We start from the raw sequence: 57671 nt of genomic DNA on the forward strand, positions 1-57671 counted from the left end.
CCGTGTTGGGCCCAGAAAGGGGGGGGGGGGGTTGCTACCGAAAAGACCTTTCCCGCCGACGGCCCCTCGGCTTTGGGTGCGCCCCAGCTGAGCCTCAGCCGAGCCTCAGCTTCCGGTGGCCCTCAGCCCTCAGCCTCCGGTAACCCTCAGCTCCCGGTGACCCGCAGCATCGCCCACATCGCTGCCGTCGCGGCCACGACGGTCGCCGGTGCGGTCAGCAGCCCCAGGCGGGTGAACACCCCCAGGTCGGAGCCGGTCTCCGGGTCGTGGCGGTGGACTATGCGCCGCCACAGCAGGGTGGCGAGGGAGCCGACATAGGTGAGGTTGGGGCCCAGGTTGACACCGATCAACACGGCGAGCACGGGCCCGGGGCCGCCACCGGAGGCGATCGGCAGCAGCGCCAGCACGGCGGGCAGGTTGTTGATCAGGTTGGCCAGCACCGCCGCGACCGCCGCGATCCCCAGCAGCGCGGGCAGGCCCGCCCCGGTGGGCAGCACCTGGCCCAGCGCCTCCTGGAGGCCGCCCGCCAGCACGGCCTGGACCACCACCCCGAGCGCCAGCACGAACAGGCAGAACAGCGGCCCGGTCGCGCCGATCGCCTCCCTTACGGTCGCCCGACGGTGCCGCAGCGCCCTTACGGTGAGCACGAGGGCGCCCGCCCAGGCCGCCCACTGGGGGTCGAGGCCCGCCAGCGAGGTCCCGACGAACCCGGCGAGGGTCAGCAGCAGCACCGTCACCGCGAACACCGGCACCCGGGGCCAGTCGGCGGGCGGGGGCTCGCTCGTCCCGGCGGCCAGATCGTCGGCGAAGAAGCGGCGGAAGACCAGGTACTCGATGCCGATGGTCACCAACCAGGCGGGCCCCATCAGCACGGCGAACCGGGTGAAGGAGACCCCGCCGGCCTCCAGGGCGAGCAGATTGGTGAGGTTGGAGACCGGGAGGAGCAGGGACGCCGAGTTCGACAGATGGGCGCACGCGTACACATGCGGCCGGGACCGCGCCCCGAGCCGGGCCGCCGTGGCGAACACCACGGGCGTGAGCAGCACCACGGTGGCGTCCAGGCTCAGCACGGCGGTGACGGCGGCCGCGACGGCGAAGACCCCGCCCAGGAGCCGGTCCGTACGCCCCGCGCAGGCCCGCGCCACGGCCTGTCCCGCCGCCTCGAAGAGCCCCTCGTCCGCGCACATCCTTGCCAGCAGCAGTACGGCGGCCAGAAAACCCACGACGGGCAGCAGTTCCCGGGCCTCCGCCCAGGCCCGGGCGGGCGAGACCGCCCCGATGGCCACCACGATCCCGGCGGCGGGTACGGCCGCGACCGCTTCCGGCAGGCCCCGGGGCCGTACCACCGCGAAAGCCAGTACGCCGAGGAGCAGGGCGACAGCGAGGGTCTCGGCGACGGCGGTACTCAGAACGGGCTCCGGGGAAGGGTGCGATCAACACACCCATGATGCGGCATCGTGCGCCGCGGCCCCGGTCGGCGGGTTCGGGTGGGTGGGCGACGGGCCGTGACGCCTGCGGCGGGCTGTTCCCCTCCCCGCCCCTTCCCGATACCAGGGGCTCCGCCCCTGGACCCGGACGCCCTTCGGGCGTGTCCTCAAGCTCCCCCAGCGACCGCTGGGAGGTGCCCCCTGACGGGCTGAAATCAGCCCCTCCGGCGTTTGAGGAGCTGGGTCCGGGGCCGAGCCCCGGTTTTGGGGGTCAGGCGGTCCTGGGGAAGCTGACCTCCACTCGGCGGTTGCGCTTGCGGCCCTCCTCGGTCGCGTTGTCCGCGATCGGGTACTGCTCGCCGTAGCCGCGGATCTCGTAGTTCACGGACGGGTCGAGGTCCTCGGCGAGCGCCTGCTGCACCGCGTTGGCCCGCTGCTTGGACAGCACAATCCCGTGGCCCGCGGAGCCCAGGTCGTCGGTGAAGCCGAAGACGCGGACGCTCTTGGCGTTCTGCCGCTCGGCCTCGGAGGCGATCTCCTTGATCCGGGCCCGTGCGTCGCCGCCCAGCTTCGCGCTGTCCTTGCCGAAGAGCACCTCGGCCTGGAGCGCGAACTTCACCTTGGCGTTGGTGTCCTCCCGCCGCTCGTCGCCGTCGTCCGTCTCGACCACGGACTTGATGTCCAGGACCCGGCCGGGCGCCAGCTTGGCGCCCTCGGGCATCTTCAGATCGGAGTCATCGGCGTCGATCTTCACCGGCGGGGTGGTGTCGGCGGGCGCGCCGGGGCCGCTGTCCGCGTGGGCGGGCGGCGCCGGGGCGGTGAGGGTGACCAGGAGCGCGGTGGAGGCCAGCGCGGCCAGCACGGGGCCGCGGCGCGCGGGGCGGGCCGTCGTCTGCGGTGTCATGGCGCGGCTCACCCGGAGAGGGTGATGCTGACGGACGGCATGGTCGGGATCTGGAAGTCGATCTCTTTGACGCTCTTCGGCGGGGCCGGGAACTGCGCGAACAGCGGACGGCTCTCATTGGGCTTGATCGCGGAGAGCCCCGTGGTGCACAGGCACTGGCCGTCGGTGTCCCTCAGGACGAGATAGCGCTTCTTGCCCTTCTCGTCGACCAGGGACGCGCCGGAGACGGACGGGTTGGGCTTCACGTCGGTCTCCTTCGAGCGCCAGGCGAACGCGGTGAAGAGCTGGCTGCCGTGGTTGGTGACGGTGGCGTTCACGGTCACGAACCCGCCGTCGTCGCGCACCGCGGAGTGCAGGGTGATGACGACCCCGCCGGGCCCCTTCATCTCGCCGATGGTCTTGGAGGAGTCCGCCGCGGGCTCCTGCTCGTCGCCATTGTCCTTGCCCGCGGTCGACGTCCGGTCAGCGGCGTCATCGGGCTTCTTGTCGCCGTCGCCGTTGCCGCACCCGGCCACGGCGAGGGCCAGGGCCGCGGCGAGCGCCGTCGCGGCGGCCCCCCTCCGGGCCTTCGTCGTGTGCCGAATGCTCATCGCTCGCTGTCCTTTGCTCTTCTGCTCTTCTGCTCTTCGTTCGCTCGTCAGTCGGCCGTCAGTCGGCCAGGTGCACGGAGAAGAGGTCCTTGGCGTCGGGGAAGAGATCGAGACGCGTCGGGTCGATGGTCAGGTCGGTCCCGTCGCAGACGAGGTCGATGGGCGGCTTGTCGTCCTTACCGCCGTCGCCGCCCTTGCCGTCGTCCTTACCGTCGTCATCCTTGCCGCCACCGCCGTCGTCGGGCCGTTCGGTCGGCGGGGCGGGCGGCTCGGCCGTACAGCGCGGGGTGACGACTGCCTTGGCCGTCGCCTCCCCGTACTTGCTCTCCGTGCCGGGGATGACGGTCTTGCCCACGGGCTTGTGCGTCTTCACGGTGACGGTGAAGGACGTCGGCAGGAAGTCGGGCCCGCGGCAGTCGGTCACATCCGCCCCGTTCTGGTCGGCGAACCACTGCGCCTGGTCACAGGCGTTGGTGCCGCCCAGTCCCCGTCCGTCCAGCAGGTCGTCCCATGCGCTGCCGTTGGCGATCGCCTCCAGGAACCCCTTGCGCAACTGGTCGCGGTAGTCCTGGGCAGCCGCGAGGGCCGCCGCGTCGGCGGCGGTCTGTCCGCCGTTGCGGGTGGCTCCGGCCTGGCCGACGGCGAAGAGAGCGAGCGCCAGGAAGAGCAGGCCCGCCACCGCCGTAATGTAGATCGGAAATGCCTGCCCCGCGTCGCTTCCGAGGTCGCGGCGGGTCTTCATGCGGCCGGTCAGATGCCGACGACCTGTGCGACCTTGTTGGAGATGGCGTTTGCGATCTCGCTGCCGATGTCCGTGCTGGACACAACCAGGACGATGGCGACCACCACGGCGATGATCCCCAGGTATTCGATCGAGGTCTGCCCCCGATCGTTCCGCATGACGCGCTTCCCCATTGTGTTCCCCTCCATGGGCTGCCGTCCCTGTGTGGTCCGGCGACTCAACCCCCGTGGTGTCGCTCGCGACACGAGCAAAGTACGCCGAAACAGCCGTCTCGGAACAGTGCCCTAGGAAGCATTGACTTCCCCGTTCACCACGTTCGAACCGTGGGCGTGACGACCAACCCCGACCGCGCATCCGTCTCACCCCCTCCCGCACCGAGGAGTTCTCCGTCGACGACTGTCCCACATTCAATTGCAACCGCGAAGGAGCTTCACCTAAAAGAGACCGTCAGTCCCCGGTCACCGAGCCGAAGTCGGTGCCCGAGCCGATGAAGAACCCCGCGACGAGCAACACCATGGTTCCGGGCACCATGAAGGTCGTGATGACCATGGTCGCCTTCGGCACCGCGCGGGCCGCGCGCCGCCGGGCGTTCTGGGCGTCCGTACGGCGCATGTCGTTCGCAATGGCGATCAACGTTTCGACGATCGGAGCGCCCAGCTCCTCGCCCTGCTGAAGGGCGGTGACGAACTGCGCGACCTGTTCTGAGTCATTACGTTTACGTAGCTCCTCGAACGCCTGACGGCGGCTGACCCCCATGTCCATTTGCCGAAGTGTGATGCGAAGTTCATCCGCCCAGGGACCCTCATACTTCTCGGCGACCCGGTCCAGGGCCTGCCGGAAGCTCAAACCGGCGCTCACCACGACGGCCAGAACGTCCAGAAAGTCCGGCAGCGTCCGCTCGATCGCGTCCTTGCGCTCGCGCACCGCCGCCCAGATGCCCACCTCGATCCAGAACAGCCCGAACGCCACCAGCAGCAGTGCCAGCAGGATTTGACCCTTGACCAGCATCACCAGCGCCCCGACGAAGCCGAGCGCCCCGTAGACCGCCCGCCGGGCGGCGTAGCGATCCACCGTCAGACCGCCCGGGTTGCCCGCCAGATCGATCCGGCGGCGGACCCGGGCCACCCGCTTCTCGCCCATCAGCCGCAGCACCAGCGGGGCGTAGCGCATGCCCAGCCGGTCGACGGCCGAGCCGACCACGGTCGCCCGGCTGGAGCCGACCTCCAGGGCCACGGCCAGATCGCTGGGCAGCTTGGCCTCGCTGCGGTACAGCGTGATGCCGTAGGCGATGCCCGCCACCGCGAGACCGGCCGCCAGCGCCAGCAGCAGTGCCATCTCCCTCACGTCCCCTTCACCTGGATTGGCTGGTACGTCGGTCTCGGACGGTCCTAGACGTCGATCTTGGACATGCGGCGGATGAGGAAGAAGCCGATCCCGTACAGGCAGAAGGCCACGACCACCGCCGCCTGCCCCCAGAAGGACGAGGTCATCCGGTCCAGCGAACCGGCCGAGATCCGGTTCATCAGCAGCAGCGTCCCGATCCCCAGCAGCGGTACGACATAGGCGGTGACGGTCACCTGCGAGAGCTGGGTGCGCACCTCCCGCCGGGTCTCCTTGCGCTCCTCCAGCGTCTGGGTGAGGTTGCGCAGCGAGCTGACCACGGTCCCGCCCGCGCGGTTGGACAGCACCAGCGTGGTGACCAGCACCACCAGCTCCCGGGACGGCAGGCGCTCGGCCAGCTCCTCCAGCGCGTCGTCGATCGAGTGGCCGACGGCCAGCTTGGCCGCGACCTTGGCCAGCTCCTCGCCCGCCGGTGCCTCCATCTCGTCCGCCGCCATGCCGAGCGCGGTGCGCAGCGCCAGCCCGGCCTGGGTGGCGTTGGCCAGGATCCGCGACAGTTCCGGCAGTTGGTTGATGAAGCGCTCTATCCGCTTCTGGCGCTGCCAGCTGAGGAACGCGAAGGACCCCCAGACCGCGACCACCGCCGCTATCGGGCCGAAGAACGCCGCGAGGAACGACGCCGCGATCAGCCACAGCCCGGCCGCCGCCCCCGCCGTGTAGACGAAGAACTCCCCCGGGGTGATCTCCAGGCCGGTGGCCGCCAGCCGCAGCTCCAGCTTCCGGCCCAGGGAGGTGGTGCGCAGCCGCCGGTCGACACCCGAGAAGCGGCGCGCACGGGCGGTGCCCGGCAGCGGGCCGGTCTCCGACAGCCGGTCGATCAGCGCGCGCTGCTGCTCCTTGCCGCGTACGTAGGTGTGCACGCCCACGACGCCCAGCGCGCCGCACACCAGCGTCGCGCCGAGGGCGGCCGTCGCGAGATGGTCCATGGGCCCTGCTACCTCCGGTCCCTGGGGTCGAACGGGGGTCGGTCCTGTGGGGGTCGGCCGAACGGGGGCCGATCGTGCGGCGGCCGGTCGTACGGGTCGTACCCGGCCGCGCGGGTGGCCAGCTGTGCCGGGAAGGCGGCCACGCCGAAGGCGGGCGGCACCGATTCGCTGGCCATGCGCAGCCGCTCGGCGACCCGCTCCGGCAGCGGGAAGTAGCCGAACCGCCCGTGCACCACCCGGTCCGCGCCCATCGGCTGGGCGTCGAAGCGGCAGACGGTGGCGATGCGGTACGACTCGTGGCCATGGCTGTCGAGCAGCGCGATCTCGCTGATCCGCCGTGAGCCGTCGGCGTGCCGGACGAGCTGGACGATGCAGTCCACCGCGCTGTTGATCTGGTCCCGCAGCGCCTCGTAGGGGATCGCCACGTCCGACATGGAGGCGAGCGTCTGGAGCCGCATCAGCGCGTCCTCGGCGCTGTTGGCGTGCACGGTGGCCAGCGAACCGTCGTGGCCGGTGGACATGGCCTGGAGCATGTCGAGGGTCTCACCGCCGCGCACCTCGCCGACGATGATGCGGTCGGGGCGCATCCGGAGGGAGTTGCGGACCAGGTCGCGGATGGTGATCCGGCCCTTGCCCTCGACGTTGGGCGGCCGGGACTCCAGCCGGATGACATGGCTCTGCTGGAGCTGGAGCTCGGCGGCGTCCTCGACGGTGATGATGCGCTCCCCGTCCGGGATCAGCCCGGAGAGTGCGTTGAGCAGCGTGGTCTTGCCGGAGCCCGTGGGACCGGAGACCACCACGTTGAACTTGGCCCGCACCAGCGCCGCGAGCAGCATCAGCATCTGCTCGTCCAGCGTGCCCATGCCGATCAGCTCATGGAGGGTGTAGGCGCGGGGGAAGCGGCGGATGGTGAGCGTGGCGCCGGTGAGGGCGAGCGGCGGGATGATCACGTTGACGCGCTCACCGGACGGGAGCCGGGCGTCGACCATCGGATTCGACTCGTCCACCCGGCGGTTGACCGTGGAGACGATGCGCTCGATGGTCTGCATCAGCTGCTCTTCGGAGGCGAAGCGGACGGGGACCAGCTCGACCCGGCCCGCGCGCTCCACGAAGATCTGGTCCGGGCCGTTGACCATGATCTCGGTGATGGAGGCGTCCTCGAGGAGCGGTTCGAGCACCCCGAGGCCGAGCGCCTCGTCCACCACCCGGCGGATCAGCTGGGAGCGCTCGCTGGTGGACAGCACCGGGCCCTCGCGGCTGATGATGTGGCCGAGCACGCGCTCCAGGCGGGAGCGGCGCTCGGCGGTGGAGAGCGACGACATCTCCGCGAGGTCGATCTCCTCCAGCAGCTTGGCGCGGTAGGCGGAGACGAGGTGCCCGTCCTGGCGCCCGCTGCCCTCGCCCGGCCCCTCGGGCGCGGTGATACGGGCCCGCAGACTCATCGTTCGCCTCCCAACGCGGCAGGGGCGACGCCACCGTCTCCCTCATCGCAGGGCATGGTGGCGCTCTTCTCGGCGCTGCCGAAGTCGAAGCCGGGGATGATGGAGGGGATCTCCACGGTCGCGGTGGCCTGCGCCTCCCCGCCTCCGCAGCCCCCGCTGCCGATGCTCGCCCCGTCGGCCAGCCACCCGCTCATCGCCGCCTTACCGGCGGCCTGCGGGCTGGTCCGCGGCTCGTCCAGGGAGACCGTCCGCGCCGCCGCCCGCGCCGCGGTCCCGGCCTGCTGCGCGGCGTACGCGGCGATGCCGAGCTGTACGGCGGCGAGCGCGACGAGGATGAGGATCGGCAGAAACCCGAGGAACTCGATGGACGCGGACCCCCGGTCCCGGCCGGAGGCGAGCCACGCACGCATGTGGTGACGGGTCATCTCAGCCTCCTCCGCCCGCCAGGTCGGTCTCGTCCGCCGCGCCCGCGGTGCCCGTGACCGTCCAGGGGAAGTCGGCGGCGCCCGGGAAGAGGATCGGGACGTGGAGCCTGACCGTGGCCTTGTAGACCGTGCCGTCGCCGCCGCCGCAGTCGATGTCGGCCGTCCAGGAGCCGGGGATGTCCTTCGCCGCCGCGTCCTGGCAGGCGCCCGCGCCCTTGGCTGCGCCCGCGCGGGCGCCCTTGTCGGCGGAGTTGCCCGCCAGCGAATACGTGTAGCCCACCAGCACCAGCTGCCAGATGACCGCGAGCACAATCAGCGCCAGCGGCAGGACGCCTAGGAACTCGACCGTCACCTGGCCGCGGTCGCCGCCGCCCCGCTTGCGCAGGAAGCCCCTGGTGGACGGCGGGGCGATCTCGTTCAGCGCGTCGGTGCCGTCGCCCACGCTGCCCTGCGCCGGGTCGCCGCCCGCCTCTATGGCATGGCGCCGCCGCAACCCCGGCAGGGCCCGCTCGCCGCCGCCCCCGGCCGCGTGGCCGCCCCGGTGGCCGGCGCGGCGACCGCCGCCCGGGGGTGCCGCCTCCACCAGGCCCAGCTCACCGGCCAGCCCCCACAGCGCCTGTTTGACGGCCGACTTGGCGTCCAGGTCGTGCATCCGGCCCGAGTCGACGGCGGGCTGAAGCTCCTTGAATCCGGCCGGGATCGCCGTACGCGCCACCGTCGTGCCGGTGGCCCGCTGGACCAGCTGCGGCTGGATCTCCGCGCTGCGCGAGTGCCGGTTGACCACGGTCACGGTCTCCTCCGCCTTGCGGATCTGGAGCCGGTCCCACAGCCGCACCATGCGCTTGGCGGCGCGCACCGCGACCACGTCCGGGGTGGTCACCAGCAGCGCGATGTCCGCGAGCTCCACGGCGGCGGCGCCCGCGGAGGTCATCTGCGTACCGCAGTCGACGACCACGACCTCGAACCGCGACCGCAGCGCGCCGATGACCTGCCGGGCGGTGCCGTCGGTCACCTCCTCGCCGCGCTCGCCCTCGCCCGGCGCGAGCAGCAGCCCGAGCCCGGTCTGGTGGGTGAACACCGCGTCCTGGAGCACCCGCGGCGAGATGTCGCTGATCTGCGCCAGATCGGCGATCGAGCGCCGGAACTGGACGTCGAGGTACGAGGCGATGTCCCCGGACTGGAGGTCCATGTCGACCAGCGCGACCTTACGGCCGGCGGCGCGCGCGGCGAGCGCGAGCTGTACGGCGGTGACGGTGGTGCCGACCCCGCCCTTGGCGCCCGCGACCGCGACCAGCTTGCCGCCGGGCCCGGTGGGATACGGATCGCCGCCGCCCCCGAGATGGCGCCGCACACCGGTGGCCCACTGGGCGGCGCCCTGCACACGGGTCGCCAGCTCCTCGTACGCCAGCGGTATCCCGGCGATGCCGCGGGCCCCGGCGTCCATGGCGGCCGAGTACAGCGCGGGTCCCGCGTCGGCGGTCACCAGCACCACGCCCACCGCCGGGAAGCGCAGCGCGATCTCGCGGATCAGCTCCAGCGCCGGGGCCGGGCCGATGCGCTCATGGACGAGGACGACCTCCGGCAGCTCCTCCAGGGAGGCGGCGGCCAGCGAGGCGAGGGTGTCGAGCAGCAGGGTCGAGTCGCCCACCGGCGCCGACGGTTCGACACCGGGCAACTGGCCGAGCAGCCCGCTGAGGGAGCGGGCGGCGTCGGGGTCGCCGACGGCCGGCAGAATTCTGATCGTCACCGCGGCACCTCCTCACTCATTTGTCGCCGTCGAGGGTGTAGGTGCGGTCGTCGGGGTCTATGGAGGGGCCCCCGCCGGGCGCGACCAGCGCGAGCCGCACATGCGAGGCGAACGACTCGGCGTACGCGACGCGCTGGGCGTTCCTGGTGTCGAGCGCGAAGGTGATCGGCACGGCCTCGTTGATCCGCCGCTTGTCGTCCTGGTCGGGCTCCAGGGCGGTGATCTTGCCGAGGTCGAGCACCTCGGCGCCCGCGACGATCAGCTTGGAGACCGGCTTCTCGCCCTGGGTGTCGCCCTCGAAGGTGGCGTAGATGTTGACCCGCGCCCCCGGGGTGATCTTGCCCGCGACGCCGGTCGCCGCGTCGACCATGATCGCGATCTCCTGCTGCCCGGGCTTCAGGGCGGGCCGGTTCACGATCATGTCGCGCTGGAGCAGCGACCCCTTGGTCAGCTGGGTCACCGCGATCTTCCCGCGTAGCTCGTCGAGATCGGTGACGGCAGTGGAGGGCACATAGCGCTTGGGCATCGAGACCTTCTCGAACTCCCCGGCCTCCAGCGCCTTGTACGGCTTGACGTCCGAGGTGAGCTTGTAGGCCGTGGTCTCGGGGCCGACCTTCGACTCCACGTCGTTGACGACGGAGAGGACTCCGGCGAAGGCGCCGACGGCGCACAGGACCGACAGGAGCAGCAGGATGACTCCGCGGCGCTGGCGTGAATTCATGGGTCGCACAACCTCGTTCGGGGACGTTTACCGGCTGGTCAGGGCGGGACGTTGGGACGTGAGCAGTGGGGGGATCTCATCGCCGCGGGCCACCGGGCAGGAGCAGAAGGCACAGCGGTCGCCGATGAGTTCGAAGCCGCACCAGTGGCACTCCTCTCTCCGTACGGAGGCCACGAGCTGGTAGAGGACCGAGAGGTCGGGGATGGCCGCGGCGAACTCGATCAGCTTCGGGGTGCCCCACCAGCGCGCCGACTCGGCGGGCAGCGGCACCTCCTCCACGCCGCGTACGCCCCAGGCGGGGGCGAGGGCGCCGGTGACCCAGTCGTCTCGGCCCGCGCCGCCGCCTCCGTAGCCATGGCTGCCGAGCTGGCCCCGGGCGATCGTCATGGAGGTGGCGTACCCGGGGGCGGGCAGCTCGGTCGCGCCGCCGACCTTGACCAGATGCGGGGTGGGGTGGGCGAGCACCCCGAAGTGGGCGCCGGGCACCCAGGACTTGACGTGCGAGGTGAGGCTGACCGGGACCCGGTCCAGCTTGGCGACGCTGCCCAGCAGGGCGCCCGCGTGGATGTAGTGGGAGAGCAGCCGGGCGGCGCACGCCAGGACGCCGGGGCTGAAGTCGGATATGGACAGCTGGCGCAGCTGACGGGCTAATACGGCCACGGCCAGCGGCGGGAGTTCGAGCGGCAGCAGCGCCATCCGGTCGCTCTCCAGTACGGAGCGCACGGTGTGCAGCCTGCGGACCACGGCCGCGGGGGTCGCGGCGGGGTAGAGCACGACGAGATAGCCCTGCTGGTCGAGGAGGGTCCCGACCTCGGCGAGGGCGTCGTCGAGTGACTGTGCGTCCGGCGGGCGGAGCACTACGGCCGACGGGGTCTGCCCGTCGGGCGGCGGAAGCACCAGCTCGCGGCCGGTGACTGCTATCGCGGTGGGCACGTCGGCTACCCCGTCTCACATCGGCGCCGAGCGGCGGCGGCCGCAGGTCGTTACTGCCCCTGTCTCTTACTGCCCCTGTCCTGGTGCGTCGTCACTTTATCCACGAAAACGGCGTGAGAGAACAGTTCCTCTGGGTTACGCACCCCGGGCCCGATCCTTCGGCGTGCGCAGCCCCTTGACAAGGGCATTGGTCTGGACCACGTTACGTTCACACGGTGGCCACCGTCCGCAATCTCCTCCTTCACGCCGGCTTCCCAACGGATTCCCCCACGGAGGCAGTCATGGACCGTGCCCCACACCCCCGCCCCACCCGACTCAGACGCAACGTCGCCCGGCTGACCAGCGCGTTCGCCACCATCGCCCTGGGCGCCACCGGCCTTGCCGCCCTCGGCGGCGGCACCGCGACCGCCGCGGCCGCCAACCTCGCCCAGAACCCCGGCTTCGAGTCCGGCCTCAGCGGCTGGACCTGCTCGGCGGCGAGCGGCACCACCGTCGCGAGCCCCGTCCACGGCGGCTCGGCCGCCCTCAAGGCCACCCCGGCGGGCTCGGACAACGCCCGCTGCGCCCAGACCGTGGCCGTCAAGCCCAACTCCTCGTACACCCTCAGCGCCTGGGTCCAGGGCAGCTATGTGTACCTCGGCGCGAGCGGCACCGGCACCACCGACGTCTCCACCTGGACGCCCTCCGCGACCGGCTGGCAGCAGCTCAGCACGAGCTTCACCACCGGCGCGGGCACCACCTCGGTGACCGTCTACACCCACGGCTGGTACGGCCAGCCCGCCTACTACGCCGACGACATCAGCCTGACCGGCCCCGGCGGCGACCCCGGCGACCCGGTGCCGGGCGCTCCGAGCGGCCTCAAGGCCGGCGCCGTCACCTCGTCCTCCGTCGATCTCTCCTGGTCCCCGGTGACCGGCGCGACCGGCTACAACGTCTACCGCGACGGCTCCAAGGTGCAGTCGGTCGGCGGCACTTCCGCGACCGTGACCGGACTGGCGCCGTCCACCTCGTACCAGTTCCAGGTCACCGCCACCAACGCGGCGGGCGAGTCGCCCAGGTCGGCCGCCATCACGGCCACCACCTCGGCCGGCGGCGACGGGGGCGGCGGCACCGTGCCCAAGCACGCGGTCACCGGCTACTGGCAGAACTTCAACAACGGCGCGGCCGTGCAAAAGCTGCGGGACGTCCAGGACCAGTACGACATCATCGCGGTGGCCTTCGCGGACGCCACCGGCACCCCAGGAGCGGTCGACTTCACCCTCGACCCCGCCGTCGGCTACGGCAGCGAGCAGCAGTTCAAGGACGACATCAAGGCCAAGCAGGCGGCCGGGAAGTCCGTCGTGATCTCCATCGGCGGCCAGAACGGCACGGTCTCGATCAACGACTCGGCCTCCGCGAACAACTTCGCCAACTCCGTCTACGCCCTGATGCGCGAATACGGCTTCAACGGCGTCGACATCGACCTGGAGAACGGCCTCAACGCCACCTATATGACCCAGGCGCTGCGCTCCCTGTCGGCGAAGGCCGGGTCCGGCCTGGTGATCACCATGGCCCCGCAGACCATCGACATGCAGTCCACGTCCAACGCCTACTTCCAGACGGCGCTGAACATCAAGGACATCCTGACGGTGGTCAATATGCAGTACTACAACAGCGGCTCGATGCTGGGCTGTGACGGCAAGGTCTACTCACAGGGCTCGGTCGACTTCCTGACCGCCCTGGCCTGCATCCAGTTGGAGGGCGGTCTCTCCCCGTCCCAGGTCGGCCTGGGCCTGCCCGCCTCGACGCGGGGCGCGGGCAGCGGCTATGTCTCCCCGACGGTCGTGAACAACGCCCTGGACTGTCTGGCCCGCGGCACGAACTGCGGCTCCTTCAAACCGTCCCGGACCTACCCGGGTCTGCGCGGCGCGATGACCTGGTCCACCAACTGGGACGCGACGGCGGGCAACGCGTGGTCGAACGCGGTGGGCCCCAAGGTCCACGGTCTGCCTTAGCGTGACGCGGCCCCCTTCCGGGGGGGACGTGACGCGGCCCCGTTCGCCGGGAGGGGCCAAGGGGGCCGGGAGCGCAACCGCTCTTGGCCCCCTCATCCGCATTTTTCACCCTCACGTGCAGGGAAGACGTCGCGCGGGCTTGACAACGCTATTGGTCTGGACCACCTTATACGCACGCCACAGGGGCCCCTGAACGCGCACTGGCACCACCTCCCCCACATCCCCCCACGCACGGAGGCTGTCGTGGTACGCGCACAGTTCACCAAGCGGCTGCTCGGAGCCGCCGCAGTCGTCGCCCTCGCCGCAGGAGGGCTCATATCCGCCGGCTCGGCCAACGCGTCCGAGGAGCACCCGGACGCGAAGCAGCACGCCGCCGCCGTCCCCGAGCACGCCGTCACCGGCTACTGGCAGAACTTCGACAACGGCGCGGCGAAGCAGAAGCTCTCGGACGTCCCCGACGACTACGACATCATCGCGGTGGCCTTCGCCGACGCCACCGGCACCCCCGGAGCGGTCGACTTCAAGCTCGACCCCGCCACCGGCTACAGCGACGAGCAGCAGTTCAAGGACGACATCAAGGCCAAGCAGGCGGCCGGGAAGTCCGTGATCGTCTCCGTCGGCGGCGAGAAGGGCTCCATCTCGGTCAGCGACGACGCCTCGGCGGACGCCTTCGCCTCCTCCATCACCGGCCTGATGGACAAGTACGGCTTCAACGGCGTCGACATCGACCTGGAGAACGGCGTCAACTCCACGTACATGACCAAGGCCCTCAAGGCCATCCACGACAAGAAGAGCGATGTCGTGGTCACCATGGCGCCGCAGACCATCGACATGCAGTCGGCGTCCACCGAGTACTTCAAGACCGCCCTGGCGATCAAGGATTTCCTGACGGTCGTCAACATGCAGTACTACAACAGCGGCTCGATGCAGGGCTGTGACGGCAAGGTCTACTCCCAGGGCTCGGTCGACTTCCTCACCGCTCTCGCCTGCATCCAGCTCGAGAACGGTCTCGACCCGTCCCAGGTGGGCATCGGCGTGCCCGCCTCCACCAGCGGCGCCGGTTCCGGCCATGTCGAGCCGGGCGTGGTCAACGACGCCCTGGACTGCCTCGCCAAGGGCTCCGGATGCGGCTCCTTCAAGCCGTCCAAGACCTACCCCGGCATCCGTGGCGCGATGACCTGGTCCACCAACTGGGACGCGGCCAACGGGAACGCCTGGTCGAAGGCGGTCGGCCCGCACGTCCACGGGCTGTAGACCCGCAGAACGGGAACGACAGTTCGACGTACGCCGGTGCGTCCCGCCCACGACGGGCGGGGCGCACCGGCGTACGGATGTTCGCTAGGGCTTGGGCAGCACGCAGCCCGCCAGGTTGAGGTTGATCTTGTTGCCGGTGGTCACACACTTGGTGATGGGGTAGGTCTCCTGGGCGTAGTTGATGCCCTGGCGCACCGTCACCGTGCCGTTCTCGTCCACCTCGCACGGGTTGTTGAGGGTGCAGCGGCCGCCGTCCTCGTTGCCCGTGTTGTTGACAGCCACGACCTTGCCGGACGCCGGGTCGACGACGGGGGAGCCCGACGTTCCGCCGATCGTGTTACAGGCGGAGGTGTAACGGACCGAGTCCTTCCAGGTCCAGTCCCCCTCCTTAAGGCGGTATGCGAATCCGTCGATATTGCAGGAGTAGATCTTCTTCCAGTAGCCGGAGACCACATTGATGGCGGAGCCCTGGGTCGGGTGGCTGTCCGACAGTGTCAGCGCCTTGATGCCGTACGACGACTGGATCTGGGCGTACGTCGACGTCAGCTGGTACAGCGAGATGTCGGTGTCGGTCATCGTCGCGTACGCGACCTTGCTCGCCCGGACGGTGCCGGCCCGGCCGCCCGAGGCGGTCAGCAGGGTGAAGCTCCGGCTGGACGGCTGGTCGACGATCACCTCTCCCGCGCCGGGGAAGCCGCTCTCCAGGCAGTGGCCGTTGGAGAGGACGAGCGCGGGGTCGCTGTCGGCCGAGCCCGGCGTGCGGACGACGGAGCCGGAGCAGTTGCTGAGCGCCACCGTGCCCGCGAAGTCGACCGCCTTCGGGGCCTTGGCGGCCTTGGCGGAGACCTTGGCGGGGGCCGGGGCCTTCGCGGGGGACGCGGCCGTCGCGGGCGCCGCGCCCGCGCCGACGAGGGTCGCGCCGCCCAGTAACAGGGCCGAGAGCGCACCGACGAGAGATCTGTTCATGCGGGGGGTTCCTTCCCTCGATGAGAGATTCCTTCGGCTTCGACCATTTCCCACCCTTGCGCATGTCATGCGCATGGCCGAACACTGGCGCAGCAGTCGCTCGCCCTTAACCCCCCAGGAGATGTCATGCGACGTCGCATCCGCGGTAGACGGGCCACCGCCCTCACCGCCTTGCTCACCCTCGCACTCGCCGCCCCCATGGCAGCTCAGGCCGACGATCCCGCTCCACGGCCCGGCACCGAGCGCACCGCCCCACCGGCCGACCAGGCCGCCGCCGACCAGGGCGTGCGGCAGTACGAGGTATCCGGCCCCGCCACCAAGGCCGACCGCTCCGCGGTCGCCGCCACCGGGGTGTCCATCGACGAGGTGGACGCCCGCTCCCTGGTCGTCACCGCCGACCCGGCGCAGGCCGAGCGGTTGCGCGCGCTCGGCTACCGGCTCACCGCGCTCCAGGGCCCGCCCGACCGTACCGAGGGCAGGGCGGCCAAGCCCTTCGACTTCCCGTCGGCCGATGCGAAGTACCACAACTACGCCGAAGCGAATGCCGAGATCAACGCGGCGGTGGCCAAGTATCCGTCGATCCTCAGCAAGCGCGTCATCGGAAAGTCGTACGAGGGCCGCGACATCGTCGCCCTCAAGATCAGCGACAACGTGGCGACGGACGAGAGCGAGCCCGAGGTCCTCTTCACCGCCCATCAGCACGCCCGTGAGCACCTTACGGTGGAGATGGCGCTCTATCTGGTGCGGCAGCTCACCGAGGGCTACGGCAGCGACTCCCGGATCACCAGCGCCGTCAACGGCCGGGAGATCTGGATCGTCCCGGATGTGAACCCGGACGGCGGCGAGTACGACATCGCCACCGGCTCCTACCGCAGCTGGCGCAAGAACCGCCAGCCCAACTCCGGCTCGTCGTCGGTGGGCACCGACCTCAACCGCAACTGGGACTTCAAGTGGGGCTGCTGCGGCGGCTCCTCCACCTCGCCCAGCTCCGAGACCTACCGCGGCCCCCGCGCCGCCTCCGCCCCCGAGGTGAAGGTCGTCGCCGACTTCGCCCGCAGCCGGGTCGTGGGTGGCAAGCAGCAGATCAAGGCCGCGATCGACTTCCACACCTACAGCGAACTGGTGCTGTGGCCCTTCGGCTGGACCTACGACGAAACCACCACCGGCATGACGCGGGACGACTACGACGCCTTCGCCGCGGTCGGCAAGAAGATGGCGGCGAGCAACGGCTACACCCCCGAGCAGTCGAGCGAGCTCTACATCACCGACGGCGCGATCGACGACTATCTGTGGGGCACCCAGAAGATCTTCGCCTACACCTTCGAGATGTACCCGACCTCCTCCGGCGCCGGCGGCTTCTACCCGCCCGACGAGGTCATCGACCGTGAGACCAGCCGCAACCGCGACGCGGTGCTGCAACTCGTGGAGAACGCGGACTGCATGTACCGCTCGATCGGCAAGGAGGCGCAGTACTGCTCGTGAGCCGGGGTCGTACGGCCCGACGCGGGCGCCGTCCCGGCGGGGAAACCCGCCGGGACGGCGCCTCACGAGGGCCCAGCTGCCACGTGCGCCCGCGTCAGCCGTCGTTCTCCGCCGACGGGATGTAGGCGCCCGGCACGTCCTTGGGAGCGTAGATCTTCTTCTCGCCCGGGTACGGCTTCGCCCAGTTGTGCGTCTCGTACCACGTGAGGTGGTTCATCTGGGCGGGGGGAGCGTAGTCCGGAACGGCGTTGGGACCGGTCAGCCGCTGCTTCGACTTCCACTGGTCCCACTCGGCGGCGACGTCCTTCATGTCCGCCGGCACCGAGGCCGACGGCACGGCCGCCGCCTTCGGGCTCTGCGCCGCGGGGGTGTCGAGACCACAGGACGGCGGGGTCTTCACCCCGTCGGTCAGCGAGGTCCGGTTGGGCAGCGCCTTGAACGGCGTGAGGTCCGGGCTCCGGGTGAACGCCGAGGCCATCGTGGTGGCCGCGGTGTCCTTCTGGTTCATCGGCTGGATCCCGAGGATCTGCTCGATGGTCCGGACCATGTTGATCTGCGAGTAGTAGTGGCTGTCCACCGTGGAGTGCTTGGCCCAGGGGCTGATGATCTGGACCGGGGCACGGTGGCCGTCGACGTGGTCGAGACCCGCCTGGGAGTCGTCCTCGACGACGAAGATCGCCGAGTCCTTCCAGTACTTGCTGTGCGAGATCTCGTCGACGATCTGGCCCACGGCGAGGTCGTTGTCCGCGACCTGGGAGGCGGGGCTCACCGGGCCACCGGTGTGGTCGCTGGAGAGCCAGAACATGTTCAGGTTCGCCGGACCGTTCTTCTTGAAGTCCTTCTTCCAGATCTGTGCCCGGTAGATGTCCGGCACGCTGGTGTCGAACTTCGGGAAGCCGTGCACCGACACATCGTTGAGCGACGGGATCGGCGAGGTCGAGTTCAGCGGGTAAGCGGTGTCCTGACCGGTCGACGCCATGTTCTTGGTGTCGCAGTACAGGTTCTGCCAGCTGGCGTCCGCCGGCTTGGTCAGGAACTGCTGGAACTCACCGAAGTTCCGGACCGACTTGCGGGCCGCCTGCGCACCGGTCCAGATGAAGCCGGTCTTCTGGTGGCCGAGGGCATCGTCCTCGGTGTCGTAGCTGCGGGCGTACTCACCGGCCGAGGACTCGGTGTACTCCGGGTCGTCGGCCTGCATCAGCCAGTTGTGACCCTCGGCGGAGTTGGTGCCGATGTCGTATGTGTTGTCGTACAGGCCGAACTGCCTGGCCAGGGCGTGCTGGTTCGGCGTGACGTTCTCCCCGAACTCGGTCAGCGACGGGTCGCCGTTGCCCTGCGGCATATCGCCGAAGACCTGGTCGTAGGTCCGGTTCTCCTTGACGAGCAGGAAGACGTGCTTGATCGTCGAGGGGTCACCGAGCTTGACCGGGACCGGCACCGGCTTGGCCGGGGTGCCGTCGGTCTTCTTGAGGGACTCGCCGTTCCAGCCGTTCTGCTTGAAGACCTTGCCGGTGGAGGACCTGATCACGCTGTCGTCGGGCAGCGTGAACTTCTGCACGCTCGACGTCGTGTCGTGGGTGCCGTGACCGCCAGTGGCCTTACGGCGGGCGTCGACGCCACGGGTGTTGGAGACGTAGACCTCCTTGCCGGAGGTGGTGATCTCCGAGGGGAAGTAGTCCGTGGGGAGCAGACCGACGTAAGAGACCGGCTCCTGCGCGGAGGTGAACTTGTAGACGGCGACGGCGTTGGCGCGGCCGAGGGTCACCAGCAGGTGGCCGTCGTCGGTGAGGGTCACCGCGTCGGGCTCGTAGCCCACCCGGGCCTTGGCCCACGGCTGGGTGGAGATGGTCTGGACGACCTTGTCCTTCGCCGTGTCGATGACCGACACGTTGTTGTCGGCGGTGTTGGTGACGAACACCACGCCGTTCTTGGCGTACACGGCGGTCGGGTGCAGACCGACCTCGATGCTGGAGACCGCGGCGTCCTGCTTCGCCAGGTCGATGACGCTGACCGTGCCGCTGGTGGTGGCGGCGGTCTTCTGGTCGGCGAGTACCTGCGTGCCGTACGAGTTGATGGTGGGCTCGCCGGGCTTGGCCGGGCGGCCGCCCTCGTTGCTCACGTAGAGCTTCTTCCCGACGACGGCCATGCCGCGCGGGGCGTTGCCCACGTTCCAGCTCTGCTTGACGGTCCCGGTCGCGGCGTCGATGGCGACGACCCGGTTCTGGCCGTTGACCGCGGAGTACACGGTCTTGCCGTCGGCCGAGAACACCGCCGCGGCCACCAGGGCGTGCTTGGCGCCCTGCGCCGGGATGCTGACGGTCCGCGGGCTGGAGACGCCGCCGTCCGCGTTCACGGTGAACACGGTGTAGCCGTCCGGCTGGCCCAGCCACAGCTGCTTGCCGTCGGGCGAGTAGGTCGGGCCTTCCTGGCCCACGTTGTTGCTGCCGATGCGGGGGTTCGACGACGCGGCGTTGCTGACCAGCTGCTGCGTCTTCCAGTTCTTCAGGTCCACGATGGCCAGGGCCGCGCCGCCGTCGGTGACCGAGGCGGCCATGTGTGTGCCGTCCGGGCTGACCGAGGACGACATGATCTTGCCCTGGTTGATGACAAGACGGTCGCCGTACGGGGCGATGTACTGGTTGCTGGAGACGACCTGGCCGTTCTTGGTCACCTGACCGACCTGCTCCGTGCCGAACTGCTGGGTCTGCCCGAGCGCCGTGCCGGCGGCCACGAGGGCGACGGCGGTGGTGCCCGCCGTCAACAGCGGTATCCGGCGGCCGATGCGTCTGCTGATGAGGTTGATCCGGGCTTCCTCGACGAGTTTGCGGCGGCGAGTCACCTGCATTGAGGGTTATCCCTTCGGGGTGGTGTCGAGCAGTTCGACGTTGCCGTCGAACTGCCACAGCGGGTTCGGCGCGTCCCCATCGGGGGTCCGCACCAGGAAGTAGCCGTTCACTTCCTTCGGTCCATCGCCATCGGCCATGAACCGCCCGTCCGGAGTGACGTCGAGTTGGTAGATGGCCTGTCCGGTGGCCTCGACGCCGGGAAGATGCCAGGTCACGACGCAGCGCCAGTCATTGCCCGGACCTTCGGCCGCGACCCTGACGCTTCCCTTGTTGCACGCCGCCGTGGCCTTCAACTGGGCCTCGGTGACGGCGGGCCGGTTGAGCTGGTCGGCCTGCATGCGGTACAGGTGCGCGAACGCCGTGGCGAGCGAGCGCTGCACCTTGTCCTGCTCGATCCCGGAGCCCGTCGCCGAGGTCGTCGCGGCGACGACCGCGAACGACGCGGCGGCCACCCCGACGAGCGGCAGGACGCCGACGGTGATCGCGCGGCGGCCCGAACCGTCGTGGGCCGGGTTGGTGAAGTCGCGCCGTACGAAGAGCACATACGCCAGCGCCGTCGCGACCACGGCCCACACCAGGCTGACAACCATGCCGATCAGCAGCGGGCCGAGTTGTCGCGGGCTGGTGAACAGACCGTTCCAGGAGATGAAGGCGTAGCTCGGCAGGGCGACGCGCACGGCCACCGGAAGCGGCAGCATCTGGGCGACCGCCATCGCGAGCGAGACGAGCACGGGCACCAGCAGCCCCATCGGGGACCGTCCCAGCGTGACCGACCCGAGGAGGCCGAGCGCGGCGAGCGCCAGGGTCGGGGCGAGGACGCAGACCCAGGAGAGCAGGACCGAGACGGCGGCGTCCGACGGTGCCAGGAGATGGCCGTCGAGACCGACCAGCGGCTGGTCGCCGACCACTAGGAGGCCGCCGACGGTGCTGGAGACCGCGAGCCCGGCCACGAGCAGCAGCAGGACGGTGAGACTGGCCACCGCCTTCGCCACGAAGATCCGCCGGGGCGAGCGGACCGCGACGAGCAGATGGCGCCAGGTGCCGAGCCGGTCCTCGGAGGCGAACACATCACCGGCCACGACCGAGGTCAGCAGCGGAAGCGCCCAGGTCCCCGCGAAACCGAGCATCACCAGCGGCCCGGCCCATCCGGAGGCGAGCATCCAGCGCCCGAAGAGGGTGTCGACGGGAAGCGTGCTCTGCCGGCTCACCCCGGCGACGAAGAGGGCGGGAGCGATCCAGCAGGCGAGGACCAGCAGGCGGATCCGCCACTGGGAGACGAGCTTGACGAACTCGAAGCGACAGGCGCGGGTGACGGGGACGCGACGGCCCCCGGCCGGCTGCTCGCCTTCCTGTTCCGGGCTCCGGGTGAGGGTCGCGGTCATCTGCCCGCCTCCTGCTGTTCGGTGAGGGCGAGCTCCTGCTGTTCGGTGAGGGCGAGAAACGCGGTTTCGAGCGGCGACACCACGGGAGTGAGCTCGCGCAGCGCGACGCCCCCCTCCACGAGCCGCGCCACGAGCTGGTCGAGGGCGGGCACCAGGGCCCGTACGACGAGCAGTCCGGCGTCCTGCCGTACCCCGGCGCCGTCGACGACCTGGATCCCCGGCGCTTCGTCCGCCAGCCGGCGCGCGGCCCGTGGGTCGGAGGTGAGCAGCCGGTAGTCGAGTTCACGGTTCTCGGTGGCCAGCTTGGACAGCGGGCCGGAGAAGACGACGCGTCCGGCGGCCAGGATGGTCACCTCGGAGCACAGCGCCTCGAGGTCGTCCATGTTGTGGCTGGAGAGCACGACGGCGGTTCCGCCGGCCGCGAGCCGGCCGAGGACACCGTGCACATGCTTCTTGCCCGCCGGGTCGAGACCGTTGGACGGTTCGTCGAGCACCAGCAGCCGGGGCTTGGTCAGCAGGGCGGCGGCGAGCCCGAGCCGCTGGCGCATGCCGAGGGAGAAGCCGCGGGTGCGGTCGTCGGCGACGTCGGTGAGTCCGACCTCGGCGAGTACGTCGTCGATCCCCGCCGTGCGCGCGTCGTGGCCGCGGAGCGCGGCCAGCGCGGCGAGGTTCTGCCGTGGGGTGAGCGAGGGGTAGAGAGCGGGGCCGTCCACGAAACCGGCGACACCGTCGGGAGCGTCGAGTGCCCGCTCGACCGGTGTACCCAGGACCTCCAGGCGACCGCTGTCGGCCACCGCGAGCCCCAGCAGCAGGCCGAGCAACGTCGTCTTTCCGGCGCCGTTCGGTCCGACCAGGCCGTGGATCTGCCCCTGCGTCACATCGAGATCGATGCCGTCCAGCGCGACGACATCACCGAAGCTCTTCGTGATACCGCGAGCCCGGATTGCGCGGAGTTCTTCCATGGGTTCCTTCCTTCAAGTGCCGGAAGGACCCTATGAATTGATCATGCCGCTCATGGGGGTGGAGAGTTGAATGTATGGAGAACACGAGGCGACTTGGCATGCGCGATGGAGCGGAATTGAGCTAGCGGCGACGGCCCCCGAATCCCGGCGGTCTCTGCCGGGATTCGGGGGCCGTCGTCATGAGGGGGCGCGGGGCCCGTCCGCTAGATGACGAGGCTCAGCAGGGCCGCCACCACGAAACCGGCCACGGACAGCACCGTCTCCAGGACCGTCCAGGACTTCAGCGTGTCGCTCTCGGAGATGCCGAAGTACTTCGCCACCATCCAGAAGCCGCCGTCGTTGACGTGCGAGGCGAAGATCGAGCCCGCCGAGATGGACATGATGACCAGCGCCAGATGGGCCTGCGAGTAGTCGCCGCCGGAGAGCATCGGGGTGACGATGCCCGCCGTCGTGACGATCGCGACCGTCGCCGAGCCCTGTGCCACCCGGAGCACCACCGAGATCAGCCAGGCCAGCACGATGACCGGCAGGCCCGCGCTGTCGAAGGCGTCGGCGAGGGCCTGGGCGACCCCGCTGCCCTTGAGGACCGCGCCGAAGACGCCGCCCGCGCCGACCACCAGGAGGATGTTGCCCACCGGCTTGAGGGAGGCGGTGGAGACGGTCTCCAGGGACTTGCGGGACCAGCCGCGCCGGATGCCCAGCAGGTAGTAGGCGAGGAGCAGGGCGATCGTCAGCGCCACGAAGGGGTGGCCGAAGAACTCGATGACCGAGCGGCCGGTGCTCGGGTCCAGCGCGACGGAGGAGAACGTGGCGCAGAGGATCAGCACGAGCGGGGTGCCGATGATCGTGAGCACCGTGGCCACCGAGACCGGCTGCTCGGCCGGGGTGGCGCCGGAGGCGCGCTGCTGGGCCGCGACCGCCTCCCGGGACTCCTCGGCCGCCTCCACCATGTCCTGCGGTACGGGCACGAAGATGCGCTTGCCGATCCAGGCGGCGTAGCCCCACGCGGCCAGCACCGACGGGATGCCCACGACGATGCCCATCAGGATGACCCAGCCCAGGTCGACATGGAGCAGTCCGGCCGCGGCCACCGGGCCGGGGTGCGGCGGCAGGAAGGCGTGGGTCATGGACAACCCCGCGAGCAGCGGCATCGCGTAGAGCAGGATCGACTTGCCGCTGCGCTTGGCGGCCGCGTAGACGATCGGCGCGAGGACGAAGATGCCGACGTCGAAGAAGACGGGTATGCCGAAGATCAGGCCGGTGAGCCCCATCGCGAGCGGCGCCCGCCGCTCCCCGAAGAGGCCGAGCAGCCGGGCGCTGAGCGCCTCCGCGCCGCCGGAGACCTCGAGGATCGCGCCGAGCATGGTGCCCAGGCCGATGATGATGGCTATGTGGCCGAGTATGCCGCCCATACCGGTTTCGATGAGCGAGACGGCGTCGGACTTCTGGACCGTGCCGAAGAGTTCGGTGACCGAGAGACCGGCGGCCAGACCGACCGCGATGGAGACGCCGAGCAGCGCCACGAAGGGCTGCAACCGGACCTTGATGATCAGGTAGAGCAGAAGGGCGATACCGAGGGCGGCGACGGTCAGCAGACCGGCGGTGCCGTGGATGAGGGCGAGCAGACCACCGGTGTGGGGTGGGGTCTCGGCAGCGGGAGCGGCCGCGAGCAGCATGGGGAACTCCGGGATGTGGGTAGGGGGTATCGCCGCACGGCGGGGGGCCGCGCGCGGGGAAAATCTGGGGCGGAACCTGGGTGTGGGGGATCAGGGCTCGAGCTTCCGACGACGGGGACGGTGAGGACGAGTCAGGGGTGGAACCCGCGGTGGGCGGGGAAAGCTCCCGCCCGCCGCGGGGTTCGGGGTCGGCCGGCCGTTTCGCGCGGCGGCCGCTTCGGGGTCAGCCCAGAACGGCGAGGGCGTCGATCTCGACGAGCAGACCGGCCGGAAGGCCGACGTAGACCGTCGTACGGGCGGCCGGGGCCTCCTTGAGGTCGGCGAAGAACTCGTTGTAGATCTCGTTGAATTCGGCGAAGTGGCCGGTGTCGGTGAGGTAGACGCGCACCATCATGGCGTCCTCCCAGCTCGCGCCGCCCTCCTCCAGCACGGACTGCACATTGCGCAGGGTCTGGAGGGTCTGCTCGCGCAGGGTGGGCCCGACGGGGGTGGGGGCCTGGCCCGGGACGGCGGGGCCGAAGCCGACCTGACCGGCGACCTGGAGGATGTTCCCCTTCTTCACACCGTGGGAGAACTTGGCGGGCGGGGCGGTGTGCGTCGCCGGGGTGATCGCGGTCTTCTGGAGCTTCTCGGTCATGAGGAGGTCTCCTCGGCTCTCTTCTCGGGTGTTTCGGCTGTTACTTGGGAGGGGTTCTGCGAGGTGTGGGACGCCGGTGCGGACGCCGGGGCGCCGCCCGAGTATTCCCGGCTGATCTCCTCCGCCGTGCGGCGCACCAGCGGCAGCAGGGAGAGGAGTTCATCGGAGCTGACGACGACGTTCGGCGCCGATACCGAGCAGGCGGCGACGACCCGCCCGTCCGCTCCCCGGATCGGTGCCCCGACGCAGTTGATGGACTCCTCGTGGCCGCCGAAGTCGGTGGCCCAGCCCTGGTCGCGCACGGTCGCCAGCTCCTTGAGGAACGCGGCGGCGTTGGGCGTCGAACGGGACGTGTACGCGGGGTAGGTGAGCCGCTCGGCCAGCGTCCGCCGCTCGGGCTCGGGCAGATCGGCGAGCAGCAGCTTGGCCACGGCGGCCACGGTGATGGCCACGGGCTTGCCGATCCGCGAGTACATCCGCACCGGGTAGCGGCTCTCCACCTTGTCGATGTAGAGCACCTCGTTCTCCTCGTACACCGCGAGGTGGACGGTGTGCCCGCACCGTTCGTTGAGCGCCACCAGATGGGGGTGGGCGATCTCGCGTACGTCGAGGTTCTCGACCGCCTCCTGCGCGAGCGCGAAGAGGCGGGCGCCGAGGCGATAGCGCTGGTCCTGCTGGCGGTAGACCATGCCGTGCTCATGGAGGGTGCGCAGCAGCCGGAGCGCGGTCGACTTGTGCACGCCCAGCCGCGTGGCGACCTGCTCCAGATTGGCCGGCCCCTCCGCCAGCAGCGGCAGGATGCTCAGCGCTCGGTCGACGGTCTGGCTCATGAGTCGGGTACCTCCACCGCTGCGGTCTCGGCCCACTTTTCGGCGGGACTCGGCAGATCTGTCCAGCCGGGGCCGAATCGCAGTGTGCCCCACCGCGTGGCATCGAGTGCCACCAGGTGGTCGGCGTGCGCACGGGAGGGCGGGGTGCCGAGGTCGCCGGGGACGGTGAGCGCGGCGGCGGCCATGAGATGGCCGTGGCGCAGCCGTTCGGCGACGGACAGCCCGCGCAGGGTGCCGGAGAGGAAACCGGCGGCGAACGCATCGCCCGCGCCGACGGGGGCGACGACGTCGACGCGCGGGGCGGGTTCGAAGGTGACGGTGTCGGTGCCGTCGCCGTCCGGATGGCGGGCGTAGGCGGTGGCACCGGCGCCGCCCTGCTTGACGATCAGCACCTGGGGTTCGGGCAGCGCGGCCCGTATGGCCTCCGGGCCGCGTACTCCCCAGACCGCCTCGGCCTCGTCCTCGCCGACGAAGACGAGGTCGCAGCGGCGGGCGAGGTCGAGCAGGACGGCGGGCCCGCTTTCGGCGTCGTCGGCTCCCGCTTCCCGCTGCCAGAGCGAGACCCGGTAGTTGAGGTCGAACGAGACGAGGGGGCGGCCGGGGGCGGGGGCGGTCAGCTCGCGCATCAGCGCGCGGCAGTCCGCGGAGAGGGCCGGGGTGATCCCGGTCAGATGGAGCACCCGGCCGGACCAGGCCCGCTCCCGCGGGACGAGCGCGGGGGACATGGCCGCGGCGGCGGATCCGGCCCGGTAGTAGAGCACCTCGGCGAGCGGTTCCGAGGCGGCGTCACCGCCGTCCCCCTCGGCCGTCTCGGAGCCGACGGCACGCTCCCCCGCCGTACGGAAGTAGATCCCGGTGGGGCGGCGCGGATCGCGCTGGACGTACGCCGTGTCCACACCGGTGGCCGCGATCTCCCGTACGAGGTGCTCGCCGAAGCCGTCCGTGCCCACCCGGCTGATCCAGCGCGCGCTGTGCCCGGCGCGGGCCAGGCCACAGGCGACATTGGACTCGGCGCCGCCGATGCCCCGGGCGAACGAGGGGACATCCGACAGCCGGCCCGGCCGGGACGGCACGAAGGTCACCATCGACTCGCCAAGACATACGACATCGACGCTGCGGAGGTGGGACACGGTTGGTCTCGCTCCTCGTGGGTGGTGGACGGAGGGGGATACGGATGGGGGTACGGAACGGATGAGGGTACGGATGGGGGTCGGCCACACACCGTTGACCCGGTGCTGGGCGGGATGTTAGACAGCGCTAAGCGTTATGCGCAATGAACGTTGCAGATATTGCAACCGGAATCGTTATGGAGGCGCTCCATGGCCACCGACCACCGCGACCAGGCCGTCGCCGCCCTCGCGCGGGAGCGCGTCGACCACCGCTTCAAGGGGCTGCCGCCGAGCGCCGAGGGCCTTACGGTCGGGGAGCTCGCCGCCGAGCGGCGCTCCCTGTTCACCGGCGGTTTCACCACGCCCGTACTGGCGCTGTCGGCCGAGGCCCTGGAGCACAACCTGGTGGCGATGGAGCGCTACTCCGCCGCCCATGGGCTCGCCTTCGCCCCGCACGGCAAGACCTCCCTGGCCCCGCAGCTCTTCGAGCGCCAGCTCGCGCACGGGGCCTGGGGCATCACCGCGGCCGTCCCCACCCAGGTGCGGATCTACCGGGCCTTCGGCATCCAGCGGATCTTCCTCGCCAACGAGGTCGTCGACGCCGCGGCTCTGCACTGGCTCGCGGCCGAACTCGACGCCGACCCCGACTTCCGCTTCATCGCCTACGTCGACTCGGTGCGCGGCGTGGAGCTGATGGACGCGGCCCTGCGGGAGGCGGGCGCGCGGCGGCCGGTCGATGTGGTGGTCGAGCTGGGCGGCGGCGAGGGAGCGCGCACCGGGGTCCGTACGGAGGCGGAGTGCGCGGCGGTCGCCGACGCGGTCGCGGCCGCCGGGACCCTGCGACTGGTCGGGGTGGCCGGTTACGAGGGCGAGGTGCCGAAGCCGGACGGCGAACGGGTACGGGCCTGGCTGCGCCGCCTCACCGCACTGGCGGCCGACTTCGACGCGGCGGGCCGCTTCGAGGATCTGGACGAGGTGGTCGTCAGCGCGGGCGGCAGCGCCTGGTTCGACGCGGTGGCGGACGTGTTCGCGGAGCTGCCCACGCTGTCGCGGCCGGTGCTGAAGCTGCTGCGCTCGGGTGCGTACGTCTCCCACGACGACGGCCACTACCGGCACCTCACCCCCTTCAACCGCGTCCCGGAGGAGGGCGAGCTGCACCCGGCCTTCCGCCTGTGGGCCCAGGTCGTCTCGCGCCCCGAACCCGGCCAGGCCTTCCTCAACGCGGGCAAGCGGGACGCGGCCTACGACCTGGACATGCCCGAGCCCCAGCTCATCCGCTCCGCCCGGGACGCCACCACCCGCCCCGCCACGGGCCTCACCGTCACGGCCCTCTCCGACCAGCACGCCTGGGTCTCGGTCGCGGACGACACGGCGCTGGAGGTGGGCGACTGGGTGGCCCTGGGCCTCTCCCACCCCTGCACCAGCTTCGACAAGTGGCAACTGATCCCAGTGGCGGAGTCGGACGGCACGGTCACGGACTACATCCGCACCTTCTTCTGACCCACCCTTCCCGGCCCCGGGTCTCCGCCCCGGGGCCGGGTCCGGGGTGGGGGTTGGGTGGGAAAACGGACAGTGCGGCCCAGGTGTGGGCGGCAGGAAGCGAGGGCAACCCCATGGAGCTGGTCATTCGCGGTGCGGACGTCATCGACGGCACCGGGCGAGCCCGGTATCGGGCGGACGTGGCCGTCGACGGCGGCCGGATCGCCGCCATCGTGCCGGAGGGGAGTGGGGCGCGCCCCACCGCCCGCCGCGTCCTGGAGGCCGACGGCCTCGCCCTCTCCCCCGGCTTCATCGACATGCACGCCCACAGCGACCTCGCCCTGCTCCGCGACCCCGACCACTCCGCGAAGGCCGCCCAGGGCGTGACCCTGGAGGTCATCGGCCAGGACGGGCTCTCGTACGCGCCCGTGGACGACCGCACGCTCGCCCAGATCCGTACCGCCATCACCGGCTGGAACGGCGACGGCTCCGACATCGACTTCACCTGGCGCACCGTCGGCGAGTTCCTGGACCGCCTCGACCACGGCTTCGACGGCCAGGGCATCGCGGTCAACGCCGCGTACCTCATCCCCCAGGGCACCGTCCGCATGCTCGCCCTCGGCTGGGAGGACCGCGACGCGACGCCCGCCGAGGTCGAGCGGATGAAGGCGCTGGTGGCGGAGGGTCTTGAGCAGGGGGCCGTCGGCCTGTCCTCCGGGCTCACCTACACCCCCGGGATGTACGCCTCCGACGCCGAACTCACCGAGCTGTGCCGGGTCGTGGCCGCGTACGACGGCTACTACTGCCCGCACCACCGCTCGTACGGCGCCGGCGCCCTGCGCGCCTACGAGGAGATGGTGGCCCTCAGCCGGGAGGCGGGCTGTGCGCTGCACCTCGCCCACGCCACCATGAACTTCGACCTCAACAAGGGCCGCGCCCCCGAGCTGCTCGCCCTCCTCGACGCCGCGATCGCCGACGGCGCCGACATCACCCTCGACACCTACCCCTACCTCCCCGGCTGCACCACGCTCGCCGCGATGCTGCCGAGCTGGGCGGCCGAGGGCGGCCCCGACGCGGCCCTCGCGCGGCTGCGCGACGACGCCGAGGCCGAGCGCATCCGGCACGTCATGGAGGAAGAGGGGGCGGACGGCTGCCACGGGGTGCCGATCAACTGGGACACCATCGAGATCTCCGGTGTGAACGACCCCGCCCTCGCCGAATACATCGGCAAGACGGTCGCCGCGAGCGCCCGCGAGCGAGCCGAGGCCCCCTGGGTCACCGCGCGCCGTCTCCTCCTGGACGACCGCCTCGGCCCGACGATCCTTCAGCACGTCGGGCATGAGGAGAACGTCCAGGCGATCATGAAGCACCCCGCCCACACCGGCGGCAGCGACGGCATCCTGAACGGCGCCAAACCGCACCCCCGCGCCTATGGCACCTTCCCCCAGTACCTGGGCCGCTACGTCCGTGAGCTGGGCGTCCTCACCCTGGAGGAGTGCGTGGCCCACCTCACCGCCCGCCCCGCGGCCCGCCTCCGCCTCCCCGACCGGGGCCGGATCCGCGAGGGCCACCGCGCGGACCTCGTCCTGTTCGACCCGGAGACGGTCGCGGCGGGCTCGACGTTCGAGGCCCCGCGCACCCTGCCGACCGGCATCCCCCACGTCCTCATCGACGGCCGTTCCGTCATCGAGGACGGACGGCGGACGGACGTCCTCGCGGGGCGCGCGATCCGCCGCGGGTAGCGCAACAGACCGTCAGGCCGCCGCGCCCCCGGCCGGGAGCTCCGCCGGGTACGGCTCGCCGAAGTCGGCCGAGCGGCTGACCTTCTCCCAGGCGGTCGCCTCGGCGAGCTGGTGCTGGGAGTAGTCCCGCGCCATGGTCGCCGCGTTCACGCCCAGCGGGAGATGGCCCGGGACCTCGCCGCGGTGAACGGTCCGCACGATGATCTCGGCGGCGCGCTCAGGGTCCCCGGCCGCCCCGTCCGTGCTCTGCCGCACCCGCCGGTTCATCTCCCCGACGGTCGCGTCATAGGCGTCCGGGATCGGGTGGACCGTCATGGAGGAACCGGCCCAGTCGGTGGCGAAGCCGCTCGGTTCGACGACCATGACGCGCACGCCGAGCGGCGCGGTCTCCGCGGCGAGGACCCGGCTGAAGCCGTCCACCGCGAACTTGGCCGCCTGGTACGAGGCGATGCCCGGCGATCCGCCCACCCGGCCGCCGATCGAGGAGATCTGCACGACGGTGCCCGATCCCTGCTGCCGCAGCGCGGGAAGCGCGGCCTTCGTGACGTGGTAGACGCCCCAGAAGTTCGTCTCGAACTGGGCGCGGAAGTCCTCGTCGTCCGAGGTCTCGATGGGCGACACATTCGCGTATCCCGCGTTGTTCACGAGCACGTCGATGCGCCCGAAGCGGGCGAGCGCCGCCTCGACGGCCTCGCGCGCCGCCTCGGGGCGGGTGACATCCAGCGCGAGCGGATGAACGCGGTCGCCGTACTCCTTGAATACCTCCGCGAGCGCCTCGGGGCGCCGGGCCGTGGCCACGACGCGATCACCGGCCTCGAGGGCGGCGGTGACCAGGGCGCGGCCGAGACCGCGCGAAGAACCGGTGATGAACCAGACCCGTGAACCCATAACCTGTGAACTCATACCGTTAGTACAACACCGTTCTCTTATTTACGCAACACCGTTCCGTTAAAGGTTCCTATGATGTCCGGCATGACGACGCCTGCCTTCCAACGTGCGCGCAGTGCCCAGGCCAAGCAGGCACGGGAAGAGGCGATCCTGGACGCGGCCCGTGCCCTCGCCCGCGAGCGCGGGGTCCGGGACGTCACCCTCACCGACATCGCCGGGGCCGTGGGGATGCACAAGTCGGCCCTGCTGCGCTACTTCGAGACGCGGGAGCAGATCTTCCTCAGGCTCACCGCGGAGGGCTGGCGGCAGTGGTCCGCCGAGCTGCGCGGCGATCTCGGACGCCGGACGCACGCCACGGCCCCGGAGGTCGCCGAGGTCGTCGCCGCCACACTGGCCGCCCGGCCGATGTTCTGCGACCTGCTGTCCCAGGCGCCCATGAACCTCGAACGCAATGTTTCGATCGACTCGGTGCGCGACTTCAAACTGGTGACGCTCGAGGAGATCGAGCTGATCGACGACGAGCTGCGACGGCTGCTCGGGCTGACCGAGCTCCAGACCGTCGACCTCGTCGCCACGGCCACCAGCCTGGCCGGGGCCCTGTGGCAGATGGCCAGCCCCGGCCCGCGCCTACGAGAGCTCTACGAGACCGACCCCCGCCTCGGCCACGCCATCGTCGAGGTGGCACCCCGCCTGCGCCGCGTCCTCACCGCCTTCCTCACCGGCCTCGACACGGACCCCTCGGCGACACCGGCCCCGAACCACAGCTAAGCGCTTCGCTGGAAGTGCCCCAACCTGCCGTCGATCGTCTGCGGCGCCGTCGTGGCTGGTCGCGCCCACGCGGCGGAGCCGCATATCGACACAGCCCGCGCCCCTTCGGGGCGCCACCGAACCGCGGCCGACTTCCACCAATCCGCTGAGCGACACCCCATAGCCGCCCGAGCCGTCCCGTCAGGGGAAGCGGACCGTGACCGTGAGGCCGCCGTCCGGCCCCGGCACCGCGCGGACGTCGGAGCCATGGGCCTGTGCGATGGAGCGGACGATGGACAGGCCCAGGCCGTGGCCGGTGGTTCCGACGCGGTCCTGGCCCAGGCGGCGGAAGGGTTCGAAGAGGTCGTCGAGCCGGTCGGGATCCACCGGCCGGCCGGTGTTGGTCACCTCCAGGGTGCGATCGGCCACGGTCACCTCGATCAGGCCCCGCGGGCGGTTGTACTGGATGGCGTTGCGGACCAGGTTCGCGACCAGGTGGCGCAGCAGCACCGGGTCACCGGCCAGCGGGAGCGGGCCCGCGATGGAGGTGCGCAGCTCCAGGCGTTTCTCCTCGGCCGCCGGGCGCAGTTCGGCGGCCGCCGTCGCGGTGATGTCGGCCAGGTCGACGGGTTCGGTCCCGTCCAGGCCGCGGTCGCTGCGAGCGAGCAGGAGGAGGGAGGCGGTCAGCCGTTCGGCCTCGCGGTTGGTGGACATCAGGTCGTCGCGGACTTCGGCGAGGTGGCCGGGCAGGGGATCGGCGAGGCCGACCTCGATGCTGGTGCGCTGCGCGGCCAGCGGGGTGCGCAGTTCGTGGGAGGCGTTGGCGACGAAGCGACGCTGGCTGTCGAAGGCGCGCTGGAGCCGGTCGAGCATGGTGTCGATGGTGTCGGCGAGGCGGCGCAGCTCGTCGTCCGGGCCGGTGAGGGCGAGCCGCTCGTCCAGGTTGGTCTCGCCGATCCGGCGGGCGGTCTCGGTCACGGCCGCGACCGGCCGCAGCGCACGGCCGGCCAGCCACCACCCGATCAGTCCGGCGAACAGGGCCATGACGACCAGGCCGACGCCGGACCACAGGAGCATCTGGTGCAGGGCCGCGTCCTGCACCGCCTGCACGGTCGTCTCGACCTTGCGGAGGGCGACTCCGCCGTGGACGCGTGGTGTCGGCCCGCCTTCCCGGACCCGCCCGAAGGCGCCGGGGGGCGGGGCCACCGGTGAGGCCCCGTCGTCTGGGGTGTCGACGGGCAGCCGCCGTGTCTCGATGCCCACGAGCTGCTCAGCGGTGCCGTGCCTGGCCAGGATCACCACGAACGCCAGCAGAGCCGCGCCCGCCAGGAGGAACAGCGAACTGAAGGCGGCCGCGAGCCGGGCACGGAAGGGCAGCCGGGCCAGCGCGCGACGCGGGTCGAAGGCGCCGAGCCGTTTCACCGCAGCAGTCCGGGCGCGCTGTGCAACCGGTAGCCGAGGCCGGTGTCGGCGGTGATGGCGTCCGGGTCGCCCAGCTTGCCGCGCAGTCGGCTGACAGTGGCGCGTACGGCGCTGGTGCGCGGGTCCATGTGCTCGTCCCAGATCGTGCGGACCAGGTCCCGGTGGGTGACGTGGGCGCCACGGGCCTCGAGCAGCAGCTGAAGTACGGCGAACTCCTTGGGGGTGAGGCTGACCGGGCGTGCGTCCACGTGGACCTCACGCCTGGCGCGGTCCATGGTGATGCCCTCGTGGCGCAGCACGACCGGGGACGGCTTGGGGGCGCGCCGCGCCAGGGCGCGTACCCGGGCCACCAGTTCGGCGAAGTCGAAGGGCTTGGCCAGGTAGTCGTCGGCCCCCAGCTCCAGGCCGTACACCTTGTCCATCACCTCGGCGGCGGCGGTCAGCATCAGGATGCGCGGCGCGTCCCGCAGCTCGCGCAGCCGCCGGCACACCTCGTCGCCGCTCATCACCGGCAGGTCCCGGTCGAGGATCAACACGTCGTACTCGGTGCCCAGACACATCCGCTCGGCCTCGTCACCGGACACGACGAGATCAACCGCCATCGACTGCCGGCGCAGACCGGTCGCGATGGTGCGCGCCAGCACGTGGTGGTCTTCGGCTACCAGAACCCTCATGCGCCCATGGAAACAAACCGGCGATTGCAGGGGCATAAGCACGACCGTCGGCACAACACTCCCGCGTGCCCGGGGACTTGCGCTGATCTGCCGCTTTTATATCGCTGTAACGGCCCTTACCCGGCTGCAAACGCCCCTTTGCTCTGCTGGGCGCCATGAACTTCGTCAAGCGGGCCGCGTACAGCCTCGTCGCCCGCAAGGGAAAGTCGGCGATCCTCCTCGGGATTTTCGTGGTGGTGTGCACGCTGCTCCTCGGCGGGTTCCTGCTCCAGGGGGCGACGGCCCGACAGGAGGCCGAGGCACAGCGCCGTATCGGTGTCGACGTCACGGTGCGGGGGACGCGTCTCACCGCCGGGCCGGCCGCGAAGCTGGGGGCCTCGCCCCTGGTGGAGCGGTACAACCCGGTGCTGCGCGGAGTGCCGCGGGCACCCGGTCTGAAGCTGGTGGAACCGGGCGCGCCACGCCCGCCCGGCGCGAAGGACGGAGCGGACGGGCCGGGACTGGCCGGTGTCCGCGAGACGGAGATGCTCCTGGGCTTCGCCACCGGGCGCACAAAGGTGATCGCGGGGCGCGCCATCACCGCGGCCGACGCGGACCACGAGGTGGTCATGGTCGAGGAGCGGGCGGCCGAGAAGAACCGGCTGACGGCCGGCGACCGGATCACCCTGGCCTCGCCGGACGGCAGGACCAAGTCGTTCGAGGTCGTCGGCGTCTTCCAGGACCCGGCCGAGGTCCCCGACGCCTGGCTGCCTCCCGCCGAGATCCCGGCCAACCAGCTGTACGTGCCCATCGGTTCGCTGCGTGGCCTGGGCCTGGGTGAGCACCTGGCCGAGGCGGTCTACAAGATCCGCTCACCGGAGCGGGCGCGGGCCCTCCACACCGCGGCGGCGCGGCTGCTGGGCGCGGACAAGGGCTTCCGCTTCGACGTGAACGACAAGGCGTACCGCGACCAGGTCCAGCCGCTACGGCGGGTGGGCGCCTTCGCCGAGGCGGTGGTGTGGCTGATCGCGGTTGCCGGCGCGGTGATCCTCGGCCTGATCGTGACGCTGACGATCCGGGAGCGGCGGGACGAGCTGGGCATGCTCCTCGCGCTGGGCGAGAAGAAGTGGAAGCTCGTCGGCCAGCACACCGTCGAAGTGGCCGCGGTCGCCGTACCGGCCCTGGCCTGCGCCGCCGTCGCCGCCGGACTCTTCGGCGGGCAGCTGGGAGACCGGCTGCCCGCCCAGGAGGCCACGGACCGGCCCACCGCCCTCGCCCCGCGGACCGAACCCCTCCCGCACGCCGAGGTGCGGCTGACACCCGGCGATCTCGGCAAGGTCGCCGGCACGAGCCTGGGTATCGCGCTGGCCGCCACCGTCATTCCCGGCATCGGCATCCTCCGCCTGCACCCCCGCTCCATCCTCACCGACAGCGACTGACCACCAGCGGCCGATCAGCGCCGATCAGCGGCGACGAACGGCGACGAGCGGCACAACACGGACAAGGACCTGGACATACATGAACTTCCTCAAACGCGCGGGGCTGAGCCTGTGGGCGCGCAAGGGCAGGACCCTGGTGATGCTGGCGACCTTCCTGGTCATGTCGGCCATGGTGCTCGGTGGCGTCCTCATCGACGACGCCACCGCCCGCGCCGGCGAACAGGCCAAGCGCAAGATCGGCGCCGACGTCACCCTGGACATCGACATGGATGCCCTGACCGGCGGGGGCGGCGGCCTCCAGGCCCCGCAGATCAGCGCCGACATCGTGGACAAGATCGGCGCCTCACCCCTGGTGGAGTCCTACAACTACGACTCCTTCAACGGCGTCGAGCTGACCGGCGGCAACAAAATCGTGGGCAAGTCCATGGATCCGTCCCGGCCCAACTTCACCCTGGCCATGGGGGTGCTGGACTCCCGGCTGATGCCCGACTTCGCCAGCGGCGAGTGGAAGCTGCTCGCCGGCAAGCCGCTCACCGCCGCCGACAAGGACCGCGACGCCGTCCTGGTCGAGGAGCGGCTGGCGAAGAAGAACAACCTCCACCCGGGCGACAAGATCAAGCTCGGCCCGAACGATCCGGGCAGCAAGGGCACGGCTGAATTCACCCTGCGGGGCATCTACCGCGATCCCTCCGACAAGCCCGACCCCGAGTACATGCAGTTCCCGGCGGACCGGCTGATCATGCCCTCCCACGCCCTGAGCCGGCTCAACGGCGAGCAGGGCGGGTCGACGCGGCTCGGCGGCGCCACTTTCAAGCTCAAGGACCCCGCGACGTTCGACGCGTTCAGGTCCTGGGCCGGGAAGCAGGCCGGGTCCGCCCTGGACGGCTTCAAGCTCGGCATCAACGACAAGGCCCTCCAGCAGATGACCGGCCCGATGTCCTCGGTGTCCTCCTCGGCCACCGCCGCGATGTGGCTGATCGGCATCGCCGGCGCCACCGTCCTGGCGCTGCTGGTGACCCTCGCGGTCAAACAGCGGCACAAGGAGTACGGCGTCCTCCTCGCCATGGGCGAGAAGAAGGGCAAGGTCATCGCCCAGCAAGCCGTGGAGATCGTCGCGGTCGCCGCCCTGGCGATCGGACTGAGCTGCCTGATCGCCGAACCGCTCACCCAGAGCGCCGGCAACGCGCTGGTATCCAACGAGGCGGCGGCGGAACGCAAGAAGATCAACTCCTGGACACCGCCGCCGCCCGGCCGGACCGGGGTCGACCAGGGCCTCGATCCGAACGACCAGCCGGTCGAGGGCGCCGACCCCATCGACGAGATCACCGTCCGCCTCGACACCGGCGCCCTGTCCACCATCGCCGGAACCGGCCTCGGCATCGCCCTGCTGGCCACCGCCATACCCGCCGCTTCCGTACTGCGCCTGAATCCCAAGTCCATCCTGACGAAGGGCAAGTGACCGCCAATGGCCTCCCCGACCCTCACCACCCCCGCTCCGGTCCTCCGGCTCTCGGGCGTCAGTCACACGTACACCGGGCAGCGCCACCGCGCCACCGTCCTCAAGAACATCGACCACGACTTCCACCGCGGCACCTTCTACGCCGTCCTCGGCCCCTCCGGCAGCGGCAAGACCACCCTCCTGTCACTGGCCAGCGGCCTGGACGCGCCCACCCGGGGAACCGTCAGCTTCGACGGCACCGACCTCACCCGCATCGGCCTGGGCCGCTACCGCAACAAGCACGCGGCCACCATCTTCCAGCAGTACAACCTGCTCACCTATATGACGGCCGTGCAGAACCTCACCACCGCCATGGAGATCACCGGCACCAGGGGCCGCGACAAGAAGGCCCGCGCGCTCGAACTCCTCGAACGCGTCGGACTCGACGAGCAGCAGGCCACCCGCAATGTGATGCGGTTGTCCGGCGGACAGCAACAGCGCGTCGCCATCGCCCGCGCCCTCGCCTGCGACGTCGACATCCTCTTCGCCGACGAACCCACCGGCAACCTCGACGAGGACACCGCGGCCGGGATCATCCGCATCTTCCAGGAACTCGCGCACGACCAGAACAAGTGCGTCATCGTCGTCACCCACTCCCAGCAACTGGCCGCCGAGGCCGACCACACCCTCACCCTGCGCAAGGGCAGGCTCTCGGCATGAAGGGCAGGCTCTGGGCGAGTGGTGCCCGCTCAGCCCCGCGGCCCCGCTCAGCCCCGCAGCTCCGCTCAGCCCCGCAGCTCGGCCTCCACGAAGCGCCGCAGGTGGCGGCGGGCGTCGGCCACGTTCAGGGCCGGGACCTGGCGGAGGCGGCGCAGGGCGAGGCCGTCGGCCAGGGCGGAGAAGCGGTGGGCGAAGTCGGCCGGGTCGTCGCAGCGGAAGTCGCCCTCGGCCCGGCCCCGTTCCACCAGGGCCCGGATCTCGCCGTGCCAGCTCTCGTACCGCTCGGCCTGGCCACGGGCGAAGGTCTGGTCCCGCTCGCCCGCGTTCCAGTAGTCGAACCACATCCGCCAGTGCCGGTCCGTGTCCTCCGTGAAGAGCGCGTCGATGAGCAGCCGCAGCCCCTCCGCGCCGCTGGTGGCCTGCCCCGCGGCGTCGCTCAGCGCGGCGTAGTAGCGCTCGATGTGCAGCACCATCGCCTCGGAGAGGACTTCCTGCACGCTCTCGAAGTGGTACGTGACCGTGCCGACCGAAACCCCGGCCGCGGCCGCCACCTCGCGCACCCCCACCGCCTTGGTGCCGCGCTCCGCGATGAGCGGCACCGCGGCCTCCACGATCAGCCGGCGGCGCACCTCGGTGGGCTGCCGGGTGCGGGCGGAGGCGGCGACGGCGCGGCGCGGCGGGCGGCGTTCGGATCGGGACGTCACGCGGACGTCCTCGGTGTGGTGCGGTGCCATGCGCGCGTGGCCACTGTCTCTCCGTTCGCCCGTGCCTCGATGCTGCTGTCCATGATGAATTCCTCCGCCGTGGCCCGCAGTTCCATGGCGGTGACGACCTCCGCCGCCCAGTCCCCGCGCCGCAGCCGGATGGTCCACCGAGAGCTTGCCATGGCCGACAGCGGATCGCCGGAGCGGATCCGGTAGGTCTCGCGGGCGCTCTCCTCGTAGCGCAGTCCGTCCGGGTAGGTGCGGGAGCCGCCGTAGTTGGGGTCCACCTCCAGCACATACTCCCCCGTGGCGACGTCGTGGGTAATGGTGCGTTCGGGGCGGGGTTCGGCGGGCGGATCGACGGTCACGGGGAGCGGCGGGGCCTGCTCGGGCTCCTCGAAGGTGATCGGCGGGCGGGCCGCGTCGGCGCCCGGATCCCGTACGGGCAGCAGCAGCGCGCTCTGGCCGGGGCGTACGGTCAGTTGGCCGCGCTCGCCGTGCGGCCAGACCCACGGCCAGTACGCGTCGGAGACCGCGACCCTGACGCGGTGGCCGGGCGGGAAGGCGTACCCCGTGGCGTTCAGCTCGAACTCCACGTCCTCGTACGTCCCCGGCCGCCACTCCACCGCCTGCTCCCGGCCATGCCGGGACATCAGGTTGAGCACTCCACGGGTGACCAGGGTGGAGGAGCCGTCGGGCGCCACATCGCAGACCCGGGCGATGACATGGGCGCGCGGGGTGGCGCTGTCCAGCCGCAGCCGTACGCGGGGGCGGCCCAGGATCTCCACCCGCCCGTCCAGCGGCGCCGAGTCGAAGCAGACCGAACGGCCGTCCTCCTCGCGCTGGTCGGGCGGCAGATCGGTGGCGTTGCCGAAGGGGAAGAAACGGCCGGCGTCCAGCCCGGTGTGGAGCGGCGAGCGCACGATCACCGGCTCGTCGGCCGAGCCGCCGAGGGGGCGCTCGTCCCAGCTGACGGACGGCGAGGGCCAGGTGTCCTCGCCGACCCAGCGGCCGGGCATCGTCTCGTACGAGGTGGCGGGCGGTACGGGGTCGTTGATCCAGGTGCGGAGGACCGGCTCGTCCAGCACGCCGGTCGGCTCGTCCTTGAGCCAGTGGTCCCACCAGCGCAGGGTCTCCTGGAGGAAGCCGATCGCCGGGCCCGGGGGCAGCCCCCGGTCCGGGTACTGGTGCGACCAGGGGCCGATCAGCCCCCGTACGGGCGCGTCGAGGTGCTCCAGCAGCCGCAGCACGGTGTCCCGGTACGGATCGGCCCAGCCGCCGACCGCGAGCACGGCGGCCTCGATCGCGCCGTAGTCCTCGCAGACGCTGCCGTGCCGCCAGTAGTCGTCCCGCTCCTGGTGGGCGAGCCAGGTGTGCAGATACGGCTCCAGCGCGTCCAGCCGCTCCCGCCACATGGGCAGCCAGCGGTCCTCACCGACGGAGGTGGGGTGCGGGGGGCGGGCGGTGAACGCGAGCATCGTCCCGGCCCACGCGAGCATGTCGATGCCGAGGACGGCGCCGCCGGTGTAGTGGACGTCGTTGTCGTAACGGTCGTCCGTGGAGCAGACGGTGACGATCGCCTTCAGCGGGGCGGGGCGGAGGGCGGCGATCTGGAGCGAGTTGAAACCGCCCCAGGAGATCCCGAACATCCCCACCTTGCCGGTGCACCAGGGCTGGCGCGCGAGCCAGTTGACGACGTCGACGCCGTCGGCGAGCTCGGTCGCCGTGTACTCGTCGAGCATCACGCCCTCCGAGTCCCCGCTGCCGCGCAGATCGACCCGTACGGAGGCGTAACCGTGTCCGGCGTACCAGGGGTGACGCTGCGCGTCGCGCGGGGCGGTCCAGTCGCTCTTGCGGTACGGAAGGTACTCGAGCAGGGCGGGAACGGGGGCGGTCCCGGCGTCCGCCGGCCGCCATATGCGGGCGTGCAGCCGCGTCCTCCCGTCCCGGGTGGGGATCCACACGTCCTCGACCAGCACCTCACGGTCGAACGTCTCGCGGTACTTCACGCTGCTCCTTGCTTGGTGTTGCGGGTGCTGGTGTGGGTGCGGGTGCGGGTACGCCTGCGGCGGGCAACTCCCCCACCCCGCCCCTTCCCGAAACCGGGGACGCCGCCCCGGCCCCCGCTCCTCAATCGCCGGAGGGGCTTGGTCTGCCCCAGAGGCGCCACCCCCGGCTCCCCCTCCTCAAACGCCGGAGGGGCTTGGTCCGCCCCAAAGGCGCCACCCCCGGCTCCCCCTCCTCGAGCGCCGGAGGGGCTGGAGCGTTGTGGGCAATCGTCCGCGGGGCGGGACGGGTGGGCACAACCCGGCCACCGGCGTGCGGTCGGCGGCGATACCTCGGGGGGCAGCTCTTGGGGCGGAGCCCCAGCGGGGGCCGGGGCCGGCCCCGGGTTCGGGAAGGGGCGGGTGGGGGCTAGCCACGCGCCGCCCGCCAGCGTCGCACCCGGTGGCCACCGCCCAACTCGTCCCAGAGCGCCCCCGGCTCCACCGCGTCCTCCCAGGCCTCGGCCGCCTCTACGGCGGCCTCCGCGTCCGGGTCGGGTTCGAGGGCGGCGGCGATCAGTTCGCGGGTGTACGGGTGTCCCGGAGCCGCGAAGACCGCGTCCGTCGGGCCCTCCTCCACCACCACCCCGTGCCGCAGCACCACCACCCGGTCCGCGATCCCCCGCACCACCGCCAGGTCGTGGCTGATGAACAGGCAGGCCAGTTCACGCTCCCGGCGCAGGTCGTCCAGCAGGCACAACACATCGGCCTGTACGGACACATCCAGCGCCGTCGTGATCTCGTCCGCGATCAGCAGATCGGGCTCACCGGCCAGCGCCCGGGCGATGCCGATGCGCTGGCGCTGGCCCCCGGAGAGCTGGGCGGGGAGCCGGTCGGCGAAGTCGGGGTCGAGGCGGACGTCGGCGATCAGCTGACGGGCGCGCGACGCCGCCTCGCCCCGCGACCCGGCCGTACCGAAGAAGCGCAGCGGCCGCCGTACCGCGTCGCCCACCGAGCGCCGCGGGTTGAGCGAGGTGTCGGCGTTCTGGAAGACGAGCTGGACGGTGCGGCGCAGGGCGAGCGGGCGCCGCCGCGCGGGAGCACCCAGGTCGCCATCACCACCGGACGAGCCATCGGACGAGCCACCGGACCGGCCAGCGGACCGGCCACCGGACGTGGCCTTCATCGTCCCGCCCGACGGCACCCGCAACCCCGCCAGCGACCACGCGATCGTCGACTTACCGCTCCCCGACTCGCCCACCAGCGCCAGCACCTCACCGCGCCGCACGCTGAAGGAGACCCCGTCCACGGCACGGCTCGCCCCGTAGTCGATCGTCACCTCCCGCACGTCGACCACGTCCACCACGTCCACCGCACCCACCGCGTCCACCGAGCCCGCCCTGGGCCGGATCTCCCGCGTACCGTCCTCCCCCACCACCGCGAGCCCCGCGTCCGCGATGCGCGGGACGCTGGCCAGCAGCCGGCGGGTGTACGGGTCGGCGGGGGCGGCGAAGAGACGGCGGGTGGGGGCGGCCTCGACGACCCGCCCGGCGTTCAGCACGCACACCTCGTCGGCCATCCGCGCGACCACGCCCAGGTCATGGCTGACCAGGACGGCGGCAAGGCCGAGTTCCTCGCGGAGGGCGCCGATCAGGTCCAGCACCCCGCGCTGGGTGATCACATCGAGACCCGTCGTGGGCTCGTCCAGCACCAGCACCTTGGGCCGGGCCGCGATCGCCATGGCGATGGCGACACGCTGCTGCTGCCCGCCGGAGAGTTCGTGCGGATAGCGGCGGGCGAGCTGACGCGGATGGGGCAGCCGCACCTGCTCCAACAGGTCCGTGACGGGCACCTCGCCGCCCGCCTCCGCGATCTGCCGTCCGATCCGCATGGACGGCGTCAGGGCGTGGCCCGCGTTCTGCGCGACCATCGCGACCGTACCGCCGCGCAGCCGCCGCAACTCCCGCGCGGACAGCGCGAAGACGTCGTCCCCGTCCACCGCGACACGCCCGCCCGTGATCCGGGAGCCATGCCGCAGATGTCCCAGAAGCGTCGCGGCGACCGTCGACTTGCCGCTGCCGGACTCGCCGACCAGGGCCAGCGTCCGGCCGGGGCTCACCTCCAGCGACACCTCCTGGACGACGGGCACCTCGCCGCCGCCCGAGCGGTACGCCACGGACAGCTTGTCCACCGACACGATGGGGGCCTTCGGCGACGTGGTCATCAGACACCCTCCCTGATCCGGTCCACGCCCCACGCCTTGGACAGGCCGTCGGCCGCGAGGTTGAGCCCGACCACCATCGTGGCCAGGCCGATGATCGGCGCCAGGCTCGCCATCGGCACCACGGTGATCGCGGTGCGGTTCTCCGAGACCATCAGCCCCCAGTCCGGAGTGGGCGGATCCGCGCCGAAGCCGAGGAACGACAGCGAGGAGATCAGCAGCACCACCCATGACGCCCGCATCGCGAACTCGACGCACACCACATCGCTGATGTTGGGCAGCACCTCGCGCCGCAGAATCGCCCAGGTGGACTCGCCCCGGGCGCGCGCCGCGGTGACGTAGTCCTGCGGCACGACGGCGAGCGCGGCGCCCCGCACCACCCGCACCACCTGGGGCACGCAGACGACGGCGATGGCCAGCACGATGACCGAGGACCCGGTGCCCAGCGCCGTGACGATCACCAGCAGGACGAGGATCGCGGGGATGGACAGCACCGCGTCCAGGACGCGCATGACCACATCGTCCAGCCAGCCGCCGCGCAGCGCGGCGGCGCAGCCGAGGACGGTGCCCAGGGCGATGGTGATGAGGGTCGCGGTGACCGAGACGCCGAGCGCGTACCGCCCGCCGTACAGCACCCGGGTCAGCACATCGCGGCCGTACTGGTCGGTGCCCGCCCAGTGGTCGGCGCTCGGCCCGAGCAGCGCGTGCGAGGCGTCGCCGGTGGTGGGGTGGTACGGGGTGAGCAGCGGGGCGAGCAGCGCGACCACCACATGAACGGCCACGATCGCGAGCCCGATGACGGCCGGGCGGGAGGAGCGCACCGTGCGCCAGGTGCGGGCGGCGAGGCCGGGCCGTACGGGCGCGGGCGGCGGCGTGCCCGCGCCCGCGCTCGCGGCGGACGACGGGGCCGCGCCCACGGGCTCCTTCACGGAACTCATCGGATCCTCCCTCCTCGGGTGCGGAGCTTGGGGTTGAGGGCCATGGACCCGAGGTCGGCGGCGAGGTTGCAGACGACGTAGACGACCGCGCTGATGAGGGCGATGGCCTGGATGACCGGCAGATCTCGGTTCTGCACGGAGGTCAGCATCAGCTTCCCGATACCGGGATAGTTGAAGACGTTCTCGACCACGGCGACGCCGCCCACCAGCCACGCCACATTGAGCGCGATGACGTGCAGCGTGGGCAGCAGGGCGCTGGGCAGCGCGTGCCGGGTGACCACGCGCCAGGTGGTCAGCCCCTTGAGCCGGGCCGTGGTGACGTACTCGCTCGCCATGACGTCGATCACCGAGGTACGGGCCATCCGCACGATGTACGCGGCCATGACGATCGCGAGCGCGGCGGCGGGCAGCCACACCGCCGGGAGCAGCTGCCCGAACCCGGCCCCCGGCCCGTACAGCACCACGGCGGGAAGCACCGGCACGGTGACGGAGAAGGCGAGCACCAGCACCGTGGCCACGACGAATTCGGGGACACTCATCCCGACCAGGCTGACCGTGGAGATCAGATGGTCCGGCCAGCGGTCGCGGTAGAGCCCGGCCACGACGCCGAGCACGACCGAGCCGGTGACCGCGAAGAGGACGGTGACGACGGCGATCAGGGCGGAGTTGCCGAGGTACTGGGCGACCTCGCCGCCCACCGGCTTGGTGGTGACGAGCGAGGTGCCGAAGTCGCCGTGCAGCGCGCCCTTGATCCAGTCGGCGTACCGCTCCCAGGCGGGCTGGTCGAGACCCATCTGCTTGCGCAGCGCGGCGACCGCGTCGGGGGTGGCGTCCCGGCCGAGCACCTGCGTGGCGACATCGCCGGGCAGCGCCTGGACGGCCAGGAAGACCATGACCGAGGAGAGCAGCAGGGTGCCGAGCGCGGCGACCACACGGCGGAGGAGGAAAGAGATCATCACGCCCCCTTCAGCCCGATGTGGAGGTAGTCGAACTCGAAGCCGTGCTCGGCGTAGCCGCGCACCTTCCGTGAGATCCCGACGAGCCGGTCGGCGAACATCGGGGTGATCGCCCCGCCCCGCTCCACGACGAGCGTCTGCGCCTGTCCGTACAGCTCGCGCCTGCTGCCCTCGTCGATCTCCCGGCGGGCCCGGTCGAGCAGCGCGTCGAACTCCTTGTCGGACCAGGCGGTCTCGTTGTACGAGGAGCCGCCGCGGAAGACCTGGTTGAGCAGCTGGTCGACGGGGCGCCCGGTGTACCAGTAGGTGGCCATGAGCGGCTTCTTCATCCAGATCTGGGTGTAGTACGAGTCCGCGGCCGCGGTCTTGACCCGGATCCGGATGCCCGCGCGCCCGGCCGACTCCTGGTAGGCGAGGGCCATGGGCGTGAAGATCGGGTCGTACGAGGAGGTGTAGAGGTCCACCGCCAGCCGCTCGTGCCCGGCCCGCTTCAGCAGATGGCGGGCCTTCTCGGGGTCATGGGCGGGGTGGGTGGCGATATGGGTGGGGTCGGTGGGCGGGACGGGGTTGTCCCAGCCGGCCGTGCCCGCGCCCTGGAGGGCGGCCTTCAGGATGTGCGCGGGGTCGTAGGCGAGCTTCATCGCCTGCCGCACCCGCGGATCGGTGAAGGGCTTCTCGGTGGTGAGCATCGGCAGCACGTACCACTGGGCGTTCTCGGCGCGGGCGATGGTGGCGCGGTCGGAGGCGGCGACGACCCGGGCGGTGGCGAAGTCGAGATTGGTCTGGGAGAGCAGATCGACCTGCCCGGCGAGCAGGGCGTTGGAGCGGGCCTGCATATCGGCCACGGTGTAGAAGTCGATCGCGTCCAGGACCGGGCGCCCGGCCCAGTGGTCGGCGTAGGCGGTGACCCGGCCGGGCCCGGCGGCGGTGAAGGAGGCGAGCCGGAAGGGGCCGGTGCCGATGCCGGTGCGGCCGATGGAGCCCGCGCTGCCCTCGGGCACGACGTAGCAGTTGTAGTGGGTGAGCAGGCTGGGGAACTCGGCGTGCGGGCTCTTCAGCGGGACGACGAGGGTGTGGGCGTCGGGGGTGCGCAGCCTCCCCGGGTCGACCAGCGGGGACAGCACCGGGGCCTGCGGGGACGCGGTCGCCTTGGCGAGGATGTGGCGCAGGGTGTACGCGGCGTCGGCGGAGGTGAAGGCGCGGCCGTCGTGGAAGGTGACGCCGCGGCGCAGCCGGAAGGTCCAGGTGGTCGCCTTGGCGTCGGGCTCCCAGAACTCGGCGAGGTCGGGGGCGACGGTGCCGTCGGGCGCGATCCGGACCAGGCGGTTGTAGAGCGCGCCGAGGTATTCGTACGCGGACAGCGCGCTCGCCGGGTCGAGGGTCTCGGCGTCGGAGGCGGGCGGCCGGGCGATGCGCAGGGTGCCGCCGCGGTCGGGCCGCCCGGCCGGGCCGTGGGTGGGCACGGCCCTCGACGGGGAGGCGGAGGCGGCTCCCGAGCAGCCGGTCAGCGCGGCGGAGCCGCCGAGCGCGGCGACGGCCGCCGCGGCGGTGGTGAGCACCGACCGCCGCGGTATCCCGGCCGCGGCGGGGGCTGTGCGGTGGGAGATCTCGGACATCAACGGGGACATGAACGGGTGGCACCCTTCCCTTATTCGTTCAGTGGAACGATTGGGTGAAGTGCGTGAACGATAGCCACGCAACCCGTTCGGGCCAACCCTTCTTTCGCGGAAATTAACACCGGAAACAGACTTGTTATCCCGCGCGACGTGCCGCTCCGGGGGCGGCGCACGGGATCGCGGCCGCCACCGCCCGGCGCCCCTGTACACCGTCCACGTGGCGAAAAACACCGAGCGGCCCCGGATACACCGCCGTAAGGTGGCCGACATGCAGGTGATCCAGTCCACGAAGCTCGCCAACGTCTGCTACGAAATCCGTGGCCCGGTGCTCGAGGAGGCGATGCGGCTGGAGGCGGCAGGACACCGCATCCTCAAGCTCAACACCGGAAATCCGGCGACCTTCGGCTTCGAATGCCCCCCGGAAATCCTCGAGGACATGCTCCGGAACCTCGGCGACGCCCACGGCTACGGCGACGCGAAGGGCCTGCTGTCCGCGCGGCGCGCGGTGATGCAGCACTACCAGACCCAGGGCATCGACCTCGACGTCGAGGACATCTTCCTCGGCAACGGCGTCTCGGAGCTGATCCAGATGTCGATGCAGGGGCTGCTGGACGACGGCGACGAGGTCCTCGTCCCGGCCCCCGACTATCCGCTGTGGACCGCCGCGGTCTCGCTCGCCGGCGGCACCGCCGTCCACTACCGCTGCGACGAGCAGTCGGACTGGCTGCCGGACCTCGCCGACATCGAGCGCAAGGTCACCGACCGCACCAAGGCGCTCGTCATCATCAACCCGAACAACCCCACGGGCGCCGTCTACGGCGAGGAGATGCTGCGCGGCCTCACCGACATCGCCCGCCGCCACCAGCTGATCGTCTGCTCCGACGAGATCTACGACAAGATCCTCTACGACGGCGCCACCCACACCCCGACCACCGCCGTCGCCCCGGACCTGCTGACCCTCACCTTCAACGGGCTCTCCAAGGCGTACCGGGTGGCGGGCTACCGCAGCGGCTGGCTCGCGGTCTGCGGCCCGAAGTCGCACGCCTCCAGCTATCTGGAGGGGCTGACGATCCTGGCCAATATGCGGCTGTGCGCCAATATGCCGGCGCAGCACGCGGTGGCCACGGCGCTCGGCGGCCGTCAGTCGATCAACGACCTGGTGCTCCCGGGCGGCCGGCTGGTGGAGCAGCGGGACACGGCGTACGAGCTGCTGACCCAGATCCCGGGCGTCAGCTGCGTGAAGCCCAAGGGCGCGCTGTACGCGTTCCCCAAACTGGACCCCAAGGTCTACAAGATCAAGGACGACCGGCAGATGGTCCTGGATCTGCTACGGGCCGAGAAGATCATGATCGTGCACGGCACGGGGTTCAACTGGCCCGAGCCGGATCACTTCCGCATCGTGACGCTGCCCGCCAAGAAGGATCTCGCCGACGCGGTGACCAGGATCGGGAACTTCCTGGACGGATACGGCCAACCCTGATCTTTTAGTTGCTGCTCAACTTTAGACAGAGTCTAAGTTAGGATGGCCTCCTCACCTCTTGGAGGCCATCCATGTACGAACCGATCCGCACCAAGTCGGTCCACAGCATGGCCGAGCCCAAGCCCGACTTCCCGCACCGCTCCCGCGAGGAAGAGCTGGACATCCGGCTGGCCGGACATCTGACCGCACTGCTCACCGTGACGGACGAGCTGCGCACCCTCACCCCGGACCCCACCCTCGACGACGCCGCCCAGCGCCTCGCCGAGCAGGCCACCCGTCTGCGCGACGGCCACGCCCCGCTGCGCGCGGCCCCCACGGCGGCGGCCACGGACCCGGCGCATATCGCCGCCCTCCACCAGCGCGCCCACACCCTGGCCGGATGGGCCCTGGTCGTGGCCACGTCCCGCGACGACACGGCGGCCACGACGCTGGCAGCCGAGCGCATGCGCTCCCACGCGACCGCCCTGGGGCTGGCGGCCTGAGCGGATCCCTGGGGCTGGCGGCCTGAGCGGCCCCCCTGGGGCTCGCGGCCTGAGCCCCTCGGCCGCCGACGTGAGCTGACAGCCGGAGAGGAACGCACGGCCGGGGCCCGCACCCGAAGGCGCGGGCCCGGCCCACGGAGCGGGGTGAGCGGGGTGGCTCAGCCCAGGCGCTTCACCAGCGCGTGGTACTCGTCCCACATCTCCTTGGGCGTGTGCTCGCCGAAGGTGTTGAGGTGGTCCGGCACCAGCCCGGCCTCATCGCGCCAGACCTCCTTGTCGACCGTGAGCAGCAGCTCGAGCGAGGCCTCGTCGAGGTCCAGACCGTCGGTGTCCAGCGCCTCGGGCGTCGGCAGCACCCCGATCGGGGACTCCACGCCCTCGGCCTTGCCGTCCAGCCGGTCGACGATCCACTTCAGCACCCGGCTGTTCTCGCCGAAGCCCGGCCAGACGAAGCGCCCGTCGGCGTCCTTGCGGAACCAGTTGACGTAGTAGATCTTCGGCAGCTTGGCGGCGTCGGCTTTCTTGCCGACCTCCACCCAATGCGCCATGTAGTCGCCCATGTTGTAGCCGCAGAACGGCAGCATGGCGAACGGGTCCCGGCGCAGCTCGCCGACCTTGCCCTCAGCCGCGGCGGTCTTCTCGCTCGCCACGTTGGCGCCGAGGAAGACACCGTGCTGCCAGTCGAAGGACTCGGTCACCAGCGGAACGGCGCTGGCCCGGCGGCCGCCGAAGAGGATCGCCGAGATCGGCACGCCCTTGGGGTCCTCCCACTCGGGCGCGATGATCGGGCACTGCCCGGCGGGCACGGTGAAGCGGGCGTTGGGGTGGGCCGCGGGCGTCTCGCTCGCCGGGGTCCAGTCGTTGCCCTTCCAGTCGGTCAGATGGGCGGGCGGCTCCTCGGTCATGCCCTCCCACCACACATCGCCGTCGTCGGTGAGCGCCACGTTGGTGAAGACCGAGTTCCCCCACAGGGTCTTCATCGCGTTGGCGTTGGTGTGCTCACCGGTGCCGGGCGCGACACCGAAGAAGCCCGCCTCGGGGTTGATCGCGTACAGCCTGCCGTCCTCGCCGAACCGCATCCAGGCGATGTCGTCGCCGATCGTCTCGACCGTCCAGCCGGGGATGGTCGGCTCCAGCATCGCGAGGTTGGTCTTGCCACACGCGCTCGGGAACGCCGCTGCCACGTACTTGGCCTCCCCGCGCGGCGGGGTGAGCTTGAGGATCAGCATGTGCTCGGCGAGCCAGCCCTCATCCCGCGCCATCACCGAGGCGATGCGCAGGGCGTAGCACTTCTTGCCGAGCAGGGCGTTGCCGCCGTAGCCGGAGCCGTACGACCAGATCTCCCGCGACTCCGGGAAGTGCGAGATGTACTTGGTCGGGTTGCACGGCCAGGGCACATCGGCCTGCCCCGGCTCCAGCGGGGCGCCGAGGGTGTGGACGGCCTTGACGAAGAAGCCCTCGTCCCCGAGGACGTCGAGGACCTCCTGCCCCATGCGGGTCATGGTGCGCATGGAGACCGCCACGTAGGCGGAGTCGGTGATCTCGACGCCGATCGCGGAGAGCGGCGAGCCGAGCGGGCCCATGCAGAAGGGCACCACGTACATGGTCCGGCCGCGCATCGAACCCCGGAAGACGCCCTGCTCCCCGGCGAAGATCTCGCGCATCTCGTCGGGGTGTTTCCAGTGGTTCGTCGGGCCCGCGTCCGCCTCCTTCTCGGAGCATATGAACGTACGGTCCTCGACGCGCGCCACATCGCTCGGATCGGACGCGGCGTAGTACGAGTTGGGGCGCTTGATCGAGTCAAGGCGCTTGAAGGTGCCCTTCTCGACGAGCTCCGCGCACAGGCGGTCGTACTCCGCCTCGGAGCCGTCGCACCACACCACCCGGTCCGGCTGGGTGAGGGCGGCGATCTCGCCGACCCAGGAGACCAGCTCCTGGTGGTTCGTGGGGCTCGGGGTGGTCGTGAGGGAGGAAGCCACATTGCTGGGCGCCACGATCGCTCCATCCCGCCGGAACCGCACTCGCTCCGGCGTCTTGATTGAGGGTTTGGACGGATATGTGCACTCATATCCGTTTATGGAGACAGCTACCCCTTGGGGGCTGCGACCCGGATGCTCAGCTCATCCGGTGCCGACCGCGCTCATTTGATCATCCGACTGTACGAGCCATCTGTCCAGTGGGCGCCCTGGTGACCATCACCACTCGACATGGACCGGTAACTTACGGTGGCGTAGGTAGCATGAGCGCCATGACTGCCGCCGCGCCCGATGCCGCCGTTGACAATCCCCCAGGGCCCCAAGCGGCCCCGCCGCTCCCACTGAAGCCGATGCTGCGCGGCTGGCTGCACGCCGGAATGTTTCCCGCGGCGCTGGTCTCGGGTGTGGTGCTGACAGCCCTCGCCGACAGCCCGCGCGGGCGGCTGGCCTGCGCCATCTACACCCTCACCGCATGTGCGCTGTTCGGCACCAGCGCCCTTTACCACCGCGGCAATTGGGGACCGCGCACCGCCGCGGTGCTGCGGCGGCTGGACCACGCCAATATCTTCCTGATCATCGCGGGCACCTATACGCCCTTCACATTGCTGCTCCTGCCACACGGCAAACAGCAGTTGCTGCTGTGGCTGGTGTGGGCCGGGGCGCTCGCCGGAATCGCCTTCCGGGTCTTCTGGGTCGGCGCCCCGCGCTGGCTGTACACCCCGTGCTACATCGCGCTGGGCTGGGCGGCCATCTTCTTCCTGCCCGACTTCCTGCACACCGGCGGTATCGCCGTGATGACGCTGATCGTCGTCGGCGGGCTGCTCTACAGCGTGGGCGCGGTGATCTACGGCACCAAGCGCCCGAATCCCTCACCCCGCTGGTTCGGCTTCCACGAGGTGTTCCACAGCTTCACGCTGGCCGCCTTCGTCGTGCACTACGTCGGCATCTCCCTGGTGGCCTACCAGCACGCCTGACAGACATTTTCTGATTGACAGCCCACACCTTTTGAGAGTTACCGTCACTTGACGGTAACTCTCGGTGTGTGCCATGCCCGCTGCCCCGGGTCCGCGCCCGGACCCGCGCCTGGCCCCACGGCCGGACCCGCGCCCGGACCCAGGTCGCTAAGCAGGTCGGAGGAAGTCCACTACGGTTCGGGCAGCGCCCCGAAGGGGCCTCGGCCCTCCACGCCGACATCGGCGACCGGTCGGCACCCGGCTCGACACCACCGGGCTGCCGCCCGCCGCGGCCGCAGCCGCGGACGGCTCGGTGGTCGCGGCCCACGCGGTGGCCGAACGGCTCGGCGATCCGCACCTCGCCGCCTCGGCGGACGCCGCGTTCGTCCACGGCATGGACGTGGCGCTCCTGGTGACCGCGTTCACCTCCCTCGCGGCGGCGGCGCTGGTCGCGATCCTCCTGCCGCGTACGGTCCCCGCCGATCAAGGCGCCATGGTCCAGGAGACCGCCGATACCCGACAATGAGATCCATGGCTTCCGCACGTACGACGTCCGCGCGGCCCAAGCTGGGGCTGCGCGAACGCAAGAAGATCCAGACCCGGCAGGCGATCCGGCGCGCCGCCTACCGGCTGTTCACCGAGCAGGGCTACGACGCGACCCCGGTGGACCGCATCGCGGAGGCCGCCGATGTCTCCCCCAGCACCGTCTTCCGCTACTTCCCCACCAAGGAGGACATCGTCCTCTCCGACGAGTACGACGATGTCCTGCTCGCCGCGCTCCGGGACCGGCCGCTGGACGAACCGCCGGTCGCCTCGCTGCGGCGCGTCCTGCTCGACCTGTTCCGGCAGTTCGCCGGTGACGAGCGGCAGGAGATGCTGGTCCGCCTCACCCTGATCCGCCAGGTGCCGGGGCTGCGCGCCCGGACGAGCGAGAGCATGTCCCGGACCGGCGCCCTGCTCGCCGAGGTCCTGGCCGAGCGCAGCAACCGGTCACCGGAGGACTTCGAGGTGCGGGTCGTGGTCGGAGCCGTCCTGGGCGTCCTCCAGGAAGCGCTCTTCCACTGCGCCGACCAGAGCGCGGCGGAGGACGCGGCGATGGCGGCCATGGAGGAAAGCATCGACCGCGCCTTGGACATGCTGTCCCAGGGCCTCCCGCTGTAACGGCGCCCCGGCGCACGGCCGCCCGCCAACGCCCCCCGGTCAACCCCCCAGCTTGGCCGTCAGGGCCTCGACGTCGGCCGTGGGTGCGTCGCAGGTGAAGCCGCGGCAGACGTAGGCCGCCGGGCGGCCCTCCAGGAGGGGGCGGTCCTGGAGGAGCGGGACCTCGCCGGAGCCGGGCTCGCCGACCGCGACGACCGCCCCGGGGGCGGTGGCGAGCAGCGCGGCGCGGTGCAGGGCGCGGGTCGCCGGATCGTCGCCGGGGCCGACCACGGCCACCTCGCGCGGCCCGTCGAGCCGGGCCTCGGCCACGGCCAGGCCCCAGCCGATGAAGCGGGGCACCCGGGAGCCGAGGGCCCGCACCACGGCGAGGGCGCGCTCGGCACCCTCCCGATGGCGCGCTCCGCCGGTGATGGCGGCGTAGGACAGCAGGGCCCCGGCGGCGGCCGTCCAGCCGGACGGTGCCGCGTTGTCCGTCGGGTCCTGGGGGCGGCGGATGAGCGTCTCGGCGTCATCGGCGGTGTCGAACAGCGTGCCGTCCTCATCGGTGAACCGGCTCAGCACGGTGTCCAGGAGCAGCCCGGCGAACTCCACCCAGGCACCGTCGCCGGTGACGGCGGACAGCGCGAGGAAGCCCTCGGCCACGTCCCCGTAGTCCTCGAGCACGCCCGCGTGGCCGCCCGCGGTGCCGTTGAGCGAGGTGCGGGCCAGCCGCCCGCGCTGGTCCATGTGGATGCGGACCAGCAGCTCGGCGGCCTCGGTCGCGGCGTTCACCAGGTCGGGGCGGTCGAAATAGGCGCCGGTCTCGGCGAGCGCCGCGATGGCCAGCCCGTTCCACGCCGCGACGATCTTGTCGTCGCGGCCGGGGCGGGCCCGCAGCTCCCGGGCGGCCAGCAGTCGCTCCCGTACGGAGGCGACCCGGGTGGCGTCCGTCAGCCGCTCCCCGTCGGGCAGCTGGAGCACGGAGGCCCCGTGCTCGAAGGTGCCCTCGCGCGTGACGCCGAAATACCCGGCGGCGAACTCCGCGTCGGCCTCCCCCAGCACCTCCCTCAGCCGCTCGGGGGTCCACACGTAGTACGCGCCCTCGACATGCCTGCCGGTGCCGTCGTCACTGTCGGCGTCCAGCGCGGAGGCGAAACCGCCCTGTGGGGTGCGCAGCTCGCGGACCATGAAGTCCGCCGTCTCCAGGGCGACTCGGCGCGCGAGGTCCGAGCCGGTGGCCCGCCACAGATGGGCGTACACCCGGCACAGCAGCGCGTTGTCGTACAGCATCTTCTCGAAGTGGGGCACGGTCCAGGTGGCGTCGACGGAATAGCGGGCGAAACCGCCGCCGAGCTGGTCGTAGATACCCCCGCGGGCCATCGCCTCGCAGGTGGCCGACACCATCTGGAGCGCGCCCTCGGAGCCGGTGCGGGCATGGTGGCGGAGCAGGAACTCCAGCGCCATGGACGGCGGGAACTTCGGCGCACCGCCGAACCCGCCGCGGGTGGCGTCGAACTCGCGGGTCAGGGCCATGAGCGCGCTGTGCAGATCCTCCTCGCCCGGCGGCTGCGGCGCGTCAGAGCCCAGGGCGATACCGCCGCGCTGGGACAGGTCCTCCACGATCCGGCCGGCGACGTCCCGCACCTCGTCGCGGCGGTCCGACCAGGCGGCGCTCACCCCCTCCAGCACCTGCCGGAAGGACGGCATCCCGGGCCGGGGGCGGGGCGGGAAGTACGTGCCGAAGTAGAACGGCTGGGCCTCCGGGGTCAGGAAGACCGTCATGGGCCAGCCGCCCTGGCCGGTGGCGGCCTGCACCGCCTCCATGTACACCGCGTCGACGTCCGGCCGCTCCTCGCGGTCGACCTTCACGGAGACGAAGTGGGCGTTGAGGTAATCGGCGGTCTCCTTGTCCTCGAACGACTCGTGCGCCATGACATGGCACCAGTGGCAGCTCGAATAGCCGACGCTCAGCAGCACGGGCACCCCGCGGCGACGCGCTTCCTCGAACGCCTCGTCCGACCACGGCCACCAGGCGACCGGGTTCTCGGCGTGTTGGAGCAGATAGGGGGACGTTTCGTGCGCCAGACGGTTCGGCATGGCTCCATCCTCCCCCACCCGACGAGACAGGCGAAGTTATCCACAGGGGAGTTATCCACAGGACTGCCGGATAAGAGCCAGAAACGGAAGACTGATGGCACTGCTGCAAGAGGGGGATCACCATGCCGGCGTCACAGGCGGTGCTGCGGGACAGCCACCGGACGGAAGTCGAGCGGCTGCTGTCGCGGGCCGTGGAGGAGGAGGTGCGCCGCTCGGGCGGGCGCACCGACGGCGGTGTGCTGCTCAGCCGGGCGCGCGGCGCGCTCGACGAGATGACCGCCGCCGCCGCGGAGGAGTACGGGGCGTATGTGCGCGCGCTGGACGAGTCGGACGCGGGCAGCAGACCGCTCTCCGCCCGGCTGTCGCGCGGGCAGCTGGGCACCCCGGCGCTGGCCGCGGCGGTCGCCGCGGTGGCGGCCTTCGGCGCCGATCTCGGGTACGGCACCTCGGCGGGCACGGCGCTGGGCGCGGGGGTCACGGCCGCCGTGGCCGGGTCGGCCGCCGCCGTCGTCAAGCTCACCGCGGGCCACTGGCCGGCCGCCCACCGCCAGGCCGCGCTGCGCAACCAGCCCGGTGGCGCCGAGCAGTTGCGGCTTCAGTGGCTCACGGCGGTCGAGGTGCGGGGCATCCGGCCGTTCATCGACCAGCACCGGATGACCACGGCCGCCACCCGCCAGGGCGTCGGTTCGGCGAAGCGCTCCGCCTCCGCCACCGGGCAGCCGAAGCTGCGCGGCGCGGACCGCAGCCAGGCGGCCCGCAGGCGCACCGTGCTGGAGCAGTCCTTCGCCCATCTCCCCGAGGCGGACGGCCCGTTCGCCGGGCGCCATGCGCAGATCACACAGATCGCGCAGTGGGTGCGGCAGGCCCGCGCGTCCACCGAGACCAAGCCCACGGTGGTGCTGCTGGAGGGCCCGCCGGGCTCCGGCCGGACCATGCTGGCCGTGCGGGCGGCCCACCATCTGCGCGATGAGTTCCGGGGCGCTTGCCTGGTCGATCTGCGCGGCGACAGCCCCGAGCAGGCCCCGCTGCCCACCCGCGACGCGCTGCTGCATCTGCTGAACCGGCTCGGCGCACCCCGTGACCAGCTGCTCTTCCGGGAGCGCTCCTCGCAGGACCAGCACATCAGACGGCTCACCGAGCTGTATCACCAGTATCTGACCGGGCTGCCGGTCACCATCGTGCTCGATGACGCCCGCGACGCCGAGCAGGTGCGCACGCTGATCCCCGAGCGGTCCGACGGCCTGGTCCTGATCACCTCGCGCACCCCGCTCGGCCTGCCGGACGACCTCGCCGCCTGGGTGCACCGGATCGAGGTGGGCCCGCTGGACGAGCCGGGCGCCGAGGAGCTGCTGCGGGCCTCCGCCGAGGAGCCCACCGGCGCGGGCCCCTACGACGGGCAGTCCGTGGAGCGGATCGCCGAGCTGTGCGGGCGGCTGCCGCTGGCGCTGCGCATCGCGGGCTCCGCGCTCGGCCCCCGCTCCCCCGCCGCCCTGGTCACCGACCTGGAGGCGTACGGCCCGGTGGGCGCGATCGAGCGCACCCTGTGGCTGCGCTACACCGACCAGCAGGAGGGCGCCAGGCGGCTGCTGCGCCGGCTGGCGCTGGCCGGGCGGGCCAGCCTGGGCGGCGCGGCGGCCGCGGCGCTGCTGGACGCCGATGAGCAGGAGGCCGGCCGCCATCTGGCGGCGCTCGGCCGGGCCGGGCTGATCCAGCATGTGCGCGGCAGCCGCTACCGCCTCCATGACCTGGTGCGCTCCTTCGCCCACGCCCGGCTGCTGGACGAGGAGCAGCCGGAGCAGCGCACCGCCGCGCAGGAGCGGCTGATCCGCAGCTATGCCGAGCTCGCGGACTCGGTGATCCGGCTGGTCGACGGCAAGACCTCCACCCGGGCCGACATCTTCGGCAAGGGCGCGGCCCATGGCTTCGCCTCGCTGGACGCGGCGCTGCGCTGGCTGGACGACGAATCGAGCTTCATCACCGCCGCGCTGCGCCATGCCGAGGGCGTGGACCAGTCAGCGGTGCTCCACCTCCTGGGCGCCCTGTGCGACTACTGCCTGCTGCGCGGCGACCTCTACCGGCTGGGCGAGATCAGCGAGCTCACCCAGGCCGTCGACCAGGGGCTGCTGATGCGGTCCGTGCAGTGGCGCACCGGTATCGCGGCCCGCCAGCTCGGCGAGCTGGACCAGGCCCGCACCACGCTCTCCTCGGTGGTGGACCTGTATTTCGAGGCCCAGCACCAGGCGGGCGCGGCCCGCGCCCTGTGCAGTCTCGGCATCACCCTGCACCACCAGGGCAATCTCGTGGAGGCCGCGGCGAAGCTGCGCGAGGCGCTGGAGCTCCAGCGGGCCGAGGAGCTGCGCGGCGACCGGGCCTGGACGATGCACGCCCTGGCGGCGGTGGAGCGTGACCGCGGCGGGCTGGCCGAGGCGCTGGAGCTGCTGGGCGAGGCCCTGGAGCTGCACCAGGAGAGCGAGAGCCTGCACGGTCAGGCGTGGGCGCACTTCCAGCTGGGCCAGGCATGTCTGCGGATGGGCGATGTGGAGCGCGCCGAGACCGAGCTGGGGGAGGCGCTGGAGGCCTACAGCCGCACCCATGACCAGCGCGGTGAGGCATGGGCGCTCACCCAGCTCGCCCGGGCCCGGCTGGTGGCCGGGGAGGCGTCCACGGCCGTCGACCAGCTGCGCCAGGCCCTCGCCCGCCACCGGGAGAACGAGGACGCGCGGGGTGAGGCATGGACGCTGTACTACCTGGGCCAGGCGCTGGAGGAGCGCGGCGACCACGACTCGGCGGTGCGCGAGCTGGAGCGGGCCCGCACGATGTTCAGCCGGATGCGGGATGTGTACGGGCTGGCGTGCGCCCGGCATCACTCGGCGCGGGTCACCCGCGATCTGCGGGCGGCGCAGACGGGCTCGCTGCGCAACAGCGGCTTCGCCCGGCAGCTGCTCCAGGACGCGCGGCAGGACTTCCGCCGGGTGGGCGTGGCCCATGGCGAGGCCTGGTCCTGTGTCGAGCTGGCGGTGATCGACGCGGGAAACGGCAAGGCGGCGCAGGCCCTGGAGCTGGTGGACGAGGCGGCGGTGCTGTTCGCGGGGTACGGGGACCGGCGCGGCCGCTCCTGGGCCCGGTTCCTGCGCTGCACCCTGCTGCCGTTCGCCTCCGCGGGTGGCTCGGTGATCGGCACGGCGGTGGCCCAGGAGGAGCTGGCGGAGCTGCTGCGGGAGATGCGCGAGGAGGGCACGGCAGGCGATTCCCGGCTGGAGGGGTGCGCGGAGGCGTTCGCGCTGGTGCTGGAGCGCGGCGTCGAGCCGGAGACGGGGTGGCAGGCATGGCAGCTCGGCATGGTGCCGAGCCGCCACTCGCGCGAGGTCATGGCCGTGCTGCCGGACCGGCCTCGCGCCTAGCCGCTCCGCGGGAAGTGCCGCGAAATGCCGTCGTGCGTCTGCGGCCGCATCGTGGCTGGTCGCCCACGCGGCGGAGCCGCATATCGACACAGCCCCGCGCCCCTTCGGGGCGCACCCGAACCGCACCGGACTTCAATGAGGCGGCTTGGGGAGTCCGGCCGGGTCGTGACCGGGCGCGGAGCCCCGCTCGCGCGGGACACGCGGTCAGGCCCGGCCAGGGGTCAGGCCGTGCGCTCCTCGCCCTTGGCGCCCTTCGCGCCCTTGGCGCCTTCGGTGGAGGCGGCCGCCGGAGCCTTGCCGGGCTCCTCAGGCGCCTCCTCGAAGTTCACCCGCTTCATGTGCTTGTTCATGGACTTCATCAGCAGCCACACCGCCCCGCCGATCACGGCGAAGACGATGAAACCGAGGACGCCCGGGGTCACCTTGTTCTCGTCCAGGTCCTTGGCGAGCGGGACGAGATGCGTCATGGCGAGGGTGCTGGTGGCGCTCATCATGGGCTCAATTGTTGCGGATGCCCGCGAAGAGGTCGTCCTCGGGGAGGGAAGTGTCCACGAGCGACTTGGCGAGCTCGTACTCCTCGGTGGGCCAGACCTCCTTCTGGATGTCCATGGGCACCCGGAACCAGCCGCCGTCGGGGTCGATCTGCGTACGGTGCGCGATCAGCGCCTTGTCACGGATCTCGAAGAAATCGGCGCAGGGCACATAGGTGGTCAGGGTGCGCTCCGGCCGCCCGAACGTCTTCCAGCGCTCCAGCCACTCCGCGTACGGCGAGTCCAGCCCGCGGGCCAGCAGCGCCTC

48 protein-coding genes (1 of these 48 only partly in view) are annotated in these 57671 nt (G+C 71.4%); 15 read left to right on the forward strand and 33 right to left on the reverse strand.

The features are described 5' to 3' along the window. Nucleotides 1-146: 146 nt before the first annotated feature. From ACT2CW_RS12760 to ACT2CW_RS12815, 12 genes are all read right to left on the reverse strand, one after another. Complete coding sequence (locus ACT2CW_RS12760; protein ID WP_182473452.1) at nt 147-1409, reverse strand: SLC13 family permease; 1263 nt, start codon at nt 1407-1409, stop codon at nt 147-149. Nucleotides 1410-1698: 289 nt separating this feature from the next. Then, a complete protein-coding gene (locus ACT2CW_RS12765) occupies nt 1699-2331 on the reverse strand; it encodes an OmpA family protein (RefSeq protein WP_164428665.1) in 633 nt (210 codons plus the stop codon). 8 nt (nt 2332-2339) lie between these two features. Further along, entirely contained in the window at nt 2340-2921 is a 582-nt protein-coding gene (locus tag ACT2CW_RS12770; RefSeq protein WP_414084554.1) for a hypothetical protein, read from the reverse strand. 58 nt (nt 2922-2979) lie between these two features. Further along, nucleotides 2980-3663, reverse strand: a complete 684-nt coding sequence (locus ACT2CW_RS12775) for a pilus assembly protein TadG-related protein (protein WP_445516596.1) — start codon at nt 3661-3663, stop codon at nt 2980-2982. 8 nt (nt 3664-3671) lie between these two features. Next, a complete protein-coding gene (locus tag ACT2CW_RS12780; RefSeq protein ID WP_037950645.1) occupies nt 3672-3836 on the reverse strand; it encodes a Flp family type IVb pilin in 165 nt (54 codons plus the stop codon). A 274-nt stretch (nt 3837-4110) separates the two neighbouring features. Continuing rightward, complete coding sequence (locus ACT2CW_RS12785) at nt 4111-4998, reverse strand: DUF5936 domain-containing protein (protein ID WP_138914033.1); 888 nt, start codon at nt 4996-4998, stop codon at nt 4111-4113. A 53-nt stretch (nt 4999-5051) separates the two neighbouring features. Continuing rightward, nucleotides 5052-5990: a type II secretion system F family protein gene (locus tag ACT2CW_RS12790; RefSeq protein WP_044570692.1), complete on the reverse strand. Its 939-nt coding sequence runs from the start codon at nt 5988-5990 to the stop codon at nt 5052-5054. 8 nt (nt 5991-5998) lie between these two features. Next, nucleotides 5999-7432 carry a CpaF family protein gene (locus ACT2CW_RS12795; RefSeq protein WP_138914035.1) on the reverse strand — a complete coding sequence of 478 codons (1434 nt, stop codon included), beginning with the start codon at nt 7430-7432 and terminating at the stop codon, nt 5999-6001. Beyond that, nucleotides 7429-7857, reverse strand: coding sequence for a TadE/TadG family type IV pilus assembly protein (locus ACT2CW_RS12800; protein WP_445516597.1), 429 nt, complete (start codon nt 7855-7857; stop codon nt 7429-7431). The genes ACT2CW_RS12795 and ACT2CW_RS12800 overlap by 4 nt, the downstream gene beginning before the upstream one ends. Nucleotide 7858: 1 nt before the next feature. After that, complete coding sequence (locus ACT2CW_RS12805) at nt 7859-9604, reverse strand: AAA family ATPase (protein ID WP_445516598.1); 1746 nt, start codon at nt 9602-9604, stop codon at nt 7859-7861. 16 nt (nt 9605-9620) lie between these two features. Further along, nucleotides 9621-10325 carry a Flp pilus assembly protein CpaB gene (gene cpaB, locus ACT2CW_RS12810; RefSeq protein WP_037950665.1) on the reverse strand — a complete coding sequence of 235 codons (705 nt, stop codon included), beginning with the start codon at nt 10323-10325 and terminating at the stop codon, nt 9621-9623. 27 nt (nt 10326-10352) lie between these two features. Next, the gene (locus ACT2CW_RS12815; protein WP_445516599.1) at nt 10353-11258 is read right to left on the reverse strand and encodes a hypothetical protein; all 906 of its coding nucleotides are present in this window, start codon (nt 11256-11258) and stop codon (nt 10353-10355) included. A 281-nt stretch (nt 11259-11539) separates the two neighbouring features. Here ACT2CW_RS12815 and ACT2CW_RS12820 point away from each other — a divergent pair, with 281 nt between their 5' ends. Then, nucleotides 11540-13252, forward strand: a complete 1713-nt coding sequence (locus ACT2CW_RS12820) for a chitinase (protein ID WP_445516600.1) — start codon at nt 11540-11542, stop codon at nt 13250-13252. A gap of 243 nt (nt 13253-13495) precedes the next feature. Next, the gene (locus ACT2CW_RS12825) at nt 13496-14506 is read left to right on the forward strand and encodes a chitinase (protein ID WP_445516601.1); all 1011 of its coding nucleotides are present in this window, start codon (nt 13496-13498) and stop codon (nt 14504-14506) included. An 84-nt stretch (nt 14507-14590) separates the two neighbouring features. Here ACT2CW_RS12825 and ACT2CW_RS12830 read toward each other — a convergent pair whose 3' ends face one another. Further along, on the reverse strand, nt 14591-15472 hold the full coding sequence (locus ACT2CW_RS12830) for a S1 family peptidase (protein WP_138914040.1): 882 nt from the start codon (nt 15470-15472) through the stop codon (nt 14591-14593). A gap of 126 nt (nt 15473-15598) precedes the next feature. On the opposite strand from ACT2CW_RS12830, the gene ACT2CW_RS12835 reads away from it, so the two are divergent. Further along, nucleotides 15599-16954: a M14 family metallopeptidase gene (locus tag ACT2CW_RS12835; protein WP_445516602.1), complete on the forward strand. Its 1356-nt coding sequence runs from the start codon at nt 15599-15601 to the stop codon at nt 16952-16954. A gap of 94 nt (nt 16955-17048) precedes the next feature. Here ACT2CW_RS12835 and ACT2CW_RS12840 read toward each other — a convergent pair whose 3' ends face one another. The 7 genes from ACT2CW_RS12840 to ACT2CW_RS12870 form a co-directional block, all read right to left on the reverse strand. Continuing rightward, nucleotides 17049-19799, reverse strand: a complete 2751-nt coding sequence (locus tag ACT2CW_RS12840) for a phosphoesterase (RefSeq protein ID WP_445516603.1) — start codon at nt 19797-19799, stop codon at nt 17049-17051. Between the two features lie 6 nt (nt 19800-19805). Continuing rightward, nucleotides 19806-21182, reverse strand: coding sequence for an ABC transporter permease (locus ACT2CW_RS12845; RefSeq protein ID WP_445516604.1), 1377 nt, complete (start codon nt 21180-21182; stop codon nt 19806-19808). After that, nucleotides 21179-22144, reverse strand: coding sequence for an ABC transporter ATP-binding protein (locus ACT2CW_RS12850; protein ID WP_445516605.1), 966 nt, complete (start codon nt 22142-22144; stop codon nt 21179-21181). The genes ACT2CW_RS12845 and ACT2CW_RS12850 overlap by 4 nt, the downstream gene beginning before the upstream one ends. A 203-nt stretch (nt 22145-22347) precedes the next feature. Next, a complete protein-coding gene (locus ACT2CW_RS12855; RefSeq protein WP_138914052.1) occupies nt 22348-23820 on the reverse strand; it encodes a GntP family permease in 1473 nt (490 codons plus the stop codon). A gap of 223 nt (nt 23821-24043) precedes the next feature. Next, entirely contained in the window at nt 24044-24457 is a 414-nt protein-coding gene (locus ACT2CW_RS12860) for a RidA family protein (RefSeq protein ID WP_138914053.1), read from the reverse strand. After that, nucleotides 24454-25287 carry an IclR family transcriptional regulator gene (locus tag ACT2CW_RS12865; protein ID WP_164428639.1) on the reverse strand — a complete coding sequence of 278 codons (834 nt, stop codon included), beginning with the start codon at nt 25285-25287 and terminating at the stop codon, nt 24454-24456. Before ACT2CW_RS12865 ends, ACT2CW_RS12860 begins: the two co-directional genes overlap by 4 nt. After that, nucleotides 25284-26417, reverse strand: a complete 1134-nt coding sequence (locus tag ACT2CW_RS12870; RefSeq protein ID WP_182473430.1) for a sugar kinase — start codon at nt 26415-26417, stop codon at nt 25284-25286. The genes ACT2CW_RS12865 and ACT2CW_RS12870 overlap by 4 nt, the downstream gene beginning before the upstream one ends. Before the next feature lie 189 nt (nt 26418-26606). Between ACT2CW_RS12870 and ACT2CW_RS12875 the strand changes: the two genes are divergently transcribed. Beyond that, nucleotides 26607-27896 carry an alanine racemase gene (locus ACT2CW_RS12875; RefSeq protein ID WP_445516606.1) on the forward strand — a complete coding sequence of 430 codons (1290 nt, stop codon included), beginning with the start codon at nt 26607-26609 and terminating at the stop codon, nt 27894-27896. Between the two features lie 113 nt (nt 27897-28009). After that, a complete protein-coding gene (locus ACT2CW_RS12880; protein ID WP_445516607.1) occupies nt 28010-29617 on the forward strand; it encodes an N-acyl-D-amino-acid deacylase family protein in 1608 nt (535 codons plus the stop codon). 12 nt (nt 29618-29629) lie between these two features. Here the strand turns inward: ACT2CW_RS12880 and ACT2CW_RS12885 are convergent, their stop codons facing one another. Next, complete coding sequence (locus ACT2CW_RS12885; protein ID WP_445516679.1) at nt 29630-30505, reverse strand: SDR family NAD(P)-dependent oxidoreductase; 876 nt, start codon at nt 30503-30505, stop codon at nt 29630-29632. 84 nt (nt 30506-30589) lie between these two features. Between ACT2CW_RS12885 and ACT2CW_RS12890 the strand changes: the two genes are divergently transcribed. Beyond that, complete coding sequence (locus ACT2CW_RS12890) at nt 30590-31273, forward strand: TetR/AcrR family transcriptional regulator (protein WP_445516608.1); 684 nt, start codon at nt 30590-30592, stop codon at nt 31271-31273. 180 nt (nt 31274-31453) lie between these two features. Here the strand turns inward: ACT2CW_RS12890 and ACT2CW_RS12895 are convergent, their stop codons facing one another. Both ACT2CW_RS12895 and ACT2CW_RS12900 read right to left on the reverse strand, forming a co-directional pair. Continuing rightward, complete coding sequence (locus tag ACT2CW_RS12895; protein ID WP_445516609.1) at nt 31454-32674, reverse strand: sensor histidine kinase; 1221 nt, start codon at nt 32672-32674, stop codon at nt 31454-31456. After that, nucleotides 32671-33348: a response regulator transcription factor gene (locus tag ACT2CW_RS12900; RefSeq protein ID WP_445516610.1), complete on the reverse strand. Its 678-nt coding sequence runs from the start codon at nt 33346-33348 to the stop codon at nt 32671-32673. Before ACT2CW_RS12900 ends, ACT2CW_RS12895 begins: the two co-directional genes overlap by 4 nt. A gap of 155 nt (nt 33349-33503) precedes the next feature. Between ACT2CW_RS12900 and ACT2CW_RS12905 the strand changes: the two genes are divergently transcribed. From ACT2CW_RS12905 to ACT2CW_RS12915, 3 genes are all read left to right on the forward strand, one after another. After that, nucleotides 33504-34766 carry an ABC transporter permease gene (locus ACT2CW_RS12905; protein ID WP_445516611.1) on the forward strand — a complete coding sequence of 421 codons (1263 nt, stop codon included), beginning with the start codon at nt 33504-33506 and terminating at the stop codon, nt 34764-34766. A gap of 79 nt (nt 34767-34845) precedes the next feature. Further along, a complete protein-coding gene (locus tag ACT2CW_RS12910) occupies nt 34846-36225 on the forward strand; it encodes an ABC transporter permease (RefSeq protein ID WP_445516612.1) in 1380 nt (459 codons plus the stop codon). Nucleotides 36226-36231: 6 nt separating this feature from the next. Continuing rightward, complete coding sequence (locus tag ACT2CW_RS12915) at nt 36232-36924, forward strand: ABC transporter ATP-binding protein (protein ID WP_445516613.1); 693 nt, start codon at nt 36232-36234, stop codon at nt 36922-36924. Nucleotides 36925-36989: 65 nt separating this feature from the next. On the opposite strand, the gene ACT2CW_RS12920 is transcribed toward ACT2CW_RS12915, so the two are convergent. The 6 genes from ACT2CW_RS12920 to ACT2CW_RS12945 form a co-directional block, all read right to left on the reverse strand. After that, nucleotides 36990-37628 carry a TetR/AcrR family transcriptional regulator gene (locus ACT2CW_RS12920; protein ID WP_445516614.1) on the reverse strand — a complete coding sequence of 213 codons (639 nt, stop codon included), beginning with the start codon at nt 37626-37628 and terminating at the stop codon, nt 36990-36992. Further along, complete coding sequence (locus ACT2CW_RS12925; protein ID WP_445516615.1) at nt 37625-39637, reverse strand: CocE/NonD family hydrolase; 2013 nt, start codon at nt 39635-39637, stop codon at nt 37625-37627. Before ACT2CW_RS12925 ends, ACT2CW_RS12920 begins: the two co-directional genes overlap by 4 nt. 406 nt (nt 39638-40043) lie before the next feature. Continuing rightward, entirely contained in the window at nt 40044-41837 is a 1794-nt protein-coding gene (locus tag ACT2CW_RS12930) for an ATP-binding cassette domain-containing protein (RefSeq protein ID WP_445516616.1), read from the reverse strand. After that, on the reverse strand, nt 41837-42772 hold the full coding sequence (locus tag ACT2CW_RS12935; RefSeq protein WP_445516617.1) for an ABC transporter permease: 936 nt from the start codon (nt 42770-42772) through the stop codon (nt 41837-41839). The genes ACT2CW_RS12930 and ACT2CW_RS12935 overlap by 1 nt, the downstream gene beginning before the upstream one ends. Then, a complete protein-coding gene (locus tag ACT2CW_RS12940; protein WP_445516618.1) occupies nt 42769-43728 on the reverse strand; it encodes an ABC transporter permease in 960 nt (319 codons plus the stop codon). Before ACT2CW_RS12940 ends, ACT2CW_RS12935 begins: the two co-directional genes overlap by 4 nt. Further along, complete coding sequence (locus ACT2CW_RS12945; RefSeq protein ID WP_445516619.1) at nt 43728-45356, reverse strand: ABC transporter substrate-binding protein; 1629 nt, start codon at nt 45354-45356, stop codon at nt 43728-43730. The genes ACT2CW_RS12940 and ACT2CW_RS12945 overlap by 1 nt, the downstream gene beginning before the upstream one ends. Nucleotides 45357-45612: 256 nt before the next feature. Here ACT2CW_RS12945 and ACT2CW_RS12950 point away from each other — a divergent pair, with 256 nt between their 5' ends. Then, complete coding sequence (locus ACT2CW_RS12950; protein WP_138915945.1) at nt 45613-46824, forward strand: pyridoxal phosphate-dependent aminotransferase; 1212 nt, start codon at nt 45613-45615, stop codon at nt 46822-46824. Nucleotides 46825-46895: 71 nt separating this feature from the next. After that, the gene (locus tag ACT2CW_RS12955) at nt 46896-47306 is read left to right on the forward strand and encodes an SCO4983 family protein (protein ID WP_037950742.1); all 411 of its coding nucleotides are present in this window, start codon (nt 46896-46898) and stop codon (nt 47304-47306) included. Nucleotides 47307-47464: 158 nt separating this feature from the next. On the opposite strand, the gene ACT2CW_RS12960 is transcribed toward ACT2CW_RS12955, so the two are convergent. Next, a complete protein-coding gene (locus tag ACT2CW_RS12960; RefSeq protein WP_445516620.1) occupies nt 47465-49300 on the reverse strand; it encodes a phosphoenolpyruvate carboxykinase (GTP) in 1836 nt (611 codons plus the stop codon). Nucleotides 49301-49554: 254 nt separating this feature from the next. On the opposite strand from ACT2CW_RS12960, the gene trhA reads away from it, so the two are divergent. The 3 genes from trhA (at nt 49555) to ACT2CW_RS12975 (ending at nt 51396) form a co-directional block, all read left to right on the forward strand. Continuing rightward, nucleotides 49555-50256 (forward strand): PAQR family membrane homeostasis protein TrhA, encoded by a 702-nt coding sequence (trhA, locus tag ACT2CW_RS12965; protein ID WP_445516621.1) that lies wholly within the window; start codon nt 49555-49557, stop codon nt 50254-50256. A gap of 292 nt (nt 50257-50548) precedes the next feature. Continuing rightward, nucleotides 50549-50761 carry a hypothetical protein gene (locus tag ACT2CW_RS12970; protein WP_445516622.1) on the forward strand — a complete coding sequence of 71 codons (213 nt, stop codon included), beginning with the start codon at nt 50549-50551 and terminating at the stop codon, nt 50759-50761. Continuing rightward, the gene (locus ACT2CW_RS12975) at nt 50758-51396 is read left to right on the forward strand and encodes a TetR/AcrR family transcriptional regulator (RefSeq protein ID WP_164428603.1); all 639 of its coding nucleotides are present in this window, start codon (nt 50758-50760) and stop codon (nt 51394-51396) included. Before ACT2CW_RS12970 ends, ACT2CW_RS12975 begins: the two co-directional genes overlap by 4 nt. Before the next feature lie 39 nt (nt 51397-51435). Here the strand turns inward: ACT2CW_RS12975 and ACT2CW_RS12980 are convergent, their stop codons facing one another. After that, nucleotides 51436-53472, reverse strand: a complete 2037-nt coding sequence (locus ACT2CW_RS12980; RefSeq protein ID WP_445516623.1) for a thioredoxin domain-containing protein — start codon at nt 53470-53472, stop codon at nt 51436-51438. Nucleotides 53473-53594: 122 nt separating this feature from the next. Between ACT2CW_RS12980 and ACT2CW_RS12985 the strand changes: the two genes are divergently transcribed. Continuing rightward, entirely contained in the window at nt 53595-56873 is a 3279-nt protein-coding gene (locus ACT2CW_RS12985) for a tetratricopeptide repeat protein (RefSeq protein ID WP_445516624.1), read from the forward strand. Nucleotides 56874-57094: 221 nt separating this feature from the next. Here ACT2CW_RS12985 and ACT2CW_RS12990 read toward each other — a convergent pair whose 3' ends face one another. Then, complete coding sequence (locus ACT2CW_RS12990; protein WP_182468663.1) at nt 57095-57364, reverse strand: hypothetical protein; 270 nt, start codon at nt 57362-57364, stop codon at nt 57095-57097. Between the two features lie 7 nt (nt 57365-57371). After that, nucleotides 57372-57671, reverse strand: partial view of a mycothiol conjugate amidase Mca gene (gene mca / locus ACT2CW_RS12995; protein WP_445516625.1) — the 3' end only. The gene runs 573 nt beyond the window's last position; the window shows 300 of its 873 coding nt (coding positions 574-873); its start codon lies beyond the right edge, outside the window — the gene reads right to left on this strand; it ends in the stop codon at nt 57372-57374.

The sequence above is a fragment of the Streptomyces sp. NEAU-174 genome (genome assembly GCF_052665095.1).

Coding starts and splice junctions, on each gene's coding strand:
- ACT2CW_RS12765 (WP_164428665.1), bottom strand. CDS start 2,331: ATGACACCGCAGACGACGGCCCGCCCCGCGCGCCGCGGCCCCGTGCTG.
- ACT2CW_RS12770 (WP_414084554.1), bottom strand. CDS start 2,921: ATGAGCATTCGGCACACGACGAAGGCCCGGAGGGGGGCCGCCGCGACG.
- ACT2CW_RS12775 (WP_445516596.1), bottom strand. CDS start 3,663: ATGAAGACCCGCCGCGACCTCGGAAGCGACGCGGGGCAGGCATTTCCG.
- ACT2CW_RS12780 (WP_037950645.1), bottom strand. CDS start 3,836: ATGGGGAAGCGCGTCATGCGGAACGATCGGGGGCAGACCTCGATCGAA.
- ACT2CW_RS12785 (WP_138914033.1), bottom strand. CDS start 4,998: ATGGCACTGCTGCTGGCGCTGGCGGCCGGTCTCGCGGTGGCGGGCATC.
- ACT2CW_RS12790 (WP_044570692.1), bottom strand. CDS start 5,990: ATGGACCATCTCGCGACGGCCGCCCTCGGCGCGACGCTGGTGTGCGGC.
- ACT2CW_RS12795 (WP_138914035.1), bottom strand. CDS start 7,432: ATGAGTCTGCGGGCCCGTATCACCGCGCCCGAGGGGCCGGGCGAGGGC.
- ACT2CW_RS12800 (WP_445516597.1), bottom strand. CDS start 7,857: ATGACCCGTCACCACATGCGTGCGTGGCTCGCCTCCGGCCGGGACCGG.
- cpaB (WP_037950665.1), bottom strand. CDS start 10,325: ATGAATTCACGCCAGCGCCGCGGAGTCATCCTGCTGCTCCTGTCGGTC.
- ACT2CW_RS12820 (WP_445516600.1), top strand. CDS start 11,540: ATGGACCGTGCCCCACACCCCCGCCCCACCCGACTCAGACGCAACGTC.
- ACT2CW_RS12830 (WP_138914040.1), bottom strand. CDS start 15,472: ATGAACAGATCTCTCGTCGGTGCGCTCTCGGCCCTGTTACTGGGCGGC.
- ACT2CW_RS12835 (WP_445516602.1), top strand. CDS start 15,599: ATGCGACGTCGCATCCGCGGTAGACGGGCCACCGCCCTCACCGCCTTG.
- ACT2CW_RS12840 (WP_445516603.1), bottom strand. CDS start 19,799: ATGCAGGTGACTCGCCGCCGCAAACTCGTCGAGGAAGCCCGGATCAAC.
- ACT2CW_RS12845 (WP_445516604.1), bottom strand. CDS start 21,182: ATGACCGCGACCCTCACCCGGAGCCCGGAACAGGAAGGCGAGCAGCCG.
- ACT2CW_RS12850 (WP_445516605.1), bottom strand. CDS start 22,144: ATGGAAGAACTCCGCGCAATCCGGGCTCGCGGTATCACGAAGAGCTTC.
- ACT2CW_RS12855 (WP_138914052.1), bottom strand. CDS start 23,820: ATGCTGCTCGCGGCCGCTCCCGCTGCCGAGACCCCACCCCACACCGGT.
- ACT2CW_RS12860 (WP_138914053.1), bottom strand. CDS start 24,457: ATGACCGAGAAGCTCCAGAAGACCGCGATCACCCCGGCGACGCACACC.
- ACT2CW_RS12865 (WP_164428639.1), bottom strand. CDS start 25,287: ATGAGCCAGACCGTCGACCGAGCGCTGAGCATCCTGCCGCTGCTGGCG.
- ACT2CW_RS12875 (WP_445516606.1), top strand. CDS start 26,607: ATGGCCACCGACCACCGCGACCAGGCCGTCGCCGCCCTCGCGCGGGAG.
- ACT2CW_RS12880 (WP_445516607.1), top strand. CDS start 28,010: ATGGAGCTGGTCATTCGCGGTGCGGACGTCATCGACGGCACCGGGCGA.
- ACT2CW_RS12885 (WP_445516679.1), bottom strand. CDS start 30,505: ATGGGTTCACGGGTCTGGTTCATCACCGGTTCTTCGCGCGGTCTCGGC.
- ACT2CW_RS12890 (WP_445516608.1), top strand. CDS start 30,590: ATGACGACGCCTGCCTTCCAACGTGCGCGCAGTGCCCAGGCCAAGCAG.
- ACT2CW_RS12900 (WP_445516610.1), bottom strand. CDS start 33,348: ATGAGGGTTCTGGTAGCCGAAGACCACCACGTGCTGGCGCGCACCATC.
- ACT2CW_RS12905 (WP_445516611.1), top strand. CDS start 33,504: ATGAACTTCGTCAAGCGGGCCGCGTACAGCCTCGTCGCCCGCAAGGGA.
- ACT2CW_RS12910 (WP_445516612.1), top strand. CDS start 34,846: ATGAACTTCCTCAAACGCGCGGGGCTGAGCCTGTGGGCGCGCAAGGGC.
- ACT2CW_RS12915 (WP_445516613.1), top strand. CDS start 36,232: ATGGCCTCCCCGACCCTCACCACCCCCGCTCCGGTCCTCCGGCTCTCG.
- ACT2CW_RS12930 (WP_445516616.1), bottom strand. CDS start 41,837: ATGACCACGTCGCCGAAGGCCCCCATCGTGTCGGTGGACAAGCTGTCC.
- ACT2CW_RS12935 (WP_445516617.1), bottom strand. CDS start 42,772: ATGAGTTCCGTGAAGGAGCCCGTGGGCGCGGCCCCGTCGTCCGCCGCG.
- ACT2CW_RS12940 (WP_445516618.1), bottom strand. CDS start 43,728: ATGATCTCTTTCCTCCTCCGCCGTGTGGTCGCCGCGCTCGGCACCCTG.
- ACT2CW_RS12945 (WP_445516619.1), bottom strand. CDS start 45,356: ATGTCCCCGTTGATGTCCGAGATCTCCCACCGCACAGCCCCCGCCGCG.
- ACT2CW_RS12950 (WP_138915945.1), top strand. CDS start 45,613: ATGCAGGTGATCCAGTCCACGAAGCTCGCCAACGTCTGCTACGAAATC.
- ACT2CW_RS12955 (WP_037950742.1), top strand. CDS start 46,896: ATGTACGAACCGATCCGCACCAAGTCGGTCCACAGCATGGCCGAGCCC.
- trhA (WP_445516621.1), top strand. CDS start 49,555: ATGACTGCCGCCGCGCCCGATGCCGCCGTTGACAATCCCCCAGGGCCC.
- ACT2CW_RS12975 (WP_164428603.1), top strand. CDS start 50,758: ATGAGATCCATGGCTTCCGCACGTACGACGTCCGCGCGGCCCAAGCTG.
- ACT2CW_RS12980 (WP_445516623.1), bottom strand. CDS start 53,472: ATGCCGAACCGTCTGGCGCACGAAACGTCCCCCTATCTGCTCCAACAC.
- ACT2CW_RS12985 (WP_445516624.1), top strand. CDS start 53,595: ATGCCGGCGTCACAGGCGGTGCTGCGGGACAGCCACCGGACGGAAGTC.
- ACT2CW_RS12990 (WP_182468663.1), bottom strand. CDS start 57,364: ATGAGCGCCACCAGCACCCTCGCCATGACGCATCTCGTCCCGCTCGCC.